Origin of the sequence: Thioclava sp. JM3, assembly GCF_002213185.1 — a bacterium.
In the GTDB taxonomy this organism is placed as follows: Bacteria; Pseudomonadota; Alphaproteobacteria; order Rhodobacterales; family Rhodobacteraceae; genus Thioclava; species Thioclava nitratireducens.
Map to the genome: position 1 here is coordinate 56,137 of NZ_NBOB01000003.1, position 53,894 is coordinate 110,030.

At 64.7% G+C, this 53,894-nt stretch carries 60 protein-coding genes and 1 tRNA gene (1 of these 61 running past the window's edge); 39 read left to right on the plus strand and 22 right to left on the minus strand.

All coding sequences use genetic code 11. From position 1 onward, the window contains the following. Positions 1-229: the 5' end (the start) of a pyruvate carboxylase gene (locus tag B6V73_RS06135; RefSeq protein ID WP_088724802.1), read on the minus strand. Its footprint begins 3,206 nt before the window's first position; the window shows 229 of its 3,435 coding nt (coding positions 1-229); it begins with the start codon at positions 227-229; its stop codon lies beyond the left edge, outside the window. Positions 230-421: 192 nt separating this feature from the next. Between B6V73_RS06135 and B6V73_RS06140 the strand changes: the two genes are divergently transcribed. Beyond that, complete coding sequence (locus B6V73_RS06140; RefSeq protein WP_075776959.1) at positions 422-1,870, plus strand: TrkH family potassium uptake protein; 1,449 nt, start codon at positions 422-424, stop codon at positions 1,868-1,870. Here B6V73_RS06140 and B6V73_RS06145 read toward each other — a convergent pair whose 3' ends face one another. Further along, positions 1,871-3,838, minus strand: a complete 1,968-nt coding sequence (locus B6V73_RS06145; RefSeq protein WP_088724803.1) for a trypsin-like peptidase domain-containing protein — start codon at positions 3,836-3,838, stop codon at positions 1,871-1,873. Between the two features lie 224 nt (positions 3,839-4,062). Between B6V73_RS06145 and B6V73_RS06150 the strand changes: the two genes are divergently transcribed. From B6V73_RS06150 to glmM, 8 genes are all read left to right on the plus strand, one after another. Then, on the plus strand, positions 4,063-5,010 hold the full coding sequence (locus B6V73_RS06150) for a glycine--tRNA ligase subunit alpha (protein WP_088724804.1): 948 nt from the start codon (positions 4,063-4,065) through the stop codon (positions 5,008-5,010). Continuing rightward, the gene (locus B6V73_RS06155) at positions 5,007-5,483 is read left to right on the plus strand and encodes a DUF6446 family protein (RefSeq protein WP_088724805.1); all 477 of its coding nucleotides are present in this window, start codon (positions 5,007-5,009) and stop codon (positions 5,481-5,483) included. Before B6V73_RS06150 ends, B6V73_RS06155 begins: the two co-directional genes overlap by 4 nt. A gap of 1 nt (position 5,484) precedes the next feature. Further along, a complete protein-coding gene (gene glyS, locus B6V73_RS06160) occupies positions 5,485-7,545 on the plus strand; it encodes a glycine--tRNA ligase subunit beta (RefSeq protein ID WP_088724806.1) in 2,061 nt (686 codons plus the stop codon). Positions 7,546-7,710: 165 nt separating this feature from the next. Continuing rightward, on the plus strand, positions 7,711-10,251 hold the full coding sequence (locus B6V73_RS06165; protein WP_088720091.1) for a putative PEP-binding protein: 2,541 nt from the start codon (positions 7,711-7,713) through the stop codon (positions 10,249-10,251). A 256-nt stretch (positions 10,252-10,507) separates the two neighbouring features. Continuing rightward, complete coding sequence (locus B6V73_RS06170; RefSeq protein WP_075776954.1) at positions 10,508-11,188, plus strand: cell wall hydrolase; 681 nt, start codon at positions 10,508-10,510, stop codon at positions 11,186-11,188. 123 nt (positions 11,189-11,311) lie between these two features. Continuing rightward, positions 11,312-12,232, plus strand: a complete 921-nt coding sequence (locus tag B6V73_RS06175) for a dihydroneopterin aldolase (protein ID WP_075776953.1) — start codon at positions 11,312-11,314, stop codon at positions 12,230-12,232. Between the two features lie 40 nt (positions 12,233-12,272). Continuing rightward, positions 12,273-13,292 carry a dihydropteroate synthase gene (gene folP, locus B6V73_RS06180; RefSeq protein ID WP_088724807.1) on the plus strand — a complete coding sequence of 340 codons (1,020 nt, stop codon included), beginning with the start codon at positions 12,273-12,275 and terminating at the stop codon, positions 13,290-13,292. Further along, on the plus strand, positions 13,289-14,632 hold the full coding sequence (gene glmM / locus B6V73_RS06185) for a phosphoglucosamine mutase (protein WP_088720093.1): 1,344 nt from the start codon (positions 13,289-13,291) through the stop codon (positions 14,630-14,632). Before folP ends, glmM begins: the two co-directional genes overlap by 4 nt. An 88-nt stretch (positions 14,633-14,720) precedes the next feature. Here glmM and B6V73_RS06190 read toward each other — a convergent pair whose 3' ends face one another. Then, positions 14,721-15,113 (minus strand): hypothetical protein, encoded by a 393-nt coding sequence (locus B6V73_RS06190; protein WP_088722497.1) that lies wholly within the window; start codon positions 15,111-15,113, stop codon positions 14,721-14,723. Between the two features lie 159 nt (positions 15,114-15,272). Here B6V73_RS06190 and B6V73_RS06195 point away from each other — a divergent pair, with 159 nt between their 5' ends. After that, positions 15,273-15,878: a hypothetical protein gene (locus B6V73_RS06195; RefSeq protein WP_088720095.1), complete on the plus strand. Its 606-nt coding sequence runs from the start codon at positions 15,273-15,275 to the stop codon at positions 15,876-15,878. Positions 15,879-15,941: 63 nt separating this feature from the next. On the opposite strand, the gene ilvC is transcribed toward B6V73_RS06195, so the two are convergent. After that, positions 15,942-16,964: a ketol-acid reductoisomerase gene (gene ilvC, locus B6V73_RS06200; protein ID WP_233243149.1), complete on the minus strand. Its 1,023-nt coding sequence runs from the start codon at positions 16,962-16,964 to the stop codon at positions 15,942-15,944. A 125-nt stretch (positions 16,965-17,089) separates the two neighbouring features. On the opposite strand from ilvC, the gene B6V73_RS06205 reads away from it, so the two are divergent. The 7 genes from B6V73_RS06205 to ureC all read left to right on the plus strand — a co-directional run bounded on the left by B6V73_RS06205 (position 17,090) and on the right by ureC (position 21,536). Next, on the plus strand, positions 17,090-17,548 hold the full coding sequence (locus tag B6V73_RS06205) for an Lrp/AsnC family transcriptional regulator (RefSeq protein ID WP_075776948.1): 459 nt from the start codon (positions 17,090-17,092) through the stop codon (positions 17,546-17,548). Beyond that, the gene (locus B6V73_RS06210; protein ID WP_075776947.1) at positions 17,545-18,006 is read left to right on the plus strand and encodes an Lrp/AsnC family transcriptional regulator; all 462 of its coding nucleotides are present in this window, start codon (positions 17,545-17,547) and stop codon (positions 18,004-18,006) included. The genes B6V73_RS06205 and B6V73_RS06210 overlap by 4 nt, the downstream gene beginning before the upstream one ends. Positions 18,007-18,183: 177 nt before the next feature. Then, on the plus strand, positions 18,184-18,969 hold the full coding sequence (locus B6V73_RS06215) for an urease accessory protein UreD (protein ID WP_240504116.1): 786 nt from the start codon (positions 18,184-18,186) through the stop codon (positions 18,967-18,969). A 9-nt stretch (positions 18,970-18,978) separates the two neighbouring features. Next, positions 18,979-19,281, plus strand: coding sequence for an urease subunit gamma (locus B6V73_RS06220; RefSeq protein ID WP_075776945.1), 303 nt, complete (start codon positions 18,979-18,981; stop codon positions 19,279-19,281). A gap of 59 nt (positions 19,282-19,340) precedes the next feature. Further along, positions 19,341-19,520, plus strand: coding sequence for a hypothetical protein (locus B6V73_RS06225; protein ID WP_088724809.1), 180 nt, complete (start codon positions 19,341-19,343; stop codon positions 19,518-19,520). 4 nt (positions 19,521-19,524) lie between these two features. Then, positions 19,525-19,830, plus strand: coding sequence for an urease subunit beta (locus B6V73_RS06230; protein WP_078548026.1), 306 nt, complete (start codon positions 19,525-19,527; stop codon positions 19,828-19,830). Continuing rightward, positions 19,830-21,536, plus strand: coding sequence for an urease subunit alpha (ureC, locus tag B6V73_RS06235; protein WP_088724810.1), 1,707 nt, complete (start codon positions 19,830-19,832; stop codon positions 21,534-21,536). The genes B6V73_RS06230 and ureC overlap by 1 nt, the downstream gene beginning before the upstream one ends. An 8-nt stretch (positions 21,537-21,544) precedes the next feature. On the opposite strand, the gene B6V73_RS06240 is transcribed toward ureC, so the two are convergent. Next, entirely contained in the window at positions 21,545-21,895 is a 351-nt protein-coding gene (locus tag B6V73_RS06240; RefSeq protein WP_075776941.1) for a hypothetical protein, read from the minus strand. A 67-nt stretch (positions 21,896-21,962) separates the two neighbouring features. Here B6V73_RS06240 and B6V73_RS06245 point away from each other — a divergent pair, with 67 nt between their 5' ends. The 11 genes from B6V73_RS06245 to B6V73_RS06295 all read left to right on the plus strand — a co-directional run bounded on the left by B6V73_RS06245 (position 21,963) and on the right by B6V73_RS06295 (position 32,279). Further along, positions 21,963-22,493, plus strand: coding sequence for an urease accessory protein UreE (locus tag B6V73_RS06245; protein ID WP_088724811.1), 531 nt, complete (start codon positions 21,963-21,965; stop codon positions 22,491-22,493). Next, complete coding sequence (locus B6V73_RS06250) at positions 22,486-23,124, plus strand: urease accessory UreF family protein (protein WP_088724812.1); 639 nt, start codon at positions 22,486-22,488, stop codon at positions 23,122-23,124. Before B6V73_RS06245 ends, B6V73_RS06250 begins: the two co-directional genes overlap by 8 nt. 9 nt (positions 23,125-23,133) lie before the next feature. Continuing rightward, positions 23,134-23,760 carry an urease accessory protein UreG gene (ureG, locus tag B6V73_RS06255; RefSeq protein ID WP_088724813.1) on the plus strand — a complete coding sequence of 209 codons (627 nt, stop codon included), beginning with the start codon at positions 23,134-23,136 and terminating at the stop codon, positions 23,758-23,760. Positions 23,761-24,051: 291 nt separating this feature from the next. Further along, the gene (gene urtA, locus B6V73_RS06260; protein ID WP_168173055.1) at positions 24,052-25,332 is read left to right on the plus strand and encodes an urea ABC transporter substrate-binding protein; all 1,281 of its coding nucleotides are present in this window, start codon (positions 24,052-24,054) and stop codon (positions 25,330-25,332) included. A gap of 58 nt (positions 25,333-25,390) precedes the next feature. Continuing rightward, positions 25,391-27,373 (plus strand): urea ABC transporter permease subunit UrtB, encoded by a 1,983-nt coding sequence (gene urtB, locus B6V73_RS06265; protein ID WP_088724814.1) that lies wholly within the window; start codon positions 25,391-25,393, stop codon positions 27,371-27,373. A gap of 94 nt (positions 27,374-27,467) precedes the next feature. Next, positions 27,468-28,691, plus strand: a complete 1,224-nt coding sequence (gene urtC / locus B6V73_RS06270; protein WP_088724815.1) for an urea ABC transporter permease subunit UrtC — start codon at positions 27,468-27,470, stop codon at positions 28,689-28,691. Then, a complete protein-coding gene (urtD, locus tag B6V73_RS06275; protein ID WP_088720105.1) occupies positions 28,688-29,458 on the plus strand; it encodes an urea ABC transporter ATP-binding protein UrtD in 771 nt (256 codons plus the stop codon). The genes urtC and urtD overlap by 4 nt, the downstream gene beginning before the upstream one ends. A 16-nt stretch (positions 29,459-29,474) precedes the next feature. Beyond that, positions 29,475-30,170: an urea ABC transporter ATP-binding subunit UrtE gene (gene urtE, locus B6V73_RS06280; protein WP_088724951.1), complete on the plus strand. Its 696-nt coding sequence runs from the start codon at positions 29,475-29,477 to the stop codon at positions 30,168-30,170. Between the two features lie 323 nt (positions 30,171-30,493). After that, positions 30,494-30,967: a cytochrome C gene (locus B6V73_RS06285; RefSeq protein ID WP_088720106.1), complete on the plus strand. Its 474-nt coding sequence runs from the start codon at positions 30,494-30,496 to the stop codon at positions 30,965-30,967. Positions 30,968-31,053: 86 nt separating this feature from the next. Then, on the plus strand, positions 31,054-31,548 hold the full coding sequence (locus tag B6V73_RS06290; protein WP_088724816.1) for a DUF6647 family protein: 495 nt from the start codon (positions 31,054-31,056) through the stop codon (positions 31,546-31,548). Between the two features lie 167 nt (positions 31,549-31,715). Continuing rightward, positions 31,716-32,279, plus strand: a complete 564-nt coding sequence (locus B6V73_RS06295) for a CHAP domain-containing protein (protein WP_088724817.1) — start codon at positions 31,716-31,718, stop codon at positions 32,277-32,279. Between the two features lie 25 nt (positions 32,280-32,304). Here B6V73_RS06295 and B6V73_RS06300 read toward each other — a convergent pair whose 3' ends face one another. After that, a complete protein-coding gene (locus B6V73_RS06300) occupies positions 32,305-32,706 on the minus strand; it encodes a hypothetical protein (protein ID WP_088724818.1) in 402 nt (133 codons plus the stop codon). 27 nt (positions 32,707-32,733) lie between these two features. After that, positions 32,734-33,936, minus strand: coding sequence for a pyridoxal phosphate-dependent aminotransferase (locus B6V73_RS06305; protein WP_088724819.1), 1,203 nt, complete (start codon positions 33,934-33,936; stop codon positions 32,734-32,736). An 83-nt stretch (positions 33,937-34,019) separates the two neighbouring features. On the opposite strand from B6V73_RS06305, the gene B6V73_RS06310 reads away from it, so the two are divergent. The 5 genes from B6V73_RS06310 (at position 34,020) to B6V73_RS06330 (ending at position 36,996) form a co-directional block, all read left to right on the plus strand. After that, positions 34,020-34,397 (plus strand): helix-turn-helix transcriptional regulator, encoded by a 378-nt coding sequence (locus B6V73_RS06310; RefSeq protein ID WP_088720111.1) that lies wholly within the window; start codon positions 34,020-34,022, stop codon positions 34,395-34,397. After that, a complete protein-coding gene (locus B6V73_RS06315; RefSeq protein WP_075776927.1) occupies positions 34,397-34,672 on the plus strand; it encodes a succinate dehydrogenase assembly factor 2 in 276 nt (91 codons plus the stop codon). The genes B6V73_RS06310 and B6V73_RS06315 overlap by 1 nt, the downstream gene beginning before the upstream one ends. Before the next feature lie 158 nt (positions 34,673-34,830). Continuing rightward, positions 34,831-35,313 carry a MarR family transcriptional regulator gene (locus tag B6V73_RS06320; protein ID WP_088724952.1) on the plus strand — a complete coding sequence of 161 codons (483 nt, stop codon included), beginning with the start codon at positions 34,831-34,833 and terminating at the stop codon, positions 35,311-35,313. Positions 35,314-35,416: 103 nt separating this feature from the next. Further along, on the plus strand, positions 35,417-36,589 hold the full coding sequence (locus B6V73_RS06325; RefSeq protein WP_088724820.1) for a serine hydrolase: 1,173 nt from the start codon (positions 35,417-35,419) through the stop codon (positions 36,587-36,589). Between the two features lie 17 nt (positions 36,590-36,606). Further along, the gene (locus tag B6V73_RS06330; RefSeq protein WP_088724821.1) at positions 36,607-36,996 is read left to right on the plus strand and encodes a DUF2237 domain-containing protein; all 390 of its coding nucleotides are present in this window, start codon (positions 36,607-36,609) and stop codon (positions 36,994-36,996) included. Positions 36,997-36,999: 3 nt separating this feature from the next. Here B6V73_RS06330 and epmA read toward each other — a convergent pair whose 3' ends face one another. Next, entirely contained in the window at positions 37,000-38,040 is a 1,041-nt protein-coding gene (gene epmA / locus B6V73_RS06335) for an EF-P lysine aminoacylase EpmA (protein ID WP_088724822.1), read from the minus strand. 99 nt (positions 38,041-38,139) lie between these two features. Here epmA and efp point away from each other — a divergent pair, with 99 nt between their 5' ends. Further along, positions 38,140-38,709 (plus strand): elongation factor P, encoded by a 570-nt coding sequence (gene efp, locus B6V73_RS06340; RefSeq protein WP_075776922.1) that lies wholly within the window; start codon positions 38,140-38,142, stop codon positions 38,707-38,709. 70 nt (positions 38,710-38,779) lie between these two features. On the opposite strand, the gene B6V73_RS06345 is transcribed toward efp, so the two are convergent. Together B6V73_RS06345 and B6V73_RS06350 are read right to left on the minus strand one after the other, a co-directional pair. Continuing rightward, positions 38,780-39,670, minus strand: coding sequence for a DMT family transporter (locus B6V73_RS06345; protein ID WP_088724823.1), 891 nt, complete (start codon positions 39,668-39,670; stop codon positions 38,780-38,782). Continuing rightward, the gene (locus B6V73_RS06350) at positions 39,667-40,491 is read right to left on the minus strand and encodes an alpha/beta hydrolase (RefSeq protein WP_075776920.1); all 825 of its coding nucleotides are present in this window, start codon (positions 40,489-40,491) and stop codon (positions 39,667-39,669) included. The genes B6V73_RS06345 and B6V73_RS06350 overlap by 4 nt, the downstream gene beginning before the upstream one ends. A 63-nt stretch (positions 40,492-40,554) precedes the next feature. Between B6V73_RS06350 and B6V73_RS06355 the strand changes: the two genes are divergently transcribed. Next, positions 40,555-41,145 (plus strand): hypothetical protein, encoded by a 591-nt coding sequence (locus B6V73_RS06355; protein WP_075776919.1) that lies wholly within the window; start codon positions 40,555-40,557, stop codon positions 41,143-41,145. A 7-nt stretch (positions 41,146-41,152) separates the two neighbouring features. Here the strand turns inward: B6V73_RS06355 and B6V73_RS06360 are convergent, their stop codons facing one another. The 5 genes from B6V73_RS06360 to fabA form a co-directional block, all read right to left on the minus strand. Continuing rightward, positions 41,153-41,824 carry a haloacid dehalogenase type II gene (locus B6V73_RS06360; RefSeq protein WP_088724824.1) on the minus strand — a complete coding sequence of 224 codons (672 nt, stop codon included), beginning with the start codon at positions 41,822-41,824 and terminating at the stop codon, positions 41,153-41,155. A 51-nt stretch (positions 41,825-41,875) separates the two neighbouring features. Next, the gene (locus B6V73_RS06365) at positions 41,876-42,655 is read right to left on the minus strand and encodes a pyrroline-5-carboxylate reductase dimerization domain-containing protein (protein WP_088724825.1); all 780 of its coding nucleotides are present in this window, start codon (positions 42,653-42,655) and stop codon (positions 41,876-41,878) included. 269 nt (positions 42,656-42,924) lie between these two features. Further along, positions 42,925-43,713 (minus strand): SDR family oxidoreductase, encoded by a 789-nt coding sequence (locus tag B6V73_RS06370; protein WP_075776916.1) that lies wholly within the window; start codon positions 43,711-43,713, stop codon positions 42,925-42,927. Between the two features lie 28 nt (positions 43,714-43,741). Then, positions 43,742-44,971: a beta-ketoacyl-ACP synthase I gene (fabB, locus tag B6V73_RS06375; RefSeq protein ID WP_075776915.1), complete on the minus strand. Its 1,230-nt coding sequence runs from the start codon at positions 44,969-44,971 to the stop codon at positions 43,742-43,744. A gap of 31 nt (positions 44,972-45,002) precedes the next feature. Continuing rightward, positions 45,003-45,512, minus strand: coding sequence for a bifunctional 3-hydroxydecanoyl-ACP dehydratase/trans-2-decenoyl-ACP isomerase (fabA, locus tag B6V73_RS06380; protein ID WP_075776914.1), 510 nt, complete (start codon positions 45,510-45,512; stop codon positions 45,003-45,005). Positions 45,513-45,675: 163 nt separating this feature from the next. Between fabA and irrA the strand changes: the two genes are divergently transcribed. Next, the gene (irrA, locus tag B6V73_RS06385) at positions 45,676-46,101 is read left to right on the plus strand and encodes an iron response transcriptional regulator IrrA (protein WP_075776913.1); all 426 of its coding nucleotides are present in this window, start codon (positions 45,676-45,678) and stop codon (positions 46,099-46,101) included. Between the two features lie 87 nt (positions 46,102-46,188). Here the strand turns inward: irrA and B6V73_RS06390 are convergent, their stop codons facing one another. The 7 genes from B6V73_RS06390 to B6V73_RS06420 form a co-directional block, all read right to left on the minus strand. Further along, positions 46,189-47,136, minus strand: a complete 948-nt coding sequence (locus B6V73_RS06390; RefSeq protein WP_088724826.1) for an AEC family transporter — start codon at positions 47,134-47,136, stop codon at positions 46,189-46,191. Next, positions 47,136-47,939 carry an MBL fold metallo-hydrolase gene (locus B6V73_RS06395; RefSeq protein WP_075776911.1) on the minus strand — a complete coding sequence of 268 codons (804 nt, stop codon included), beginning with the start codon at positions 47,937-47,939 and terminating at the stop codon, positions 47,136-47,138. Before B6V73_RS06395 ends, B6V73_RS06390 begins: the two co-directional genes overlap by 1 nt. Further along, the gene (locus tag B6V73_RS06400; RefSeq protein WP_088724827.1) at positions 47,936-48,754 is read right to left on the minus strand and encodes a TatD family hydrolase; all 819 of its coding nucleotides are present in this window, start codon (positions 48,752-48,754) and stop codon (positions 47,936-47,938) included. The genes B6V73_RS06395 and B6V73_RS06400 overlap by 4 nt, the downstream gene beginning before the upstream one ends. 22 nt (positions 48,755-48,776) lie before the next feature. Next, positions 48,777-49,901: a DNA polymerase III subunit delta' gene (locus B6V73_RS06405; RefSeq protein ID WP_088722518.1), complete on the minus strand. Its 1,125-nt coding sequence runs from the start codon at positions 49,899-49,901 to the stop codon at positions 48,777-48,779. A gap of 111 nt (positions 49,902-50,012) precedes the next feature. After that, positions 50,013-50,627, minus strand: a complete 615-nt coding sequence (tmk, locus tag B6V73_RS06410; protein ID WP_088720124.1) for a dTMP kinase — start codon at positions 50,625-50,627, stop codon at positions 50,013-50,015. 6 nt (positions 50,628-50,633) lie between these two features. Continuing rightward, on the minus strand, positions 50,634-51,809 hold the full coding sequence (locus B6V73_RS06415) for a D-alanyl-D-alanine carboxypeptidase family protein (RefSeq protein WP_077701284.1): 1,176 nt from the start codon (positions 51,807-51,809) through the stop codon (positions 50,634-50,636). A 15-nt stretch (positions 51,810-51,824) separates the two neighbouring features. Then, a complete protein-coding gene (locus tag B6V73_RS06420; protein WP_233243154.1) occupies positions 51,825-52,790 on the minus strand; it encodes an SPOR domain-containing protein in 966 nt (321 codons plus the stop codon). Positions 52,791-52,972: 182 nt separating this feature from the next. On the opposite strand from B6V73_RS06420, the gene B6V73_RS06425 reads away from it, so the two are divergent. The 3 genes from B6V73_RS06425 (at position 52,973) to B6V73_RS06435 (ending at position 53,853) form a co-directional block, all read left to right on the plus strand. After that, positions 52,973-53,062 (plus strand) — tRNA-Ser (locus tag B6V73_RS06425). 249 nt (positions 53,063-53,311) lie between these two features. Then, positions 53,312-53,617: a DUF4342 domain-containing protein gene (locus B6V73_RS06430; RefSeq protein ID WP_088724828.1), complete on the plus strand. Its 306-nt coding sequence runs from the start codon at positions 53,312-53,314 to the stop codon at positions 53,615-53,617. 47 nt (positions 53,618-53,664) lie between these two features. Then, positions 53,665-53,853 carry a hypothetical protein gene (locus tag B6V73_RS06435; protein ID WP_075776906.1) on the plus strand — a complete coding sequence of 63 codons (189 nt, stop codon included), beginning with the start codon at positions 53,665-53,667 and terminating at the stop codon, positions 53,851-53,853. Positions 53,854-53,894: the final 41 nt, after the last annotated feature.

Sequence of the window (53,894 nt, forward strand, 5' to 3'; positions counted from 1 at the left end):
CGGCGCCGCTTTCCTTGGCGACGCGGATGATCTCTTCGATCGAGAGATAGGCACCGACGGGCGAGAGGCCTTCGCCAATGCGATAGGCTTCATCGGCCTTGAAGCGGTGCAGGCCCAACTTGTCCTCTTCGGCGTAGACGGCGACCGTCTTCTTGCCCAGCTCGTTGGCGGCGCGCATCACCCGGATGGCGATCTCGCCACGGTTGGCCACGAGGATCTTGTTGAACATAGCGTTCTCCCTGTTGTCGAAAGTGGCCGCTACGGTACAGTTGCCGCGCCGCAGCGCAAGGGCCTACCTGCAAACTTGGGCAAATTTACTGACCAATGTGCGAGAGTTTGCAAAGTCGATCCGCACCGATGCGCGCCCGTCCCGGTCCGGTCCGGGATTGACTAGACTGACGCTCTGGGCAAGGTGGGGCGCATGATCGATCTGCGCCCGGTTGGATATATCATCGGAATGCTGACATCCGTGCTGGGGCTGACGATGCTTATCCCGGCGGCGGTGGATTTGGGCCATGGTGCAGCGCATTGGCTGGTTTTCGTCGAAAGCGCGGTGCTGACGACGACGGCAGGCGCGCTGCTGGCGCTGGCCTCCCGCGACGGGCTGGCGCGGACGCTCTCGATCCATCAAAGCTTTCTGCTGACCTCGCTCGTCTGGCTGACGCTGCCGTTCTTCGGGGCGCTACCTTTCATGCTGGGTGTGCCGCATCTGTCTCTGGTCGATGCCTATTTCGAGGCGATGTCAGGGCTGACCACGACCGGCACCACCGCGATTCCGCAACTCGATACGCTGCCGCCGGGGGTGAACCTGTGGCGCGGACTGCTGCAATGGCTGGGCGGTCTGGGGATCATCATCGTCGCGATGATCTTCCTTCCGGTGATGAAGGTCGGCGGGATGCAGTTCTTCCGCTCGGAAGGGTTTGACACGCTTGGGAAAATCCTGCCGCGCGCAATGGATATCTCGACCGCGCTGATCCGCATCTATGTCGGGCTGACGATTGCCTGCGCGCTGACCTATATCGGTCTCGGTATGAAGGGGTTCGACGCGATCATGCACGCCCTTACGACGATGAGCACGGGCGGCTTCTCGAATTACGACGCCAGCTTCGCCGTTTATAAGGGCGCGCCCGAATACGCGGCCTCGGTCTTCATGGCGCTGGCCGCGATGCCGTTCATCCGCTTCGTTCAGGTGATGCGCGGCGATACGATGCCACTGTGGCGCGACCCGCAGGTGCGCGCCTTCCTGCGCTGGATGGGCTACGCGATCGCGATCATCGTGCTCTACCGCATGATCCGCCACGAGGCCTCTTTCTGGCCGACGCTGCGGGAGGTGACGTTCAACGTGGTCTCGACCTTCACCGGCACCGGCTATGCCTCTGAGGACGTGACCCAATGGGGCCATCTGGCCTTCACGATCCTGCTGATTTCCGGACTGATCGGGGGCTGCACGGCCTCCACCGCCTGTTCCGTCAAGGTGTTCCGCTACCTGATCCTGCTGGAGGCGATCAAGGCGCAGATCCAGCGGCTCTACTCGCCCCACCGCCTGCTGAAGGTGCAATATGGCGGGCGCCCGGTCGAGGATAGCGTGGTCAACTCGGTGATGGCGTTCTTTTCGCTCTTCATCCTGATCTTCGGGATGCTGATCATCGCGCTGACCTTCACCGGGCTCGGAACCGAGACGGCGATGACCGCCGCCTGGACCTCGATCGCCAATATCGGCCCCGCATGGGGGCCCGAGATCACCGCCAACGGCTCGGTCGCGGATTTCCCCGACAGCGCGAAGTGGCTGATGAGCGCGGCGATGTGTCTCGGGCGGCTCGAATTGATGAGCGTGCTCGTGCTGCTGCTGCCGCGCTTCTGGCGGGGCTGATCACTTCCAGCAGGAAATCTGCACCACCATCCCGTCGGCCATCTGCTGCAGGTCTTCCGGCGCGCGGTTGGCCGAGATGCCCGCCTCTTTCGGCGTGAAACCCTTGTCCGACAGCCCCGGCGTCATTGCCTTGCTTTGCAGCGCGACGCTCAGATTGTCGGGCAGCACCCGGTTCGCGTCGTCACTCGCGGGCAGCAACATCCCCACGACCGCGCCCGTCCCGTCGAGCACCGGCCCGCCCACGTCGCCCGCGCGGGTCTGCGCCTCGATCCGGGCCTGATTGTCTTGTCCTTCCAGCCCCTTGAGCGCCGAGAGCGTACCGAAATTCAGCACCGGCGCGGAGAGCGCTTCGGGGTAGGAGAAGCCCGCCACCGCGACCTTCGCCCCGGCCAGCGGCGCGTCGGGATTGAATTTCGCGACTTCCCTCGGGGCGAGCGTGTCTTGCGGCGTCAGAACGGCGTAACCCTTGGCGCCGCCGTCGAAGCTAAGCGAGGCGGCATGGTCTTCGATCGTGATCCGGCCGCACTGGTCGAGCCCCTCGGCGGCGGTCAGCACATGGCCGTCCGCATCGATGAAGAAGCCCGAGCGCGAGAAGACCGGTGCGCGTTTCTCGATCCCCGCCATCAGGGCGGCCCGCGTTACCGACATCGGCTGACCGAGCGTCGCGTCGAGCGTCTTGGAGCCGATCGGCGTGAAGCTTCCCTTCATCGCGTCGAGCACGCGATTCATTCGCTTGTCGTCCCCGGCGGGCCAAACCAGCGTGAAGCCCTTGATCTGCCCGTTCGAGAGCTCCGCATGGGTGTAGGAATGGACCGCCGTATTCTCGCCCTCGATGGTGAAGCTGTTGCCGCGGATGTTGCGCTCGCCGCCCGTCGGCACGATTTCAAGCGTCTGCATCGCGTCATAGAGCCCGCGCAGCCGCGCCGTGTCGCCGGGCTGAGAGATCAGCAGAACCTGCACGCCGCTGTCGTCCTTGGGTGCGTAATTGACGAACGGCGCGTTGTAGCGGGCGAATTTCACCAGCCCCATCGGCAGCTCGATCCGGATCCCGGCTTCCTGCTCGGTGACGGTCTGCAGCCCCAGCGCCGCGCGCTCGGAGGCGACCTTGTCGAGAAGTGCGGCCTGCTGGGTCGAGGACAGGACGCCTGTTGGTCGGTAGCCATTCTTCGACTGCCAGTCGGCGATGGAGCCGCGCGTGCCACGGCCGAAAATCCCGTCGATCGCGCCCTGATAGCTGCCTTCCCATTCCAGCGCGGTCTGGATGTCGCGCTTGGTTTGCGGATCGAGGGCGGCTTCGAGACGGCGCGACTCCGCCAGCGTCTCCACCGGCTCGGGCGCGGGCGTAGCCTCTTGCGGGGCTGGGGTGACGTCCCGCAGGGCCGGTGCGTCAGACGCCGCGGTGGTGTCGGAGTTCAGCGCTTCGGGCGCGGTGGTGGTATCTTGCGCAGACGTATCGGGTGTGCTCGCCATCGCATCGGGTGGCGTGGTCTGATCGCTCGATTGCGCCGTCTCATCCGGACCGTCCAGCGGCTCCACGTCGATCGGCGCAGGCATCGGCGCGCCGCGCACGTCGCTTTGCGTATCGGCCTGCGGGGCGGGCTGGGTCGCCTGCGGGGCTGTGTTCAATGTCGCGCCCACCGGCCAGAATTGCTGGCGGAAGTTGTTGCCATCGGCCACGAAACTGTCGCGCGGGATCAGACCCTCGCGGCGCAGAACCCGGCGCCGCGCATTCGCCTCCGCATCGTCGGCAAAGGGGCCAAGCGCGATCGCGTACCAGCCGGAATCAAGCCGGAACCCGGTCGTGTCGGGGAACATGCCCGCCCAGTCGCGGGCGCGCGCTTCGGCTTGGGCAAGCGAGCTTTTCGCCTCGATCTGTACCCAGGCCTCGGCCCAGGCCGCGCCGGTCCAGACCATGCCGGTCAGGCTGGCCCCGACGACGATCGAAACTGTCCGTGAAATTGCCCGCATTGCCACTCCCCGATGATATAAGCTTTTCCCTCGAACTTAGCGCAACGCGAGCCGAGGTCACCCCCCAAACGCCCCCGTTCGGGTCACGAAATCCGCCGGTGTGGGGCAGGGGCCGCAGCTTTGCGCGCCGCATGTCGCGGATCGCCTGCCCGAACTCTTGCAGGGCGTTGACGCCCCCGCGCCCCTTGCCTAGAGAGAAGGCGCTTCAACGGAAGGTGCGAAATATGGCAAACCCGGACGCCCCGAAATCCTTTCAGGAAATCATCCTGCGCCTGATGAGCTATTGGGCCTCGAAAGGCTGCGCGGTGATGCAGCCCTATGACATGGAAGTGGGGGCAGGCACCTTCCACCCGGCGACGACGCTGCGCGCGCTCGGCTCCAAGCCGTGGGCGGCCGCCTATGTCCAGCCCTCGCGCCGTCCGACCGATGGCCGCTATGGCGAGAACCCGAACCGCCTGCAGCACTACTATCAGTATCAGGTGCTCATCAAGCCGAGCCCGCCGGACCTGCAGGAGCTCTATCTCGGCTCGCTCCGCGCGATCGGGATCGACACCGAATTGCACGATATCCGCTTCGTGGAAGACGACTGGGAAAGCCCGACGCTCGGCGCGTGGGGGCTTGGCTGGGAAGTCTGGTGCGACGGGATGGAAGTCAGCCAGTTCACCTATTTCCAGCAGGTCGGCGGCCATGACTGCAAGCCGGTCTCGGGCGAGCTGACCTACGGGCTCGAGCGTCTGGCGATGTATGTGCTGGGCATCGATCACGTCATGGACATGCCCTATAACGACCCGTCCGCGCCGATCGCGCTGAAATACGGCGACGTGTTCCGCCAGACCGAGCAGGAATATTCGCGCTGGAATTTCGACGTGGCCGATACCGAAACGCTGCTGCGCCATTTCGAGGATGCCGAGGCCGAATGCGAACGCATCCTCGCCTCGCCTGAAACCGACGACGCGGGCCGCAAGATCATCATGGCGCACCCGGCCTATGACCAGTGCATCAAGGCGTCCCACCTCTTTAACCTGCTCGACGCGCGCGGCGTGATCTCGGTCACCGAACGTCAGGCCTATATTGGCCGCGTCCGTGCGCTGGCGAAGGCCTGCGCCGACGCTTTCGTGCAGACCGAAGCAGGCGGGGCCTCCCAAACCGAAACCGGCGAGGCCGTCGCGTGAATGGTAAACTCATCGGAGGCGGCATCGTGGTGATCGCGCTCGTCTTCGGCGCGGTGGTCTATTATTCGCAGGAATACGGTTATTACGATGAGATCGCGCCGGGCTCCGACGCGGCGAAAGTCTCGCTGATGGAGCTGGACGGCACGACGCAGGATCCGCTGGACGCCGAAGGCTACAAAGGGATCGACGCGGACAGCTCGCCCCTGCGCTACCGCGCCTGCTTCGACACCGATCTGTCGATCGCAACGGCGACCGAGACCTATAAGGTCTATGACCGCCCGACCCCGCTGATCGGCCCGAAGTGGTTCGACTGCTACGATGCGAAAACCATCGGCGCCGACCTCGAGGCAGGCCGCGCGGTGGCCTTCCTGTCGCAACACAACATCCACCCCGGCGTCGACCGGGTCGTGGCTCTTTATCCCGATGGCCGGGCCTATGTCTGGCACCAACTGAACGACGAAGCGGAGAAATGACATGCCCGATCTTCTGATTGAACTGTTCTCCGAAGAAATCCCTGCGCGGATGCAGCCCAAGGCCCGCGAGGATCTGAAGAAACTGATCACCGATGGCGTCGTCGAGGCGGGTCTGACCTATGCCTCCGCCGGCGCTTTCTCGACCCCGCGCCGCCTGACGCTGACCGTCGAGGGGCTGACTGCCAACTCGCCGACCCTGCGCGAAGAGCGCAAGGGCCCGCGCACCGACGCGCCGGAGAAGGCGATCGAGGGCTTCCTGCGCTCGACCGGGCTGACGATGGATCAGCTCGAGGCGCGCGACGACAAGAAGGGGCAGGTCTATTTCGCGGTGATCGAAAAGCCCGGCCGTCCCGCGACCGAGATCGTGGCCGAGGTGCTGGAGAAGACGATCCGCAACTTCCCCTGGCCGAAATCGATGCGCTGGGGCGAGGGCAACCTTCGCTGGGTCCGCCCGTTGCATTCGATCCTCGCGATCCTGACCGACGAGGCCGGCGCGACCGTCGTGCCGCTCGACGTGGACGGCATCAAGGCCGGCGACACGACGCGCGGTCACCGCTTCATGGCGCCCGATGTGCTTCAGGTCTCGGGCTACGAGAGCTACGCCAAGCAATTGAAAGCCGCCAAGGTCATGCTCGACCCCAATGAGCGTGCCGAGGCGATCGACCACGACGCCGCGCAAATGGCCTTCGCCAAGGGCTGGGAAGTGGTGCCGGACAAGGGCCTTCTGGCCGAGGTCTCGGGCCTCGTCGAATGGCCTGTCACCCTGATGGGCGAGATCGACGGCGAATTCCTCGACCTGCCGCCCGAGGTGCTGCAGACCTCGATGAAAGAGCATCAGAAATTCTTCTCGGTGAAGAACCCCAAGACCGGTCGGATCGAGGGCTTCGTGACCGTCGCCAACCGCGAGACCGCCGATCACGGCGCGACGATCCTCGCGGGCAACCAGAAGGTGCTCTCGGCGCGTCTGTCGGACGCCAAGTTCTTCTGGGAAAACGACCTGCGCACCGTTCAGGCGCACGGGCTCGAAGGGATGGGCGCGGGGCTCGACGCCGTGACCTTCCACAACAAGCTCGGCAGCCAAGGCGACCGTATCCGCCGGATCGAAAACCTCGCGCGCGAAATCGCGCCCTTGGTCGGCGCGAAGCCCGACCTCGCCGCCGAGGCCGCCCGCGTCGCCAAATCCGATCTGCGCTCGGAAATGGTCTACGAATTCCCGGAACTGCAGGGTGTGATGGGCCGCTACTACGCGCAAAAGGCGGGGCTGTCCGACGCCGTCGCCGATGCCTGCCGCGACCACTACGCGCCGCTGGGCCCGTCCGATGCGGTGCCCTCTGAGCCCGTCTCGGTCGCCGTGGCGCTCGCCGACAAGATCGACACGCTGACCGGCTTCTGGGCGATCGACGAGAAGCCGACCGGCTCGAAGGATCCCTTCGCGCTGCGTCGCGCCGCGCTGGGGGTTATCCGGTTGGTGCTGGCGAATGATCTGCGTCTGAGCCTTCAGTCGGTCTTTGCCAAGGGTAATCCGGAGGCCGATACCGCAGACCTCATGTCCTTCTTCCACGACCGCCTGAAGGTCCACCTGCGCGATGCGGGCATCCGCCACGACGTGATCGACGCCGTGCTCGCCATGCCGGGCTCTGACGATCTCACCCTCGTCGTGAAGCGCGCCGAGGCGCTGTCGGACTTCTTCAAGACCGACGACGGCGAGAACCTGATCCAGGGCTTCAAGCGCGCGAACAACATCCTCACGCAGGCCGAGGAAAAGGACGGGGTGGAATACAGCTTCGGCGCCGATCCGAAATTCGCGGAAACCGACGAGGAAAAAGCCCTCTTCGCCGCGCTCGACGCCGCCGAAGCCAAGATCGCCCCCGCAATGCAGGCAGAGGATTTCGCCGCCGCGATGTCCGCCATGGCCGATTTGCGCGCGCCGATCGACGCCTTCTTCGAGGCGGTGCAGATCAACGCCGACAATCCGATCCTGCGGCGCAACCGTCTCAACCTGCTTTCGCGCATCCGGCAGATCTGTCTCGATGTGGCCGACCTCACCAAGATCGAAGGCTGATCCTTCCTCTTGATGTAAATATCCCCGCCGGAGGCGCCCGCACGGCGCCTCCTGTCGCAAGGCCGAAACAGGGTGGTCCTGTGACGCCGCGTCCTCTGTCCGAATGTCACACTTGCGAGAGGCGGGAATCAGCCTATCCTGCGTCGAGAGAGAAGGCGCGCTGCGATGCAGAAACCCGTTGAAAACGCTGATTTTGTGACCCTTGCGCCGTCGGCGTCGGTCGATAAGGCACGCCACGGCTGGCGCGCGAAATGCCTTCAGCGGCTGATCCGGCTCGATCTTCCCGTCCCGAAAACCGTCGCGCTACCCGCCGAGACGGTGCGCGCGATCGCGTCGGGGCAGGTTTTCGACATGACCGCGATCGCGGAGTGCTTCGGGCCGGAGATGCTGGTCTCGGTCCGACCGAGCCCCGAAAATCCCGAATGGGGCGGGCCGGGCACGGTCCTCAATGTCGGCATGAATGACGACATGCATGCGGTGCTGTCGAATACGCACGGCTCCGAGGCCGCCGACGCGCTCTATCTTCGCTTCGTGCAGCTCTACTCGATCCATGTCGCGCGGCTCGACCCGGACATGTTCCAGCAGGAGCCGGGGCCGGGCGCGCTGGAAGCGGCGCTGGACGCCTATGAGGAAGAAACCGACGAGCGGTTTCCGCAATCGGGCGCGCGGCAACTGGCCGAGGTGCTGCGCTCCATGGCGCGGGCCTGGGAAGGCACGACGGCGCGGCTCCTGCGGCAGGCCAAGGGCGCGCCGCCCGACGCCGTGCTGGGCCTTCTGGTGCAAGAGATGGCGCTGGGGATAGGGCCGGGCCTGTCGGGCTCGGGCACGATGCAATTCGTCGACAGCGTGACCGGCGCGCCGCAGATCACCGGGCGGTTCCGCGGCCAGAGCCAGGGCCGCACCAGCGCGGTGGAGACGCTCTATCTCACGCGCGACCCGCGCGGCGCCTCGCTGGAAGAGGCAGATAGCGGCGTGTTCGACACGCTGAAGGATTACGGCGCGCGCTGCCGCGTGAAGCTGCGCGAGGAGATGCAGATCGAGTTCACCATCGAGAGCGGCAAGGTCCATGTGATCGACGCGGTGCGGGTGCCGCGCTCGTCGCGCGCCGCTGTTCGCATCGCGGTGGCCTTGGCCAATGACGACGTGATCTCGCGGGAGGATGCGCTGCTGCGTGTCGAGCCGCGCGCCATCACCGAGCTTCTGCACTATCAGGTCGATCCGCGCGCGCCGCGTGACGTGCTCGCGCGCGGGATCGCGGCCTCTCCGGGGGCGGCGACCGGCAAGATCGTGTTCTCTGCGGCGGCTGCGCAGGCCTCTGCTGCGCGCGACGAGCCCTGTATCCTCGTGCGCCGCGAAACCTCACCCGAGGATATTCGCGGGATGCATGCGGCCGTCGCCGTGCTGACCGAGCGCGGCGGGATGACCTCGCACGCGGCGGTGATCGCGCGCGGCCTGGGGCTGCCCTGCATTGTCGGCGCCGAGATCGAGATCAACAGCCGCGAGCGCCAGTTCCGCGGCCCCAAGGGACGGTTGTTCCGCGAGGGCGACACGATCACGCTCGACGGAACCAATGGCGAGGTGCTGGTGGGTGCGGCGGAGATGCTGGCGCCGGCGCTCGACGACGGGTTCCGCACGCTTCTCAGTTGGGCCGATCTGGTGCGCGACATCGGTATCCGCGCCAATGCCGACACGCCCGAGGATGCGCGCACCGCGCTGATGTTCGAGGCCGACGGGATCGGGCTGTGCCGGACCGAGCATATGTTCTTCGACGAAGACCGCCTGACGGTGATGCGCGAGATGATCTTCGCCGACGGGCCGGAGGATCGCCGCGCCGCTCTCGAACGGCTGCTACCGATGCAGCGGGCCGATTTCGGGGCGCTGTTCGAGTTGATGAAGGGCGAGCCGGTCTGTATCCGCCTCTTCGACCCGCCTCTGCACGAATTCCTGCCGCATGACCGCGAGGGGATGCGCGAGCTGGCCGAGGCGTTGGATCGCCCGCTGTCGGAGGTCACGCGCCGGGTGGAGGCATTGTCCGAGTTCAACCCGATGCTGGGGATGCGCGGCGTGCGTCTGGGCGTGACCGTGCCCGAGATTTACGACATGCAGGCTCGCGCCATCTTCGAGGCGACCGTGGAGGCGCTCCGCCGGGGCGCCGAGGTGGTGCCGGAAATCATGATCCCGCTCGTTTCCGCCTCGCGCGAGGTGGAGATCGTGAAGACTCGCATCGACGCCGTGGCGGCCGCCGTGCGCACCGAGACCAAGGCAGACTTCACCTACCGCCTCGGCGTGATGGTGGAGACGCCCCGGGCGGCGCTCCGCGCTGGCGAAATTGCCGAGCACGCGGCTTTCCTGTCCTTCGGGACCAATGACCTCACACAGATGACCTACGGCCTCTCACGCGACGACGCGGGGCGCTTCATGTCGACCTACGTCAACCAGCAGGTCTACGCGGAAGACCCGTTCCACATTCTCGACGTCGAAGGGGTGGGGGAGTTGCTGCTGATCGGGGCCGCGCGCGGACGCTCGGCCCGGCCCGATGTCACGATCTCGGTCTGCGGAGAGCATGGAGGAAACCCCGAATCAATCGCCTTCTGCCGGGCCGCGGGATTCGATTATGTCTCCTGTTCGCCCTTCCGGGTGCCGGTCGCCCGTCTCGCCGCTGCCCATTTCGCACTCTTGGCGCCGCGCGGACGATCCTTTCCGTAAAGGTAATGTCACAGAGGCGGAATTTCGGCGGTTTTTCTCAAATACCATTGGCAAATCCGCGCTCATCGCGGTATGCGACTGACGAGGGACATAGCACGCAAATCACCGTGCATTTTGGCAAGAATCCGCCGTGGCTCCGCAGGGGGCTGCGCATATTTGCGTGAAAACCTAGACATGGGTAGCTCGCTCGGGTAAGCGATGCGCCGTCGCGGCTCAATGGGGGGTGCGCGGCGATTGTTCTTATCGGAAGAAAACCATGTCACTGCTGAAAAGCTGGACGGGGGGTGCTGTCATCCTCCTCGCCCTCGCCGGAGGCTTGCGTGCCGAAGTCACGGTAAGCCAGTCGAACGACCCCACTGAGGTCGCCGAACAAGGACTGATGTCGGTCCTGTGGACGGAGCGCTCCGCGATGAGCGCGATCGACAAACGACGGGTCACCGCGCTCACGATGGCGCCGGCCCGGTCCAAGAAGCATGCTACTCTGCCGGATGTCCTTTCTGCCAAATGGCTGTCCGAGCAACCCGCTGCGAAGGGCGACAAACAATTCGAATGTCTCTCGCAGGCGCTTTACTTCGAGGCGCGTGGAGAAAGCGTGAAGGGCCAGCAGGCCGTCGCCGAGGTCATCCTGAACCGTGTCGACGATCCGCGCTTCCCCGGCTCGATTTGCGGCGTCGTCCATCAGGGCAACTCGCGCGCGTGCCAGTTCAGCTGGTACTGCGACGGTCGCGCCGATACGGTCCACAACAAGGGGGCCTTTGCCGAGGTCGCGAAAGTCGCCCGGGCGATGATCGACGGCGCGCCGCGCTCGCTGACCGAAGGGGCGACGTACTTCCATACCCGCGCGGTACGCCCGAGCTGGTCGCGCCGCTTTGCGAAGACCGCGTCGATCGGCCATCACATCTTCTACGCCAACCCGGTGCGCACCGCCTCGAACTGAGGCCGCGTCTTCGGAGGCCCGAGTCGCGGGCAGGCGATGAAACGACGGTTGAGGGTGGGCTTCGGTCCGCCCTTTTCCTATGCTCGACTTGCTCGACATGACTGAAAAATTCCCGAGGCGCGCATGAGTTCCGACATTTCCCTCGCCTTCTCGCATCCCGAAGCGCGGGCGGCCGCATCTGCGCCCACCGATCCCCGGGATCGCATCTCGCTGCGCGACCATGTGGTGGAGGCCGATATCGGCGCCTTCCAGCAGGAGCGCGGCCATACGCAACGTCTGCAATTCAACGTCGTGGTAGAGGTTCGGCCGACGCCGGAGCCGCTCGAGGACGATGTGGACCGCATCCTGTCCTACGACCGTATCACCGAGGCGATTGCGGCGGAGCTGGCCGAAGAGCGGGTGAACCTGCTGGAGACGCTCGCCGCCGGCGTGGCAGAGCGCATCCTCGCGAGCCCGCAGGCTATGCGCGTCTTCGTGCGGATCGAGAAGCTCGACCGCGGCCCCGGCGCGCTCGGCGTCGAGATCGTGCGCTCCCGCGCCTCCGTCCCGGTGAAAAGCATCGACGCGAGCGGGGTGGAGGAAAGCCTGCACCCGATCGTCGCCTATCTCTCGAACGCGGCCATCGACTCGCCGGACCTGTCGGCGCGGCTCGACGTGCTGCAGGAGGCGGGCCACCCGGTCATCCTCGCGGTGGGGCTCCCTGACGGAGAGGTTCCCGAAAGCGGGCAGGGACCAACGCAGCGCCGCATCGACCTTCTCGCGATCGAGCAGAACGCCTGGCGTCTTGCTGCGCGCGATCCGCGCTGCGTCGTGGTGGCGACGCGCACCGAGATCGACTGGGCGATGCGCCACGGCCAGATGGTCGTCTGGGCGCCCTCCAAGATCGTGCTGGACGCAACCGACGGTCCGAAAAGCCCCGCCCGCGACGCGATGGCGCTGGCGCTCTGGCTGGCCGAGCAGATGGCCGCGACCCGGCTGGAACTTCACGGGACTGTTTCAGCCCCGGCAGGAAGCCGCGTGCCGGTGGAGACGCGCCCGCTCTGAACGTCTTGAACTCTCGCGCGCAATCGGGTGAATGGAGCGCATGGAGAAGCTCTACTATCGCCCGATCGCCCGAACCGACTCCGCCCGTCCCGACACGGCACTGACCCTCGCGGGGGGGTGGTGCTGGTTCGACGAGGTGGAGCTTCTGCGCCGCGACGGCGAGCCCGAGATTATTCCCGCGGCCCATCTGCCCGAAGAGGTGATGGAGCGGCTGTGCAATCCGCGCACCTCGGTCGCCGGGATCACGCTCGATGCGCCGCGGATCATGGGCATCCTGAACGTCACGCCTGACAGCTTCTCCGATGGCGGGCGCTTCGACGTCGAGAACGCCGCGATCGAACGCGCCTTCGACTTGCGCAAGTCGGGCGCGGACATTCTCGATATCGGCGGCGAGTCGACACGTCCCGGCGCGACCGAGGTGGAGGAGGACGAAGAGATCGCCCGCACCGCACCCGTGATCGCCGCGCTGCGCGATGCAGATTTCGACGCGCCGATATCCATCGACACCCGCAAATCGTTGGTTGCCGATCAGGCGCTGGAGGCCGGGGCCGCGATGCTCAACGACGTCTCCGCGATGGAATTCGATCCGGCGATGGTCGAGGTCGCGCAGGGCTCCGGCGCGCCGATCTGCCTGATGCACGCGCAGGGCCTGCCCGAGACGATGCAGGACGATCCGCGCTACACGGATGTGCTGCTCGACGTCTACGACTACCTCGAGGACCGCATCGCGCTGGCCGAGGATTACGGCATCGCACGCGAGGCGATCATCGCCGATCCCGGCATCGGCTTCGGCAAGACCGCGCAGCACAACCTTGCCCTGATCCGTGGCCTCAGCCTGTTTCACGGGCTGGGCTGCCCTGTCCTGCTCGGCGTGTCGCGCAAACGCTTCATCGGGGCCGTGGGCGGCGCGGAAGAGGCCGACCAGCGCGCCCCCGGTACGCTGGCCGTGACACTCGCCGGGCTCGATCAAGGCATCCAGATTCACCGCGTCCACGATGTGGCCGAGATCGCCCAAGGCATCCGTCTCTGGGACGCGATCAAGAGAGGATTCGAGGAATGAGCAGGAAGCTTTTCGGTACCGATGGTGTGCGCGGCGAGGCCAATTCCGGGCACATGACCGCGGAGATGGCGCTGAAACTGGGCGCTGCGGCGGGCCGCTATTTCCGGCAGGACGACTCACGCGGCCACCGCGTCGTGATCGGCAAGGACACGCGGCTCTCGGGCTACATGTTCGAGAACGCACTGACCGCGGGCCTGACCTCGACGGGGATGAACGTGCTGCTGCTCGGCCCGGTGCCGACGCCCGCCGTGGGCTACTTGACCCGCTCGATGCGCGCGGATATGGGCATCATGATCTCCGCCAGCCACAACCCGGCCAAGGATAACGGGATCAAGTTCTTCGGCCCCGACGGGTTCAAGCTCAGCGACGAGGCCGAGACCGAGATCGAGGCGATGCTCGACACCGAGATCCGGCTCGCGCGCCCCGAGAATATCGGTCGCGCAAAGCGGATCGACGATGGTCTTGGGCGCTATGTCGAATATGCCAAGACCACCTTCCCGAAACTGCGCAAACCCGACCTCAAAGTGGTCGTCGATTGCGCCAACGGGGCGGCCTATCGTGCGGCGCCGGACGTGCTTTGGGAATTGGGTTGCGAGGTGATCCCCGTGGGCGTCTCGCCCGACGGGCGCAACATCAATGACGGATGCGGCTCGACCCATGTCAGCACCTGCGCCGAGGCCGTGGTGGCGCATGGCGCCGATCTCGGAATCTCGCTCGATGGCGATGCCGACCGGGTAATGATCATCGACGAAACCGGCCATGTCGCGGATGGCGATCAGATCATGGCGCTCTTTGCGAAACGCTGGGCGCAGTCGGGGCAGCTTTCGGGCGGCGCGCTGGTGGCGACCGTCATGTCCAATCTCGGGCTGGAGCGCTTCCTAGAGGCCGAGGGGCTGCGGCTCGAGCGCACCAAGGTCGGCGACCGCTACGTGGTCGAGCGGATGCGTGAGGGCGGCTTCAACCTTGGCGGCGAGCAGTCGGGCCATATCGTGATGACCGACTACGCCACGACAGGCGACGGGCTGATGGCAGGGCTGCAATTCCTCGCCGCGATGGTCGAGACCGGTCAGCGCGCCTCCGACCTTGTGCGGCAATTCGAGACCGTGCCGCAAATGTTGAAAAACGTAAGGTATCAGGCGGGGCAGGAGCCTTTGAGCGCCGATAATGTTGCAAAAGCGATATTGGATGCGGAGACCCGCCTGAACGGTCAGGGTCGGTTGCTGATCCGGAAGTCGGGGACCGAACCGCTGATCCGCGTGATGGCGGAATGCGAGGACGAAACGCTTCTGGAAGCGACGGTCGACAGCATCGTCGCCGCCGTCGAGGCCGAAACCGCCTAAGGGGGGGGGCTGCCCCCGGCCTGCGACCGCCCCCCGGGGATATATTGGAAGAGCGAATTAGGGGGGGGGGCGTCGCGCCCCCATTTGCTTACTGGCCGAAGAGGTCCAGCCCCAGCCAGATCAGGGCAACCGCTTCGAACACGGTCCAGAGCACGCCCGCCCACCGCCAGAATGTCGGACCCGCCTCCGCGCGCCAGACCGAACGGATGAGCCCGACCAGCACCGCGATCCGGTAGATCCCGGCCGCCACGGCGAAGCTTCCGAAGAACCCGCCAAGATGGCCCGGCGAGATCAGTGCGGTGAACAATGCCAGGATCACGATCAGCGGCACCACCACCAGCGCGGGTCCGTAATTGCCAGCCCAGAAAGTATCTCCCGGCGCGAGCCGTCCGGCGAAGAGATCGCCGAACCATTTCGGGGTGAAGAATTTTGCGCGCTCCTCGAAGATCGCTTCGAGTTCGTCGTGGTCGGGTCCGGCCATCTGCTTCCCTTTCAATTCGCGGAACTGTGACAAGAACGCCGTGGCCCCGCAAGGCGGCGCGCTGCCGCGGTCGCGCCTGAAGTGACCAAAACGTGACTGAACTTCAAGGCTTTCCGCCGCCTTGGGGCAGTGGAGGGACGAAATTTATGGAGGCGCGTCATGGACCAATCGTCCTTATTTCCCACATCCGATTTCTGGCCGCTCGCAGTCGGCTTCCTGTCCCTCTCGATCAACTATTTCGTTCAGGGCGGCGCGGCCGTCGCTAATGGGCCGAGCTGGTCGGGTGACCCGCTGGCGCAGGAACGAACCCTGGGCCTCTGGGGCATCTTCCTCGGTGGCTTCGGGCAGCTTCTGACCGGCATCTATCTGATGATCGGCCTGACCTGGTTCCCGGTCTTCGCCAACGCGGCCCCGCTTTACATGGCGGCCGTCGCGTTCTCGCTCTACGGCATCCACTGGTTCGTCATCGGCCTGCGACGCTACACCCATTCCGATCCCGGGCCGGAGGCGTGGATGGCGATTCCGCTGTTCGGGCTGAGCGCGATGGGCACCATCTCGTTCTGGGGCAATGGCGACATCCCGGCCGCGATTCTCTTCATCGGCCTGATGCTGATCTATCTCGCCGAGCTGGGCGCCCGCTGGACCAATAGCGAGGCGGCGGAGAAAACCGGCGGCGTGTTCCAGCTCCTGACCGGCGCGTGGCTCTTCTACCTCGCCTGGGGCGTGACGATGAACATGGCCAATGGCGCGAGCTACTGGGTGTAATCCGACCAAAAAAGAACCCCCGGCACTTAGGCCGGGGGTTCGACTTCGTGGTAGCCGTGCAGTTCAGTTGCGCGACTTGTCGACCATCTTGCCCTTGGAGATCCAGGGCATCATGGCGCGAAGCTTCTCGCCGACTTGCTCGATCTCGTGCTCGTCGTTGATGCGACGGGTCGCCTTGAAGAAGGGCTGGCCGACCGCGTTTTCCTGCATGAAGTCACGCACGAACTTGCCGGTCTGGATGTCGGTCAGGACGTCCTTCATGCGCTTCTTGGTTTCCTCGTAGGGGAGGATGCGCGGACCCGAGACATACTCGCCGTATTCGGCGGTGTTCGAGATCGAGTAGTTCATGTTCGCGATGCCGCCTTCATAGATCAGGTCGACGATCAGCTTTACTTCGTGGAGGCACTCGAAATAGGCCATTTCCGGCTCGTAACCGGCTTCCACGAGGGTTTCGAAGCCCATGCGGATCAGCTCGACGAGGCCGCCGCAGAGAACCGCTTGCTCGCCGAACAGGTCGGTTTCGCATTCCTGACGGAAGTTGGTCTCGATGATGCCCGAGCGGCCGCCACCGATGGCCGAGCAGTAGCTCAGCGCGATGTCCTGCGCCTTGCCGGTCGCGTCGTTTTCAACCGCGAAGAGGCAGGGCACGCCGCCGCCCTTGGTGTATTCGCCGCGCACGGTGTGACCCGGGCCTTTCGGCGCCATCATGATCACGTCGATGCCGGGCTTCGGCTCGATCAGGCCGAAATGAACGTTCAGGCCGTGGGCGAACGCGATCGCCGAGCCTTCTTTCAGGTTGTCATGGACATACTTCTTGTAGGTCTCGGCCTGAAGTTCGTCGGGCATGGTGAACATGATCACATCGCACCAGGCAGCCGCTTCGGCGATGCCCATAACCTGCAGGCCTTCGGCTTCGGCTTTCGCTTTCGAGGGCGAGCCGTCACGAAGCGCAACGGCCACGTTCTTCGCGCCCGAGTCGCGCAGGTTCAGCGCGTGTGCGTGGCCCTGCGAGCCGTAGCCGAGAATGGCGACTTTCTTGTCCTTGATCAGGTTCACATCGCAATCGCGATCATAATAGACGCGCATGGCGTTCCTCCTTCTTGTCTGAGTGTGAGAATAAGAGGTTCTTCGCGAATATGCGTTCAGAAGTTGAGAATATCCGCTAAACCGAGTAAAAATCATTTGCACTATTAGATAATAACGGAAAAATCATGCAGATTGACGATACGGACCGCCGGATATTGCGTCAGATGATGGCGGAGCCGGGGCTTCCTTCTGCCGAACTGGCCGAACGCGCCGGCGTGACGCCCGCGACCTGTTGGCGCCGGATCGAGAAGCTTCGCGAAGGGGGCGTGATCCGTGGCGAAGAGGCGCTGATCGACTGGCACGCTCTCGGCTGGGCGGTCGAGGTGTCTCTGCGCTTCACCTTGGACAAAACCAATCCGCGCGCCTTCGACGAATTCATCGCCGCCGCGCGCGAAGTTCCGGAAGTCATTGAAATCCAGAGCTTCCTCGGTTCCACCGATATGCGCCTGCAGGTGATCGCCCGCGACATGGCGCATTATCAGGAGATTTACCGCAATCGCATCCTGACCCTGCCGCATATCTCCGAACTCGACGCGCTGATGCTCATCGCTACGATCAAGTCCAGCGCGGAGCTGCCGATATGAGCCTCGATCTCGACGATCTGGACCGCCAGTTGCTGCGCGCGCTGAGTCGCGATTCCACGCAAAGTGCGGGCGCTCTAGGCCGCAAGCTTGGCCTCTCGCAGCCCGCGACATGGCGGCGAATCCGTCGCATGCAGGAGGCGGGAGTCATCGCCGGCCGGCGCGTGATCGTCGATCCCGAGGCGCTTGGCTTCGGGGTGACGGTGTTTCTGGGCGTGAAACTGGCGGCGAAGGGCCGCGTCAGCCTCGAGGATTTCGAGCGCGCGGTCACCGCGATCCCAGAGGTGCAGCTCGTGCAACACGTCCTCGGGCTTTTTGATTACCGGCTACGCGTCACCGCCCGTGATCTGCCTGACTTTGAGCGGGTCCTGCGGCGTCGTATCATGACCTTGCCCGGGGTCGGTCAGGTGGAGGCGAATGTGCTCCTCAGCGAGGAACGCCGCCCCGGTCCCTTGGGCTGATTCATATTGGCTTAAAAAAAGGGCGAACTGCGCGCCAAATAGGCACGGCCGTCGCTCCGCATCGATCAAAGCCGGATCTGCGCGTGCAGGGCATGGACCGCCCCGTTGCCGCGGTCTTGGATCGAAGCGGAGGGACCGATGTTCGACGCGAAGCTTCAGACCAAATCTGCCGTCCGGATGCAGCGTTCGCGCGGCGCGGCGCGGGCCGGCTTTTCCGGCGCGCGGCTGACCGGATTGCACCAAAGCGGGTCTGCCAAGGCCATTCTGCCGCGCGTTCCCGGTTCGCCGGAGGTGGTTTTCCTGAATACTTCCGGTGGTTTGACCTCTGGCGATACGCTGTCCTACGAAACCGAACTGGACGCGGGCGCAATGCTCGTCGCGACGACACAAGCCGCCGAGCGAGCCTATCGCGCCGACGATGGGCCTGCGCAGGTTGAGGTGCGGCACAGTGTCGGCTCCGGCTGCCATCTGGATTGGCTGCCGCAGGAGACGATCCTCTTCGACCGCGCGAAGCTGGCCCGCGACACGACGATCTCGCTGGCCTCCAATGCGTCCTGCCTGATGCTCGAGGCAGTGGTGCTGGGCCGGGCCGCGATGGGCGAGCAGGTGCGGGACTTACAGTTTTTCGACATGCGCCGGATCGAACGCGCCGGAAAGCCAGTGTTTTTCGAGCCCTTCTCGTTGAATTCCGACATTTTGGCAAAGGGGCCCCGAAGCGCCGTTCTGGGAGAGGCCCGTGCTTTTGCGACGCTCGTTCTGTGTCGGCAAGGCGCGGAAGACGCGGTGGAGCCCCTGCGCGCGGTGCTCGATGAGCCGGGCGTCGAGGGAGCGGCTTCGGGCTTCGACGGCAAATGCGTCATTCGCCTGCTCGCGCAGGACGGCTGGCCGATGCGGCGACAAATTCTACGACTTTTCAATGCGTTGCGGCGCGACCAAGCTGCGCCACGCGTGTGGCAGATCTGAGGAAATACGATGAACCTGACACCGAGGGAAAAGGACAAGCTGCTGATCAGCGTTGCCGCGATGGTCGCGCGCAACCGGCTGGAACGCGGCGTGAAGCTCAATCACCCGGAAGCCATTGCAATCATTTCGGATTTCGTCGTCGAGGGAGCCCGCGAGGGCCGCTCCGTCGCCGATCTGATGGAGGCGGGGGCAGGGGTGATCTCGGCCGATCAATGCATGGAGGGCATCCCCGAGATGATCCATTCCATTCAGGTCGAAGCGACCTTCCCGGACGGGACGAAGCTCGTCACCGTCCATCATCCGATCCGCTGAGATAAGTTCAGCTTATACAGACCGATCCAAAATAAGTTTTGCTAATGAAAGGCCGTCCGATGAAATTTGTAGCTGCACTCGCCGTCCTCGCCCCCGCCGCCGCACTGGCCCATCCCGGCCACGGCGCCGGAAGCACATGGTTTTTCCACGACGGTCCGCTGATCGGGCTGCTTGCGCTCGCAGTGGTCGCCTATGTCGGACCGGAATTGGCGCGCGCGCTGCGCCGCAACAAGGAGTGAGCCGATGATCCCCGGAGAAATCCTGCCCGCTGTGGGCGAGATCACGCTGAATGAGGGCTGCGAGGCGATCACGCTGATGGTCGCCAATACCGGCGACCGCCCGGTGCAGGTTGGCTCGCATTACCATTTCGCGGAGACCAATCCGGGGTTGGAATTCGACCGGGACGCCGCGCGCGGCTACCGACTGGACATCGCGGCCGGAACGGCGGTGCGGTTCGAGCCGGGCCAGAGTCGCGAAGTGCGGCTGGTGCCCTATCGCGGGTCGCGCGAAGTCTATGGTTTCAATCAGAAAGTTATGGGGGCGCTCTGATGCCGGCTTCGATCTCGCGTAGCACCTATGCCGATATGTTCGGCCCCACCACCGGCGACCGGGTGCGGCTCGCCGACACCGATCTGATCATCGAGGTCGAGCGCGACCTGACCACCTATGGCGAGGAGGTCAAGTTCGGCGGCGGCAAGGTGATCCGCGACGGCATGGGGCAGAGCCAGGTCTCCCGCGCGGGCGGCGCGGTCGATACGGTGATCACCAATGCGCTGATCGTGGATCATTCGGGGATCTACAAAGCGGATGTCGGCCTGAAGGATGGGCAGATCGCGGCGATCGGCAAGGCTGGCAATCCGGATACCCAGCCAAATGTCGACATCATCATCGGTCCGGGCACGGAAGTCATTGCCGGGGAAGGGAAAATCCTGACCGCGGGCGGGTTCGACGCTCATATTCACTTCATCTGCCCGCAGCAGATCGAGGATGCGCTGGCCTCCGGCATCACGACGATGCTGGGCGGTGGCACGGGGCCTGCGCATGGCACTCTGGCCACGACCTGCACGCCGGGGCCGTGGCATATCGCGCGGATGTTGCAGGCCTTCGATGCGCTGCCGGTCAACCTCGCGCTGTCAGGCAAAGGTAATGCCTCGCGCCCCGAGGCGCTGGTCGAGATGGTCGAGGGCGGCGCTGCGGCGCTGAAGCTGCACGAGGATTGGGGCACGACGCCGGGCGCGATTGACTGCTGCCTGTCGGTGGCCGACGACATGGACGTGCAGGTGATGATCCACACCGACACGCTCAACGAGAGCGGCTTCGTCGAGAATACGCTGGCCGCGATCAAGGGCCGCACGATCCACGCCTTCCACACCGAAGGGGCAGGGGGCGGTCATGCGCCGGACATCCTGAAGGTGGTGAGCGCGCCGAACGTGATCCCGTCGTCGACGAACCCGACGCGGCCCTATACGGGCAACACGATCGAAGAGCACCTCGATATGCTGATGGTGTGCCACCACCTTGATAACAAGGTGCCCGAGGATGTGGCCTTCGCGGAAAGCCGCATCCGGAAAGAGACGATCGCGGCCGAAGACATCCTTCATGACATGGGCGCGATGTCGATCATCAGCTCGGACAGTCAGGCGATGGGGCGCGTCGGCGAGGTGATCATTCGTTGCTGGCAGACGGCGGACAAGATGCGCAAACAGCGCGGGCGTCTGCCGGAAGAGCAGGGCGATAATGACAACGTGCGGGTGAAGCGGTTCATCGCGAAATACACGATCAACCCGGCGATTACCCACGGTATGAGCCAGCATATCGGCTCGGTCGAGGTCGGCAAGCGCGCCGATCTGGTGCTGTGGAGCCCGGCCTTCTTCGGCGCGAAGCCCGACATGGTGCTGATTGGCGGCTCGATCGCCTCGGCGCAGATGGGCGACCCGAACGGCTCGATCCCGGCGCAACCTTTCTACACGCGCAACATGTTCGGGGCGCTTGGCGGGGCGCGGTACGCAAGCTCGGTCACTTTCATCAGTCAGGCGGCGCAAGCCAACGGGCTGGCTGCGAGCCTTGGGCTCCAGAAACAGACGCTGGCCGTCGAGGGCACGCGCGGCATCGGCAAGGCGCAGATGATCCACAATGCTGCGACGCCCGAGATCGACGTCCATCCCGAGACTTACGAAGTGCGTGCGGATGGCGAATTGCTGACCTGCGAACCGGCGGAGGTTCTGCCGCTGGCGCAGCGGTATTTCCTGTTCTGAGGATGGGGTCAGCGGCTGGATACGAGTCGCAGCCCGGCGTCGGCAGGCGCTTCCGCGACGAGTTCCGGGAGCAGGCAACTCGCCGGTTCGTGCGGCGACGTTTGCAATCTGCGGGTGACCTTCTCGCGCTGAAAGGCCGTATCGTTGCGGATTTCGGGGGGCAGGAGGCGCGGTTCGAACACTTTGCGGCGGCTGGTGACGATCTCGACCTTCGTCCAGCGGCCGAGGCAGGGCATGTCGGACCGGGTGAGGTAAGCTTCCCGCAGTTCGGCCTCGCGGCGTCGCAATCGCGCGATCTGGGCGCGGATCTGGGCCAGCTCGTCCGCGGGGGCGCGTGGGTCGAAGCAATGATGGAACATCGAAATCTCCTTCGCTGCTAGCATGCTGCGGCGGGAGGTTTGAGAAATCGTTAAAGGGTGCAAGACAATGAGCGATTATCCCAAGGCTGAAAAAGTGGCGCCCAAGGGTGCGTGGCAGGCGGCGGTGGACCATGTGGCGCTGGATTACGAGGGGCGTTTCCTACGCCGCAAGCGGCTGGTCGCAGGCTCGGGCGCGGGGTTTCTTGTGGACCTGCCGGAGGTGACGAACCTCACGGGCGGCGAGGCCTTCGTGCTGGAAGACGGGCGGTTCATCGAGGTGCGCCCGGCGCTGGAGCCGGTGCTGGTGGTGACGGGCGATCTGACGCGGCTGGCCTGGCATATCGGCAACCGTCACACGCCGTGCCAGATCGAGGCGGACCGGCTGGTGATCCGCGCCGATCACGTGCTGGAGGCGATGCTGAAGCAGTTGGGGGCCGAGGTCGCGTCCGCGGTCGAGACCTTCCAGCCCGAGGGGGGCGCCTATGGGATGGGGCGCACGATGGGGCATGAACACGGGCATTCGCATGGCCATGGTCATTCCCATTCGCATGACCACGACCATTCGCACGGCCACGACCATCATCACGACCATGACTGATCCGACCGCGCCCCTGTCGCTGATGCAATGGCTCTCCCCGGCCTTTCCGACCGGGGCGTTCGCCTATTCTCATGGGCTTGAGCAGGCAGTGGCCGCGGGCGAGATCGGGGATGCGGCGGCGTTCGCGATTTGGCTGGGCGATGTGCTGGAGCATGGCGCGGGCTGGTCGGATGCGGTGCTGCTGGCCTGCGGGCTGCGCGGCGGCGATCTCGACGAGCTGGATGCGCTGGGACGTGCGATGGCGGGCTCAGCCGAGCGGCTGCGCGAGACGGCGGAGCAGGGCGCCGCCTTCACGCTGGCGCAGGCGGGGTTGCGGGGCGTCAAACTGCCGCCGCGAGTGCTGCCGGTCGCCGTGGCCGAGGCGGCGCGCGATCTGGACCTTCCCGCGGAGCAGGTGATTTCACTTTTCCAACATTCTTTCGCGTCGAACCTGGTCTCCGCAGCGGTCAGACTTGTCCCTTTGGGACAAATCGCCGGGCAGACGGTCTTGAGCGACCTGCACGGAAAAATCGCCGAGATCGCGGCACGTGCGGCGCAGGCGGAACTGGCGGACCTGAGCTTCAGCGCCTTTCGCGCCGAGGTTTCGGCCATGAAACACGAGACGCTCGATGTGCGTCTCTTCAAGACTTGAGGTGAAGATATGGGCAACGGACCTTTGCGCGTGGGAATTGGCGGACCGGTGGGCGTGGGCAAGACCACGCTGACCGAGCAACTGGCGCGGGCCTTGGCCGCGCGCGTGTCGATGGCGGTGGTGACGAACGATATTTATACGCGCGAGGATGCGGAGGCACTGATGCGCGCGCAGGTGCTGCCGGGCGAGCGTATTCGCGGCGTCGAGACGGGCGGCTGCCCGCATACGGCGATCCGCGAGGATGCGTCGATCAACCTCGCGGCCATCGCCGATCTGACCGCGAAGCTCCCCGATCTGGAACTGGTGCTGATCGAGAGCGGCGGCGACAATCTGGCCGCGACCTTCTCGCCGGAACTGGCCGATCTGACGATCTACGTGATCGATACGGCGGCGGGGCAGGATATCCCGCGCAAACGCGGACCGGGGCTGACCAAGTCCGATCTTCTGGTGGTGAACAAGGTGGATCTCGCGCCGCATGTGGGCGTCGATCTGGCGCAGCTCGAGGCGGATACGCAAAGCGCGCGCGGGTCGAAGCCTTATGTCATGGCGCGGCTGCGCCAAGGCGCGGGCATCGACGAGATCGTCGCGTTTCTCGAGCGTGAGGGCGGATTGGCGTTGAAGCCGATTCCAGCCTGACCGCGAAACATTCGCCCATCTATTGGGCGAAAAGTCAGAATTTGAGCGAAAACTTCGGCAGACCCGCCCAACCGGCGGGTTTTTTGCTGCGCGGTGCCGGAATTTTTTGCCGCGCTGCAGCGTGAGGGTTTGGATGTCGGAGGCGCCTTGATGTGTGGCGCGGGGTCGATGGGATGTCCCGAGACCGGTGGCAATAGTGGAGGTTCGGCACCCGCAGAATGAGCCCTTGAAGGGCCGCGCGGGGCTGACGTGAACGAGGGAAATGAAATGATCAATCGGCGTAAACTGATGATGTCCGCGGCGCTGGCCGGGGCCATCTCAATGAGCGGGGGCCTCGCCTTCGCGCAGGAAGACGACAAGATCAAGGTGGGCGTCCTGCACTCGCTATCGGGCACGATGGCGATCTCGGAAACCACGCTCAAGGACACGGTCCTGATGCTGGTCGAGGAGCAGAACAAGAAAGGCGGCATCAACGGCAAGATGCTGGAGGCGGTCGTGGTCGACCCGGCCTCGGACTGGCCGCTGTTCGCGGAAAAAGCGCGCGAGCTGATCACCGTGGACAAGGTCGACGTGATCTTCGGCTGCTGGACGTCCGTGTCGCGGAAATCGGTGCTGCCGGTCCTTGAGGAACTCAACGGCCTGCTGTTCTACCCGGTGCAATACGAGGGCGAGGAAAGCTCGCGCAACGTGTTCTATACCGGCGCTGCCCCGAACCAGCAGGCGATCCCGGCGGTGGATTACTTCCTCGAAGAGCTTGGCGTCGAGAAATTCGCGCTGCTGGGCACGGACTATGTCTATCCGCGCACCACGAACAACATTCTCGAAGCCTACCTGCAGGACAAGGGCATCGCGAAGGAAGATATCTTCGTGAACTACACCCCCTTCGGTCAGTCGGACTGGTCGAAGATCGTCTCCGACGTGAAGGCGCTCGGCGCGGACGGCAAGAAGGTCGGCGTGATCTCGACGATCAACGGCGACGCGAATATCGGCTTCTACAAGGAACTCGCAGCCTCCGGCATCACCGCCGAGGATATCCCCGTCGTGGCCTTCTCGGTCGGCGAAGAGGAGCTGTCCGGTCTCGGCGACGCCGATCTCAAGAACCTTGTCGGTCAGCTGGCCGCCTGGAACTACTTCGAGAGCGCCGATACGCCCGAGAATGCGGCCTTCATCAAGCAGTGGCACGAATTTACCGGCGACGACAGCCGCGTGACGAACGACCCGATGGAAGCCACCTATATCGGCTTCAACATGTGGGTGCAGGCCGTCGAGCAGGTCGGCTCCACCGATGTCGACAAGGTCATCGCTGCGATGCCGGGACAGGAGTTCCCCAACCTCACCGGTTCCACAGCGAAGATGCTGCCGAACCACCACCTGACCAAGCCGGTACTGATCGGCGAAATTCAGGAAGACGGTCAGTTCGACATCATCAGCCAGACCGATCCGGTGCCGGGCGACGCGTGGACCGACTTCCTGCCGGAATCGGCGGTGCTCAAGTCGGATTGGCCGGGGCTCGATTGCGGCATGTACAACACCGAGACCGAAACCTGCGTTCAGAAGAAATCGAACTACTGATCGTGTCTTGGCCGGGAGGGCTGCGCCTCTCCCGGCCGTTTCATCCTAAGGGGACGGGATGCGCAAGTTTTTGATCGCGCTCGGGATTGTTCTGGCACTGGCCGTGCCCGGGCTGGCGCAGGACGCGGGCAGCGCGCCGCAGGCGGAGGCCACGCAAGGCGGGACGTTCGGGCTACGCGCCGTTCTTCAGGACTATGCCAAGCAGGTCGCCAAGCCGTCGCGCCGCACCATCGGCCCGGTGATCGAGGCAATCGCGGCTTCGGGCGAGGGGGCCTCGCGCTTCCTGCAGGCCTGGGCCGACAAGCGCGTCGGGCTGCGCGAAAGCGACGGCTCCTTCTTCATCGTGAAGAAATCCGGCAGCGAATACCAACTGAGCGATCCGGTCACCGGAGAGCCTGCGGGCACCGCGCCGAAATCCGATATCGACGAGGTGAAGCCCAATTCCGGCGTGCGCGCCGAGATCGGCGTGGCGCTGGTGCGGTTCCTGCTCAGCGATCCCGATCCGAAGAAACGCCGCGAGGCGCTGATCGCGATCGACCGCAACGGCGAGGCGTCGCATCTGGAGCCCCTGCGCGCCTCGATCCCCGACGAGCCCGATCCCGCGATCAAGGCGCAGAAACAGCGGTTGGAACGCCTGCTGACGATCCGCTTCGGCAAGGATGCCGAGGAGCGCGTCGCCGCGATCGACAGTTTCGGGGCCGATCTGGGGCTGGATTTCCGTGCCACGCTGAACCCTCTGGTGGCGACGACCCGCAAGGTCTTTGAAGGCGCGCCCGAGGGCAATGTCGCCAAGACGCTCAAGCCGGGCCGCGATATTTCCGAAGACGAGGCCTATGCGATGCTGGTCTCGGTCGACATGGCGCCGGCGCGGATTTCGGCCTCCGAGATGCAGCAGGCTTTGGCCGCGCATGTGAAGAATGGTCAGGTGGGCGGGCTGCCGCTTGCCGCGATGTCCGATCCGGTCAAGCGCGAAGAAGCCTATGCGGCGCTGGCCGCCGCCGGAGAGGTGCCGCAGCGCCTGACCAATGCCGAGGCCGAGGCACTGGTCGCCGATCACCAATTCGCCGATATCTATGCCGAGCCCGACCCGGAAGTGACCGCCGCCGCCGAGGCCGCGCTGACCCGCGTGAGCCGCACGGTGGCTGGGATGCAGACGGTCGATCTCGGTCTCGATGCGCTATCGCTCGCCTCGATCTATTTCCTCGCCGCCATCGGGTTGGCGATCACCTTCGGGGTGATGGGCGTGATCAACATGGCGCATGGCGAGTTCATCACGATGGGGGCTTATACCGGCTATGTCGTGCAGCTCTTCGTGCCCGACTATACGCTATCGATCCTGATCGCGCTGCCGCTGGCCTTCGCCATCACCTTCGGCGCGGGCGTCGCGATGGAGCGGCTGGTGATCCGTTATCTTTACAAACGCCCGCTGGAGACGCTGCTGGCCACCTTCGGCATCTCCATCGCGCTGCAGCAGCTGTTCAAGAATATCTTCGGGACGCAGGCCCGTCCTCTGACTTCGCCGCCGTGGCTGGAGGGGGCGTGGACACTCAACGATGTCGTCTCGATCAGCTATATCCGGATCGCGATCTTCGTGCTCGCGCTGGTATTCCTCGCCCTCTATCTCTGGGTGATGCGCAAGACGCGCCTCGGGCTGGAGGTCCGCGCGGTCACGCAGAACCCCTCGATGGCGGCTTCGATGGGGATAAACCCGGACCGGATCAACATGCTGGCTTTCGGGTTTGGGTCAGGTATTGCCGGGATTGCGGGCGTGGCCATCGGGCTTTTCGCGAAAGTCACCTCCGAGATGGGGCAGGACTATATCGTTCAGAGCTTCATGACGGTCGTGGTCGGCGGCGTCGGCTCGATCTTCGGCACGCTCGCGGGCGCGACCCTGATCGGCGTGCTGCAGAAGGGCATCGAATGGCTGAACCCGTCGAATACGCTCGCGGCCCAGACCTACATGATCCTCTTCATCATCATCTTCATCCAGTTCCGCCCGCGCGGCATCATCGCGCTCAAGGGCCGGGCCGCGGGGGATTGAGCATGAGACAGACCGCTTTCCCTTCCTCTTGGTCCAAATATCCCGCGGGAGCGCGGGGGTGCGAAACCCCCGCCGCAACATCGGAGGTTCGCGCATGAAATCCGGATTTCTCGCCAAGAACCCCTCCGTCTTGTGGTTCCTGCTGATCCTTGCGGTCTTCACGCTGGGCGTCACTTTGCTCTCCCATGCCTACGGGCCGGGCGCTATCTCGACCTCGATGGTCAAGACGCTGGGCAAGACGCTGTGCCTGTGCCTGATCGCCATCGCGATGGACCTGGTCTGGGGTTATACAGGCATTCTGTCGCTCGGCCATTTCGCCTTCTTCGGGCTGGGCGGCTACATGATCGGCATGTGGCTGATGTACGAGCGCACCCGCGACATCGTCCTGAAATCGGCGGGCGAGTTCCCGATGACACCGCAGGAGGTGAATGACGCGATCGGCACGCAGATCTTCGGCGTGGTGGGCGGGTCCGATCTACCCGCGATCTGGACCTTCGCGGGCAACCTGCCGATGCAGCTTTTGTTCGTGGTGCTGGTGCCGGGGCTCTTGGCGCTGATCTTCGGCTGGCTCGCGTTTCGCTCACGTGTGACGGGCGTGTATCTGTCGATCCTGACGCAGGCGATGACGCTTGCGCTGTCGCTTTACCTCTTCCAGAACGAGAGCGGGCTGCGCGGCAATAACGGGCTTTCGGGGTTGCAGAACATTCCCGGCGTGAGCGCGGGGCAGGATCATCTGTCGATCTGGTTCCTCTGGGCGTCGGCGATTGCGCTCGCGCTTGGCTATATCGCGGCGTCGCTGATCGTCTCGGGCAAGTTCGGCTCGGTCATTCGCGGCATTCGCGACGACGAGGCGCGGGTGCGCTTTCTTGGTTATTCGGTCGAAGGCTACAAGCTGTTCGTCTTCACCCTGACGGCGGTGATCGCGGCCATCGCGGGCGCGCTCTATTACCCGCAGGCGGGGATCATCAACCCGGGCGAGATGGCGCCCATCGCCTCGATCTACCTTGCGGTCTGGGTCGCTATCGGCGGGCGCGGGCGGCTTTATGGTGCGGTAATGGGGGCGGCCTTCGTCTCCATCGTCTCGAGCTGGTTCACTGGCGGCCGCGTCCCCGATCTGCCGCTGGGCTTCTACACGATCGACTGGGTCGATTGGTGGCAGGTGCTGTTGGGGCTCGCCTTCGTGCTGGTGACCTTGTTCGCACCGAAAGGGCTGTCGGGACTGATCGATCTCTTCGAAGGCATCCGCCGTCCGAACCGCCATGGCGCGCCGCTTGGCCCCGACAAGGGCTCGTTCCGGGAAGAGGAGGCGCAGGAATGAATGTCGCGGTCAAACCGGGGGCGGGAGCGCAGACCCTGCTGGAGGTTTCGGGCATCTCCGTCAGCTTCGACGGGTTCAAGGCGATCAATAATCTCAGCTTCAATATCGGCCCGTCCGAGTTGCGCGCGGTGATCGGGCCGAACGGGGCAGGCAAGACGACATTCATGGATATCGTGACCGGCAAGACCCGGCCCGACGAGGGCTCGGTGCTGTGGGGCGAAAGTTCGACCAACCTGCTGCGGCTCAATGAGGCGAAGATCGCGCGGATCGGGATCGGGCGGAAGTTTCAGAAGCCCACCGTCTTCGAGGATCAGACCGTCACCGAGAACCTGATGATGGCGCTCAAGGCCAATCGCAGCCCTTTCGCGGTGCTGGGCTGGAAGGCGGGGGCTGCCGATCGTGCACGCGTCGAAGAGATCGCAGCGCAGGTGGGCCTCGCCGATCAGCTGCCGCGCAAATCGGGCGAGCTGAGCCACGGGCAGAAGCAATGGTTGGAGATCGGGATGCTCCTGGCGCAGGAGCCGAAGCTGTTGCTGGTCGACGAGCCCGCTGCCGGGATGACCTTGGCCGAGCGCGAGCAAACGACCGCGCTTTTGGTCGATCTGGCGCGCGATCATGCGGTGGTCGTGGTCGAGCATGACATGGAATTCGTGCGCCGTCTGAACTGCAAGGTGACGGTGCTGCATGAGGGGGCGGTTCTGGCGGAAGGCTCGCTCGACCATGTGACCGCCGACAAACGCGTGATCGAGGTGTATCTTGGCCGCTGATCTGACAAAACCCGCGATGCTGAAGACCGAGGGGCTGACGCTTCACTACGGCGGCAGCCAGATCCTGCACGGGATCGACATGGTGGCGCGTGCGGGTGAGGTGACCTGCATCATGGGCACCAACGGGGTTGGGAAGACCTCGCTGCTGAAGGCGATCTCCGGGACGCATCTGCGCTCGGGCGGGTCTGTTACGCTGGATGGCGCGGAGATGGGGCGCGTGCCGCCACAGGCGATGGCGAAGGCGGGTCTGGGTTACGTGCCGCAGGGCCGGATGATCTTCCCGCTGTTGACGGTGCGCGAGAATATGGAGACGGCTTTCGCCTGTCTGCCGAAATCCGAGCATGTCATTCCCGACGAGATTTACGAGCTGTTCCCGATCCTGAAGGACTTCCTCAATCGCCGGGGCGGGGATCTCTCGGGCGGGCAGCAGCAGCAGCTCGCCATAGCCCGCGCGATGCTGATGAAGCCGAAGCTACTGCTGCTGGACGAGCCGACCGAGGGCATCCAGCCCAACATCATCCAGCAGATCGGGCGGGTGATTTCCTACCTGCGCGAAAAGGGGGATATGGCGATCGTGCTGGTCGAGCAGTATTTCGACTTCGCGCATAATCTGGGCGATAGTTTCTACGTGCTCAAACGCGGCGCGGTCGCAATGGAGGGCACGAAGGAGACGCTCACCCGCGAGGCGCTGCGCGAGGTAGTGAGCGTCTGAGGCGGCGGGCGGCGTCCGAGCGTCGGATAGGCGTTTTGACAGCTTCGCCGCTTGTTGCTTTCGCTTTGATGCCTGCATTTTGGTCATGCTCGCGCGGCATCTAAATCGCGCGCTCCCGTGGGGAGGATGGGCGCGACCCCGGGGCAGTCGATGCCAGGTCGCCATGGCGGCGCTGAAGGGGGGGTGTCATTTCATCGCTTGCCCGACTCGCCCCTCCGGGCGCATCCTTTCCCTTAGGTCAGGTGACTTTCGCAAAAGCCCCGACCACAGGGAGAAACGACCCGGGAGAGGGTCGTCTGTCAAAAGGGAGAGGGGGAATACCCATGAAACGCGTCATTACTCTGGCCGCGCTCGCCGCGCTGGCCGGGTCTTCGGCAGGGCTCGCGCAGGAGGTCTCGGTCGAACGAGGCAGGCTGGTCTCGATCACTTCGGGATGTCACGACTGCCACACGGCCGGTTACAACGAATCCGGCGGCAAGATCGATCCGGAGGCGGCGCTCAAGGGCGTACCGCTCGGCTGGCAGGGTCCGTGGGGCACGACCTATGCGGTCAATTTGCGCGACGAGATCAAGGATATGGACGAGGACGGTTTCGTGGAATTCGCGAAGACCTTCGACGCGAAGCCGCCGATGCCGTTCTACAACGTGCATGCCATGCCCGAGAGCGATCTGCGCTCGCTCTACCAGTATATCAAGTCGCTCGGCGAGCCGGGGGATCCGATGCCAGAGGCCTTGCCGCCGGGGGAGGCGCCCAAGACACCCTATATCGTGATGGCACCGCCGATGATGCCGAACTAGGGCCCGGCTCGACCGATCCGGCCCAATGACCGGCGTCATTTCCGAGGGCATCCGGTACCTGCTATCCTGTGCTCAGAGGAGGCGGGATGATCCGAGCCATCGTCATAGGGCTTGCTCTGGTCTGTCCGGAAGCGGTCGGGGCCTGTCCCGCGCCGCTGCCGATCGCTGTGCCAAAGGCGGTGATGGCGCCGCTCACCGCGTGGATCGCAGAACATAGCGACTACGCCGCGCCGGAGGGCGCGCCTGCGATTTTCCTTTGCCAGAGCGGAGAGGTCATCACCTATGAAGGGCGAGATCTCCTCGTCGATGCCGATCTGCGCGCGGCCTACGATTTTGTCGAGGACCGGATCTTCCTTGTCGCGCCTTGGTCGGAGGACGATCCGACGCTGCTTTCCTCGCTTTTGCATGAGCTCATTCATCGCGCTCAGTTTCGAGCCAAGGACTGGCCCTGTCCTGCGGCGGCCGAGCCGGAAGCCTATCGCCTGCAGGAGGCATGGCTCGCCGAACGGGGGATCGATCCGGGCTTCGCGTGGGCCGAGATTTACCTGCGGGCGCGTTGTTCCTCGGACCATCGGCGCTGAAGTCGCGCCGCGCGAGGCTCGAAAAAGTTCCCTACATTACATTTCTGTAAGCGGATATTCGCCAACCCGCTGATCTGCGCCGAATTTCTTCTTCGGTCAAAGCCTGATTCAGGGCTATGCAACGAGGTAACGAAGACGCAACAATTCGACATCGACAGTGATCGCCCATGCTCTCCATCTCTGACCTTGCGGGCCGTGCAGCCCCTCTCTCGCTTGTTCTGATCGCGGCGCTGACCGTCGCGGCCTGTACCCCGACCACCGGCGACAGGATGGGCTTCGCAAGCGCACGGGATGAGGCCGGCGCCGTCAATCTCGAACGCCGTGCATACGCGGTCGAGGTGGCCAAGCAGATGCGCGCCAAGCGCCAGCGGGTCTGGTGCGTGCCGTTCGCGCGCAATGCCTCCGGTATCGACATTCGCGGCAATGCCAAGACGTGGTGGTCGCAGGCGAAGGGGCTCTATGCGCGCGGTCACCAGCCGAAGGTCGGCGCGGTGATGGCCTTCTCGGCGACCCGTCGCAATCCGCTGGGCCATATCGCGGTCGTCTCAGGCGTCGACTCGCCGCGTCAGATCCGGGTCGATCACGCGAACTGGGAGCGTAACAAAGTGTCGCTCGACATGGTCGTGGTGGATGTCTCCGAGAAGAATGACTGGAGCGCCGTGCGCGTCATGAGCAACCCCGGCGCGCTGGGCCGCGTCTATCCGATCACCGGGTTCATCTCGAAAGGCTGAGGTCGATGGGCCCGAGCCGCAGGGCTCAGCCCTCGCTCGTCAGCCGCTCGGCCTTCTTGCGCACCAGAACGCTGCGCAGGTCGTGCATCGTCAGCAACAGCGTATCCGTGATCTCTTCGAGCTGAGCATCGGTCGCCTTCGACTGCGCCCATTGCGCTACGAGATTGAGGTGATCGACCGCGCGCAGAATATCGTCGACATCGCGCTGGGCGAGCACCTCGCGGCGATGCGTCATCCATGCCTCGATCTCGGCACGGTCTTCCTCGGTCAGAACCCGGTCGCCCTGCGGTTTGATCTCGCCGTTGCGGATGTTGATATTGGCGATCGGGTCCATCTCGATCCGGCGCTGACGGTTCTCGATATCGACGCGAAACACCGTCGCGCCATTCTCCTTCACCCGGAAAAAATACTCGGGCAAGTCAGTCATTCGCCAATCTCCCTTGGATAGTCCGCCTTATGTCAGCCCTTCGCAGAAGGCCTTGATGCGGGCGCAGGCCTCGGTCAGGGCCGCGTCCGATGTAGCGTAGCTGATGCGGAAATTCGGTGAAAGCCCGAAGGCCGCGCCGAAGACCACGGCGACGTCGTTTTCCTCCAGCAGCGCGTTGGCGAAATCCTCGTCGCTCTCGATCTTGCACCCGCCTGCGGAGGTCTTGCCGATGCAATCCTTGATCGAGGGGTAGACGTAGAACGCGCCCTCGGGCGTCGGGCAGGAGATGCCGGGGCAGGCGTTGAGCCCGGCCACCACCAGATCGCGCCGCCGCTTGAAGGCGGCGCGGAACGTGTCGATGAAATCCTGTGGTCCGTTGAGCGCCTCGACTGCCGCCCATTGCGAGATCGTGCAGGGGTTCGAGGTCGATTGGCTCTGCACTTTGCGCATCGCCGCGATCAGCTCTTTCGGGCCGGCCGCATAGCCGATCCGCCAGCCGGTCATCGCATAAGCTTTCGAGACGCCGTTGACCGTCAGAGTACGGTTATAGAGCGCGGGTTCGACCTGCGCGGGCGTGGTGAACTCGAACCCGTCGAAGGTGAGATGCTCATACATGTCGTCGGTCATCACCCAGACATGGGGGTGGCGCAGCAGCACGTCGGTCAGCGCCTTCAGCTCGTCGCGCGAATAGGCAGCTCCCGAGGGGTTCGACGGCGAGTTGAACAGGAACCACTTGGTGTTCGGCGTGATCGCGGCGTCCAGCGCCTCGGGGCTGATCTTGTAGCCCATCGCGGGATCACCTTGCACGAAGACGGGGGTGCCGCCGCCGATCAGCACCATATCCGGGTAGCTGACCCAGTAGGGCGTCGGGATCACCACCTCGTCGCCGGGGTTGAGCGTCGCCATCAGCGCGTTGAACAGCACCTGTTTGCCGCCCGAGGAGACCGAGACCTGCTCGGGCGTGTAGCGAAGCCCGTTCTCGCGGGCGAACTTGGCACAGATCGCCTGTTTCAGCTCGGCGATGCCATCCACTGCTGTGTATTTCGTCTTGCCCGCCGCGATCGCGGCTTTCGCGGCACCCTTGATCGACTCGGGCGTGTCGAAGTCGGGTTCGCCGGCGGACAAACCGATCACGTCGCGGCCCGCAGCGCGCAGTTCAGCCACCTTGCCGGTCATCGCGACTGTCGGAGAGGGTTTCACCCGCGCAAGCGTGTCGGAAAGGAATGCCATCGGGTCGCCCTTGATTTGTAACTCGTTCGGCAAACTTCTAGGCTTGGGGCCAAGAGCGTTCAAGTGAAAGCGGGAGAGAGATCATGGTCGACGATTGGTATGGCGAGGCGAGCGCAACATTCGGCGACCGGCTCGCGGGGGCGCGCGAAGCGGCCGGGTTGAGCCAGGAGGACCTGGCGACGCAGCTCGGCGTCCGGCTCGAGACGTTGCAGGCTTGGGAAGAGGATGTGCTCGAGCCGCGCGCGAACCGGCTGCAGATGCTGTCGGGCATGCTCAACGTCACGCTGATGTGGCTGCTCACCGGGTCGGGCGAAGGGCTTGACGGCCCGCCCGAACAGGGAGAAGACGCAAAGGCGGAACGCGCCCTTGTGCGCGAGATCCGGGAAGTGCGGTCCGGCCTCGAGGAGCTCGACGTTCGGCTGGCACGGCTGGAGAAGCGTTTGGTGGCAGGAGAGAGTTGATGGCAGAGACGCGAGAGGCGCGGCTGAAACGGATGAAGATGCGCAGCTGGCGGCGCGGGATCAAGGAAATGGACCTGATCCTCGGGCCTTATGCGGATGCGCGGCTGCCCGAGCTGGATGCCGACACTCTCGAACTCTACGATCAGCTGCTCGAAGAGAACGATCAGGACCTCTACCCGTGGGTGTCCGGCGCGCAGCCTTGCCCGCCGCAATATCTCGATCTGCTCTCCGAAATCGGCCAATTCGCGCGCGAGCGCCACATTACCAAAAGCTGAAAACCGCGCGGAAACCCCGGGTTTTATCGGGTTTTCCGCGAATTTTCAGAGATTTCGGCCCGATTAACGGTATCTTTTCCATTTCCCGCCACTGTCCTGCCTGAGGGGCAGCGCAACTGGCGGAGAGTGCTATGACCGTGCAGAAATCTGCAAGCGACATGACGTCCGTCCCGGCGAGCCCGGGGCTGATGGCGGGATATCTGGACAGCCTATCGCTGCTGGAGCGGCTGCACCGCTTGCTGCTCGATGTGATCAAGGACGAGTTCGAGCGGCTGGGCATCCTCGAGATCAACCCGGTGCAGGCGCTGTTGCTGTTCAACGTGGGCGAAAACGAGGTGACCGCGGGGGAGTTGAAGACCCGTGGCTATTACCAGGGCTCGAACGTCTCCTACAATCTCAAGAAACTGGTGGAGGCGGGCTATATGCACCATCAGCGCAGCGAGATCGATCGCCGCTCGGTCCGGGTGCGCCTGACGCCGAAAGGACGGGGCTTGCGCGACAATGTCGCGGACCTGTTCGAGCGGCATGCCTGCGGGATGGAGACGCGCGGCGTCATCACCTTCGAAGCGATGGAAGAAATGAACCACACGCTGCGCCGGATGGAGCGCTACTGGACCGACCAGATCCGTTATATCTACTGACCCTTGGGCAGGTCGCGTTTGCGCGATGACGCCCGGTTCTCCTTGCCGCGGCGGCGTGCTGCGTGCTTGCTTGCCGTGACGACATGCGATGAGGGGACGTGCGATGAAACAGCTTGGACAAAAGGCGGTGCGCGGAGCGATCCGTGTCGGCATGGCGGCGGCGCTGCCGATTGCGGGGCTCGCTTGGTGGAAGCGCGACGAGATCGCGCGGCTGCGCGCGGTGAACCGGCTGTTCGAGCCCGACCGGATCGTCGGCAATTTCTCCAACATGCCCGCGCTGTTTCATTCGCGCGAGATTGCGCGTGGCGACGGGCCGGTGTCGGACCTGCCCCGCGGGGCGGAGGATGCGCTGCCCGATGGTGTCGACGACTGGATCGAGCGGCGCTGGATCACCGCGCTGGTGAAGCTGCGCCATGGCCAGATCACGCATGAGCGCTATTTCCGCGGCACTGCGCCAGAGGATCTGCGGATCTCATGGTCGATGGCGAAAAGCTTCCTCTCGGCCACGCTGGGGATCCTGCACCATCAGGGTGTCATCCCCGATCTCGACGCGCCGCTCACCCGCTTTGCACCGCAGCTGAAGGGGTCGGGCTATGACGGCGTCACGATTCGAGATGCGCTGGTGATGTCCTCGGGCGTGGCGTTCAACGAGGACTATCTGGATTTCCATTCGGATATCAACAAGATGGGTCGTGTGCTGGCGATGGGGCGGTCGATGGACGCCTTCGCAGCCTCGCTCAAGATCCGCGAGGCGGAGCCGGGGGCGCGGATGCTCTATGTCTCGATCGACACGCATGTTCTGGGCATGGTCATTGCGGGCGCGACCGGGGCCGACCCGGCGCAGGTGATGGGTGAATTGCTGATCGTGCCGATGGGGCTGGAGGCCGCGCCCGTGATGCTGACCGACGGGCTGGGCGTCAGCTTCGTACTTGGCGGGCTGAACCTGCGGACGCGCGACTATGCGCGCTTCGGCCAGATGTTCCTGCAAAAGGGCTTCTGGAACGGCCGCCAGATCGTGCCCGAGGACTGGGTTACGAAATCGACCGCGCTGCAGGCGCCGAAGGGCGAGGGCTACGGCTATCAATGGTGGGTGCCCGTCGACACGGCGGATCACGGCGGCGACTATTTCGCGCGCGGCATCTATGGCGAGCATATCTATGTCAGCCCCGCGACCGACGCGGTGATCGCGATTAACGCCGCCGACTGGCGTTTCAAGGAGGAGGGCGTCGAAGAGGAAAACCTTGCCATGTTGCGCCGCATCGCCGAGGTTTCCTGAAAGGGGAGGGCCGCGCGATGCAGATGTATGAGGCGATCAACGTTCTGGGCGGCCCCTTGCAACCCTGTTCGCTCGAGCCCCGGACCGGGTTTTTCCGTGATGGCAGCTGCAACACCTGCTGGGAGGATAGCGGCTCGCATACGGTCTGCGCGGTGATGACGTCGGAGTTCCTCGCCTTCTCGAAATATCTCGGCAACGACCTGAGCACGCCGCGCCCAGAATACGACTTTCCGGGGCTCAAGCCGGGCGACCGCTGGTGCCTGTGCGCGTCGCGCTTTTTGCAGGCGGCGCAGGAGGGCTGCGCGCCCGAGGTGATGCTGGCCTCGACCCATCGCGATGCGCTGCGGGTGGTGCCGTTCAAGGTGCTGGCCGATCATGCGGCCGAGAAGAAGGGCGGGAAGGGCTGAGGCTCAACCCGTCGCGCCGCCCACCGGAACCCAGAGCACATCCTCGATCTTCGGCGCGCCGGTCGCGAGCATCACCAGCCGGTCGAAGCCGAGCGCGATGCCCGACGCTTCGGGCATGATCTCGAGCGCTGCGAGGAAGTCTTCGTCGATCGGGTAACGCTCGCCGTAGAGCTGTTCCTTCAGGTCCATATCGGCCTCGAAGCGGCGGCGCTGCTCGGCCGGATCGGTCAGCTCGCCGAAGCCGTTGGCGAGTTCTACCCCGCAGGCGTAAAGCTCGAACCGTTCGGCCACGCGGGCGTCATCCGGGGCAGGGCGGGCCAGCGCGGCCTCGGCCAGTGGATAGCGGTCCAGAATCGTCGCGCGGCCATGGCCCAGATGCGGTTCGACCTTCGCGACCAGCAGTTTCGAGACGATGTCGGACCAGCTATCCGCATCGGCAACCGCAAAGCCGATCGCCTCGCATTGCCCGCGCAGGGCCGCCACGTCCGTTTCCGCTCCGTCGCAGGTGCCGAGCAGGTCGATCCCGGCATGGCGTTCGAAGGCGTCGGCCACCGACAACCGCTCAGGTTCGGCGAAGGGATCGCACTCGGCGGTGCCATAGCGCAGCACGGGCGATCCCGCTGCCTCCGCGGCCAGCCGCAGCATCGCCGCGCAATCCGCCATCAGCGCGGTGTAGTCTTCGCCCGCGCGATACCATTCCAGCATGGTGAACTCGGGCGAATGGCGCTTGCCCGCCTCGCGGTTGCGCCAGACATGGGCGAAGGCGGCGATGCGCGGCTCGCCCCCCGCCAGCAGTTTCTTCATCGCGAATTCGGGCGAGGTGTGCAGATACATTCGCCGCGCCGCGCCGTCATTGCCGATCATGTCGGTGGCGAAGGCGTGCAGATGCGCCTCGTTGCCGGGGGAGACCTGCAGAGCGCAGGGATCGACTTCGACGAAATCCTCTGCCGCCAGCCAGCCGCGGATCGCGGCCTGAATGCGGTTGCGCGCGAGCAGGGCAGGGCGGCGGTCGGCGTGGCGCTCGGGCGTCCAGAACGGGGGCATGGAAGGCCTTTCAGGCTGGAAATCGGGGCGCAAATGGTTTAGGCGCTCTGCAATCCGGGCGCCAGAGCCTGTTTTATCCGAATTCAAAGGGGTCCTTTCATGGCGAAAGTCATCGCTTCCTCTGTCCGCAAGGGCAACGTGCTAGAAATCGACGACAAGCTTTACGTCGTGATCACCGCGCAGAACATCCATCCCGGCAAGGGCACGCCCGTGACGCAGGTCGACATGCGCCGCATCTCGGACGGCACCAAGGTGTCGGAGCGTTGGCGCACGACCGAGCAGGTCGAGCGCGCCCATGTCGAAGAGCGTGAATACGATTTCCTCTATGAGGATGGCGAAGGCTACCACTTCATGGACCCCGAGACCTACGAGCAGCTCGCGGTTCAGGAAGATGTGATCGGCGATGCGAAGGTATTCCTGCGCGACGGGATCCGCGTTCATCTTAAGACCTTCCAGGAAAACGCGATCGCGATCGACCTGCCGCAGAAAGTCACTGTCGAGGTCGAAGAGACCGAGCCGGTCGTGAAGGGTCAGACCGCCTCGTCGAGCTACAAGCCCTCGATCTGCACCGGCGGGATCCGCGTGATGGTGCCGCCGCATATCGGAGTCGGTACGCGCATCGTGATCAACACCGAAGACACCACCTATGTGGAGCGCGCGAAGGACTGATCCTCGCAGCGATCTGATAGAAAAGGCGCCCTTCCGGGCGCCTTTTTTGTTTACGGATGGGAAGTGTAGGTCAGGCGGGGCGTTGCGCGGGGCGGGCTGGCCAGACTTCCAGCAGACCAGCTGCGAGTACGAGCGCGCCGCCTGCGATCTCCATAGCGGAGAGCAGCTCTCCTGCGATCAGCGCGGCGGAGACCGCGCCGACCAGGACCTCGCTCATCAGCAAGATTCCGATCCGCGCCGGTTCGAGCCGGACGGTGGCCCACATCAGAGCTGCCGTCGCAGCGCCCCACCAGAACACCCCGGCGGAGATGGTGAGCCCGAGTGCGGCGGCCCAATCGACCCCGCTCGCGGGAAGGGGCGCGAGGAACGGCGCGAGGCAAAGCGCGGTGAGGGCCGCGCCAGCCGCGAAGGTGAAGGTGGCCGGGCCGGGCGAGAGCGTCGATCTGGTGCGCATCCCGGTGGTCGCGACCGACCAGATCACGCCGCCGACGAGGGTCATCCATTCGCCGAGGCTGCTCGGCAGGGGCAGGCCGCCGCCCGCGCCCAGCATCAGACCGAGCCCGGAGAGACCCACGACGATCGCAGCCATCCGCAGCCGCGAGACCGGCCAGCCCATCACGAACCGTCCGATCAGCACCGACCAGACCGGGGTGAGAAACCACAGCAGGATCACCAGCGCGACGCGGCCATAGAGGAAACCGATCGAATAGAGCGCGAAGGCCGCACCGCCGAGCGCGACCGAGGCCAGCGCTGCGGGCGTCGCAGTGGTAAGCTCGGCGCGTTTGGCCCATGCGACCGGCGCCATTGCCGCGCAGGCGACCACGGTGATCGCGACCGTGCCCCAGGCGCCCGCCATACCATGGCCGTCCAGCGCGCGCACCGGCAGCCAGTAAAGCCCCCAAAGCGCGCCCGTGATCAGCGTGATCGCGCTGGCGATGAGGGTGACGCGGGCCTCGCTCATCCTTTGATCCGCTCGATCCACGCTTCCAGCGCGGCCAGCGCCTCGGGTTCGTCGAGGAAGGGGATATGGGCGCGGTCGGCGACGCGGGCATAGATCATGTCCGGGCGGCGGCGCTGCATCTCTTCGACGGTGGCGTCGCTCAGCAGATCGGAATTCGCGCCGTGGATCAGGACGAGCGGCAGCCCCTCGGTCGCCTCGAAGAGCGGCCAGGCGGGCTCCACGCCGCCCTTGAAGGCGCCGAGGAAAGCCTCGCGCAGGGCGGGGTCGTAATTGATTTTCAGCCCCGTCTCGGTCTCGACGTAATGGTGACGGACCTCCATCGCCCAGCGGTTGGGTGGGACGTCGGCGAAGCCGGTCATCGCCTCGGGCAGCTTCTCGGCCATTTCCGCGTAGCTCTTCGCCGCCGGGTTGCGCCCGATATAGTCGAAGATCTTGTTCAGCCCCGTCTCGTCGAGAACGGGGCCCACGTCGTTCAGCGCAAGCCCGGTCATCCGCTCTTTCGCGGTCAGCGCGAGATACATGCCTACGAGCCCGCCGCGCGAGGTGCCGAGGATCGCGGCCTTCTCGATCCCGAGATGATCGAGAAGCTGGAGCGCATCCGCCGCTTCGCGCGGCACGGTGTAGGTTTCCTGTCCGGTCCAGTCGCTCTCGCCGCGGCCGCGATAATCCATGCAGATCAGCCGCACGTCCTTCAGATGCGGGGCGACATAGTCGAAATCTCGGGTGTTCCGCGTCAGACCGGACAAAGCCAGGATCGGCACGCCGCTGCCGCTGTCGCGATACGCGATCTTCGCACCATCATCCGCGGTAAAGAAATCCATTACGCCGCTCCTCTCTGGATTGCTGACCTGTCCGCGATCATAGTGCGTCAGAGGGAGATCGCCATGGCTGACACGCTGGAAAGATTACACGAAAGACTGAGCGCGCTCGAAGACGAGATCGAAGCGGAATGGGACCGTCGCCGCGAGGCGATGGCGTTCCGGCTCGATCATAACCGGGTGGTGTTCGAGGCGGGCGTGCGCGATGCGCACCGGCAGGCGCGTGTGGGCCTGTTGCGCTTTCTGTCCTACGCGCGCCCGATGGTCATTTTGACGGCTCCGGTGATCTATTCGCTGATCGTGCCCTTCGTGCTGCTCGATCTTTTCGTGAGCCTCTATCAGGCAATCTGTTTTCCGATCTACCGTATCGCCAAGGTGAAGCGCTCCGATCATATCGTGGTCGACCGTCAGCATCTGGCCTATCTCAACGCGCTGCAGAAGCTGAACTGCGTCTATTGCGGCTATTGCAACGGGCTTCTGAGCTATGTGCGCGAGATCGCCGGCCGGACCGAGCAGTACTGGTGCCCGATCAAGCACGCGCACCGGGTGAAGGGGCCGCATCTGCGCTACCGCGATTTCGTGGAATACACGGATGCCGAAGGGTTTCAGGCGCAGACGATGCGGCTGCGACGCGCGCTGCGCGAGATGGAGGAGTGAGCGCGGCTCAGAGGTGGTCGGGCACCGCGCGCAGGTCGGTCAGGATCGCCGCGGGTTTATAGGGCAGCCGTTCGACCGGGGCGTTTGCGCGGTTGACCCACAGCACCCGGAAGCCCGCCTTCGCCGCCCCAGCCGCGTCCCAGCCATTCGACGAGATGAAACAGGTCTTCTCCGGTGCGACGCCCATTTTCTGCGCGATCATGTCGTAGACGGCGGCGCGCGGTTTGTAATGGCCGATCTCGTGGATCGAGAGCACCTCGTCGAGCAGATGCCCCACGCCCGCCGCATGAACCGCAGCCCCCAGCATGTCGGGCGCGCCATTCGACAGGATCGCACGCCCGACACCGCGATGGTGCAGCGCATCGAGCATCTCGGGCACTTCCGGGAAAGCGGGCAATTCGCGGTAAAGTGCCATCAGCCGCTCGGCCAGATCGGGATCGTCGAGATCCTGCGCCGCCATCGCCCAATCGAGCCCGTCGCGGGTCAGCTGCCAGAAATCGACGTAATCGCCCATCACCTCCCGCAGCCAGCTATATTCGAGCTGCTTGCGACGCCAGTCTGCTGCAAGGCGCGGCCAGATCTCGGTCAGGCGCGGTTCCTCGGCGGCCAGATTGCGCGCGGCGGCGTCGACGTCGAAGAGCGTGCCGTAGGCGTCGAAGACGCAAAGCTGAATGGACATGATGTTTCCTCCCGAGCTTCACCCTAGCGTCGGTGAGGCCGGGTGCAAGGGTCAGTAAATGTCGCGCGAGGCTTGCGTCGCGGCGACGAGCCCTTCGGCGAGACGCTCGGCAAAGCCATTGTCGCGCAGCGTGGTGAGGCCCTTGGCGGTCGTGCCCGCGTAGTCGATCATCTCCTGCACATGGGCCTGAGGGGGCGGACCCTCGGCCATTATCTCTCCGGCCGAGAGAAATAGCTGGCGCACCGCGCGGTCTGCGATCTCGGGCGGGACGCCCTGATCTTCGGCATGACGCGCCATCGCAGCCGCGCAGGCGGCGACGAATCCCGGCACCGGGCCGGTCATCGCGGTAAAGAAGTCGATCTGTGCCTCGTCGTGCAGTTCGTCCGTCTGCCCGCAGGCCTGGAAGAGGGCGCGGGTGCGGGTGCGGTCTTCCTCGGTCACGGCGTCGCTCGCGAACCACGGCGAATAGGCAAGGCCCTTTGCGGCGGCGGGGCTCGACATGGCGCGGAGCACGCGGGGGCTGGCGCTGATGCGGGTGAGGTCGGCCAAAGGCACGCCCGCCATGACGGAGATCACCAGCTTGTCTTTCGCATCGATCCTGAGATCTCGGGCGGCCGCGGGCGGCACGCAGAGGATCACCACGTCGCAAGCCTCTGCCAGTGCCTGCGGATCGGTCAGCACTTTCTGGGGTGGGAAGCCGTCAATGCCAGGCACGGTGCCGGAGCGGTTGGCCATCAGAAGCGACCTGGGTTCCGCGCGCCAAAGCGCGTCGGCGATCGCTGCGCCGAGCATCCCTGAGCCGATGATGCCGATGGAGAAATCGAGTGCCATGCGCGCCTCCCTGCGTGTTCGGGGCAGCCTAGCGCGGGGCAGGGGATGGGGGAAGGGAGGGAGGTCCGCTTCAAACACGAGACTGCGCCCGGAACGCGGCGAAGCCGCAGGGCGCGCGCGCCGGCCCGTTCCCGCGGGCTGGCGCCTTGGCCAGCCGCGCGAAACGCAGCCATGTTCAAGGTATGTGGCTTGGATAAAGCGCTGCCGAACAGAGCGTGAGCCGCGCCACCCCACGGGCCGGCGCGCGCCCTGCTTGCGATTGGCTGAGCTTACAGGTTCTCCGCCGCGGGCATGCCCATGACGTGATAGCCGCTATCGACCGAGATGATCTCCCCGGAGGTGCAGGCACCATAATCCGAGAGCAGATAGACAGCCGTACCGCCGATCGCTTCCAGAGTCGCGTTGTGGCGCAGGGGCGAATTGTGCTCAGTATGGCGGAAGGTCTTGCGCGCGCCGCCGATTGCGGCCCCGGCCAGCGTCTTCATCGGGCCGGGCGAGATCGCGTTCACGCGGATGCCGTCAGGGCCCAGATCGGCTGCCAGATAGCGCACCGCCGATTCCAGCGCCGCCTTCGCCACGCCCATCACGTTGTAATAGGGCGTCACGCGCTGCGAGCCCATATAGGTCAGCGTGATCATCGAGCCGCCCTCGTTCATCAGTTCCGAGGCACGCTTGGCCACGTCGATGAAGCTGTAGCAGGAGATCGTCAGCGAGTTCTTGAAGTTCTCGCGGGTGGTGTTGATGAACCGTCCCGCGAGTTCGGACTTGTCGGAATAGGCGATGGCGTGGACGACGAAATCGATCGAGCCCCATTCCTCTTTCAGCTTGGCGAAGGCGGCGTCCATCGAGGCGTCGTCATTCACGTCCACATCCAGCAGGAATTTCGAGCCCACGCTCTCGGCCAGCGGTTCGACCCGTTTGCCGAAAGCCTCTCCTTGGTAGGAGAACGCGAGTTCCGCGCCTTGCTCGGCCAGTGCCTTCGCGATCCCCCAAGCGATCGAACGCTCGTTGGCGACCCCCATCACGAGGCCGCGCTTACCCTTCATCAGTTCCGCCATTCCCGTCCCTGCCGCCGTTATAAATTCGTTAGTCCAAATATTTGCTCATCACGAGCGACGCGTTGGTGCCGCCGAAACCGAAGCTGTTCGACAGGACCGAGTCGAACTCGACATTGTCGATCCGCTCCATCGCGATCTCTTCGGCTTTGATCGCCGGGTCGAGTTCGGTGATGTTGGCCGAGGCCGCGATGAAGTTGTTTTCCATCATCAGCAGCGAATAGATCGCCTCATGCACGCCGGTCGCGCCGAGCGAGTGCCCGGTGAGCGATTTGGTCGAAGAAATCTTCGGCACGTTCTCCTCGCCGAAGACGCGGCGCACGGCCTGCACTTCGGTCACGTCGCCTGCGGGCGTCGAGGTGCCGTGGGCGTTGATATAGGAAATCTTGCGGCCTTCGGGCAGGGTGCCGACCGCGAGCTTCATCGAGCGCTCGCCGCCTTCGCCCGACGGCGCCACCATGTCGTGGCCGTCCGAGGTCGCGCCGTAACCGGTGACTTCCGCGTAGATCTTCGCGCCGCGTGCCTTGGCGTGCTCGAGTTCTTCAAGCACGACGACGCCGCCGCCACCCGCGATGACGAAGCCGTCACGGGTCGCGTCGAAGGCGCGCGAGGCCAGCTCGGGCGTGTCGTTATATTTCGACGACATCGCACCCATCGCGTCGAAGAGGCAGCTCAGCGTCCAGTCCAACTCCTCGCCGCCGCCGGCGAAGACGATGTCCTGCTTGCCCATCTGGATCAGCTCGGTGCCGTTGCCGATGCAATGCGCCGAGGTCGAGCAGGCCGAGGTGATCGAGTAGTTCACGCCCTTGATCTTGAACGGCGTGGCCAGACAGGCCGAGTTCGTCGAACTCATGCAGCGGGTCACCATGAACGGCCCCATCCGCTTGGGCGAGCCCTTCTCCATGACGATGCGATGCGCCTCGAAGAAGTTCGAGGTGGACGGACCGCCCGAGCCCATGATCAGGCCGCTGCGCGGATTCGAGATGTCGCTCTCTTCCAGACCGCTATCGGCCAGAGCCTGCTCCATCGCGATGAAGTTGTAGGCCGCACCCGGGCCCATGAAGCGCAGGTTGCGCTTGTCGATATGGTCTTCGAGCGTGATCTTCGGCTGGCCTTTGACCTGGCTGCGGAAGCCGCGCTCGGCATAATCCTCGGCGAATACGATGCCGGATTTGCCGGCCTTCAGGCTGGCGGTGACTTCTTCGGCATTGTTGCCGATGGGCGAGACGATGCCCAAACCGGTGATGACGACGCGGCGCATGCGGGCCTCCTGTCTTGTCTGTCTATGGGGGTCAGCTCTCGGAGAGCGCGACCTTCATGTCCTTGACCTCGTAGATCACGTCACCGTCGGCCTCGACGATCCCGTCGGCGACACCCATGGTCAGGCGACGCGTCTGAACGGCCTTGGTGAAGTCGACCTTGTAGGTCAGCATTTTACGATCCGGGCGGACCATGCCGGTGAGCTTGACCTCGCCCACGCCCAGAGCATAGCCGCGACCCTGCCAGCCACGCCACCCCAGGTTGAAACCGGTGAGCTGCCAAAGGCCATCGAGACCGAGACAACCGGGCATTATCGGATTTCCGGGGAAGTGGCATTCGAAGAACCACAGGTCCGGGGTGATGTCGAACTCGGCGACAACGTGACCCTTGCCGTGCTTGCCGCCATCGCCCGAGATATCGGTGATGCGATCCATCATCAGCATCGGCGGCGCCGGTAGCTGCGCATTGCCGGGGCCGAACAGCTCCCCGCGTGCACATTTCAGAAGATCTTCTTTCCCGAAGCTCGTCGGAAACCCAGCCATCGGCGCTCCTTCCCGGTTTTGGCGTGCTTTTGCATCCCTCTATCACCGCGTGGCCGCGCGGCGCAAGGGCGACGGTCGTCGGTCGCGCGCTCGGGCCCGCGCTCGCGCGGTTGCATTGAAACCTGAGTGGAAAAGTCTCATATAGGTAGCGAGGAGACATGACATGGCTGTGACGAATTCGACCGAACAGCGCCGCGGACAGGAATGGCTGACCCGCGGCGGGCTGCGTCCCACCCGTCAGCGACTGGCGCTGGCCACATTGCTCGTGGGCGATGGGGAAAATCGTCACGTCACCGCCGAAAGCCTCTACGCGGCCGCGTGCGACGCTGGCGAAAAGGTCTCGCTCGCGACCGTCTACAACACGCTCAAGGCGTTTTGCGATGCCGGGCTGATGCATGAGATCACTGTCGATGGCGCACGCAGCTATTTCGATACGCGCATGGACGATCACCCGCATTTCTTCTGGGAAGACGACAATCGCCTGTCGGATGCGCCGGCCGAGGAACTGAAACTCGCCTCGATCCCGCAAGCCCCGGAAGGCGCCGAGATTACCCGCGTCGACGTCGTGATCCGCGTCCGCAAGGCCTGATTGCCGCTTCTTCTTGGCGAAAATATCCCGGGGTGAATGGCCGTAGGCCAGAGGGGCAGAGCCTCTGTATTGCGTCGCCCTCAAACCTCACGGCAGGATCGCGAGCCAGCCCCAGATCGTCAGGATCGACAATGCCGTCGCGATCAGCACGGCCGAGGCCGCGACTCTGCGCGCTACCCCGTAGATATTCGCGAAGAGATAGGCGTTCACACCGGGTGCCATCGCCGCTGTCAGCGTGGCCGAGCGAAGCGACGCGGTGTCGACGCCGAAGCCGAAATGCGCAAGGCCGTAGGTGATCGCCGGATGCAGACCCAGCGACAGGCCGGTGATCATCGCGATGGCTTTCGCGTCGCCTTCTGGGCGGTAGCGATAGAGCACGCCGCCCAGCCCGAACAAGGCCGCTGGCAGGGCTGCGCGGGCCATCATGTTCATCGCCTCCATCAGAGGATGGGGCAGGGGCTGACCGGTCAATGTGGTGAGTATCTTGATCACGAAGCCCGTCAGGATCCCGATCACCAGCGGCGTCCGGATCACCCCGATCAGCGCGTTGAGGCCGACGCGCCCGAGCGACGTGCCGGTGCCGGACGACCGCACCATCTCCATGGCGAGGATGCCGATCGTGTAGAGGAAGGGCGAATGGACCGAGATGATCGCGAAGTTGCCCGACAGCGCATCGGTACCATAGGCGCGCTCGGTGATCGGGACGCCCAGCAGCAGAGAATTCGAGAACAGGCAGGCGAAGCCGATCGCGACGCTTTCGGGGCCGTTGCGGCCCATCGCGCGCGCGCCGGTGATGCCGATCGCGAAAGAGATCAGCGCCCCCGCGTAGAAGGCGGCCATCATCGCCCAGTTATAGCTCTGCGTCAGGTCCAGATTCGCGATCGAGCGCGCCAGAAGCACGGGCACCGCGAAATTCTGCGCGAAACGCATCAGCCCGTCGACCGCGCCCTCGGAAAACAGCCCGCGCAAGGCCACGACATAGCCGAAGGCGATCACGAGGAAGACCGGCAGGATGACGTTGATCAGGACGCTCATTAGAGACCGAAATCCAGAACCATTCCGTCATGGGCAGGGCGGATGTGATCGGGCGTCTCGTTGGCGACCGCGTCGTGGTCGAGGTCGATATGCATGTTGGTGAGCACCGCGCTTGCGGGTTGGGCGCGTTCGATCCATTCCAGCGCGCGGGCCAGATGGGCGTGCGTCGGATGCGGCTTGCGGCGCAGCGCGTCGAGCACCCAGCAATCCAGACCGTCGAGATGTTTCCACGCCTCTTCGGGGATGTCCGAGACGTCGGGCAGATAGGCCAGCCCGCCGATCCGGAAGCCGAGCGCGTCGATATTGCCATGCTCGACCCGGAAGGGCTGAAATTCGATCGAGCCGCCCGCGCCGGTGACCTGGAAAGGCCGCTCGCGATGGATCGATTTCAACTCGCAGATTGGTTTGTAATTGCTGTCCGAGGGCTGAACGAAGGCATAGGCGAAGCGGTCCAGAAGCGCGGTCTCGGTATCGGAATCGGCCCAGACGGGCAGGCGGGTGCGCATGTTGAAGACGATCTGGCGCAGATCGTCGAGCCCGTGGACGTGATCGGCATGGCTATGGGTGTAGACCACCGCGTCCAGCTCGCCCACGCCTGCGGTCAGAAGCTGCTGGCGCATGTCGGGCGTGGTGTCGATCAGAACCCGCGTCGTGCCCGATTGCGACACGCGCTCCACCAGCATCGAACAGCGCAGCCGGTGGTTCTTCGGGTTCGCCGGGTCGCACTCGCCCCAGTTGTTGCCAAGGCGCGGCACGCCCCCCGAGGAGCCACAGCCGAGGATCGTGAAGCGCATCCGGCTCATGCAGCGACGCTCCCGCGTTCGCCATGTTCGGCGGCTTTCCAGAACAAACGGTCGAAATTGGCCTGCGTCGCGGCGGCGAATTCCTCCAGCGGCAGGCCGAATACATCGGCGCCGACCTTGGCGGTGTGGGCGGTATAGGCGGGCTCGTTGCGCTTGCCGCGATAGGGCGGCGGCGCGAGATAGGGGCTATCGGTTTCCACGAGGATCCGGTCGAGCGGCGCGGCGGCGAAGATGTCTCGCACTTCCTGGCTTTTCGGGAAAGTCGCGATGCCGGACATCGACAGGTAAAAGCCCAGATCGACAGAGACCTGCGCGAGGCGCGGCCCCGACGAATAGCAATGCATGACACAGGAATAGGGCTTGGCCTTCATCCCCTCGGTCAGGATCGCTTCCATGTCCTCATCGGCGTCGCGCGAATGGATGATCAGCGGCAGGCCGGTTTCCTGCGCGGCTTCGATATGCAGGCGCAGGGAGGTTTTCTGCACCTCGGCACTCTCGGCGGTGTAGTGATAGTCGAGCCCGGTCTCGCCGATACCCACGAATTTCGGGTGCTTCGCCAGCGCCACCAACTCGTTCACGGTTGCCATCGGTTCTTCGGCCACGCTCATCGGGTGGGTGCCCGCGGCGTAGAAGACGCCCTTATGCGCCTCGGCGATGGAGCGCACGGAGGGCTCGTTCTTCAGCTTGGTGCAGATCGTCACCATCCGGGTCACGCCGGCGGCGTTCGCGCGGGCGATGATGTCATCGCGCTCACCGTCGAAATCGGGGAAATCGAGATGGCAATGGCTGTCTGTGATCTCGTGCGGGAGGGTCAAAATCGGCTCCTTTCGCGCCGCATCAGGAGGCGGCGGCTGTGATCTCCAAGACGATATCCATCACGAGCGCGGCAGGGTCAAGGTTGACCGCCCGGCCGTGGGCGGCGCGTGCGCCCATGCTCTGATGAAGGGCGGCCCATTTCATCGCTGCCTGATCGTCGGGCGACAATCGTGCGAGAAGCTGTGCCTCGCCGGGAGCGGCCTCGGGGTGGGGCGGTCCCATCACGCCCGCGCGCGCGGCACGCGAGAGAAAGAGGTCGATCAGGTTGAGCACGAGGATGAAGCGGTTCTCGTTCGCCTTGCCCACGCAGCTTTCGGCCAGCGCCAGCGCGCCCAGACGGTCGAGCCGGGGGAGGGTGCCCATCAGGTCGACGAGCTTGGCATAGGTCGTCATGCCGTCCTGATTGATCAGCCGGATCGCGGCGCCGACGGAGCCGCCCGAGAGCGCGGCCAGCGCGTGGTGGTCGAGGTCCGGCGGCTCGCCATCTTCCTCGGCGGCGGCAATCGCGGCTTCCATCTGCTCGGCCGAGAGCGTGCCCAGTCGCAATTCGCGACAGCGGGAGCGGATCGTTGGCAGCAGCCGCGCCGGCTGATGCGCGATCAACAGGAAGGTCACCCGCGGCGGCGGCTCTTCGAGTAGTTTCAGGAGCGCGTTAGCGGCCTGCGTGTTCATCTCGTCGGCAGCATCGACGATCACCACGCGTCGCCCGCCCTCGGCGGCAGACAGATGCAGGAAGGAGCGCAGCTTGCGCACCTCGTCGACACGGATGTCCTGCGACAGCGCGGATTCGGTGGCGTTGGGCCCGCGTTTGAGCACAAAGATACCGGGCTCCGATCCGGCGTGGATACGACTGAGCGCCGGGTGGTTCGGATCGGGCTCGAGGCTGGTGGGGCGTTCCGGTTCGCCGAACAGGCCCGGCCCATCCTCTTCGGGTTGGGTCATCAGAAAACGGGTGATCCGCCATGCCAGCGTCGCCTTGCCCACGCCGCGCGGTCCGGTCAGCAGCCAGCCGTGATGCAGCCGTCCCATGTTGTACGCGTCGAGAAAGCCCTCTTCGGCCCGCGCCTGACCCACCAGACGCAGCGTGTCGCGCGGGTGTCGCGCACCGGGCGCAAGGGTCGGATCGGGGAGATCGGCGAGGCTCATGGCGGCACTCTAAATGCGCGCGCGGGCGGTTTCCAGCGGGGTTTTCGCGTAAGGCTCGGGGGCTCGGCTATCGCGCGGGGCGAGCAGCCCCGGGTCGCACCCCCTCGGTCCCTAGTTTTGCAGTTCCGCCTGCACGGCGCTCAGCACATCGGCGGCAATTTCATCCGCCTGTCGCGCACCGTCGATCACGCGGAAGCGGTCCGCGAATTCCTCGGCCAGAGACAGGAACCCCGCGCGCATCTTTTCCTGCAAGCCGACGCCGAAATCCTCGAACCGTTCTTCGGTGCCCTGGCGCCCCTTGGCGCGGGCGAGGCCGGTGGCGGGGTCGATGTCGATCAGCACGGTCAGGTCCGGCTCGCGCCCGATCATCAGGGCGTGCAGCTGATCGACGACCGCGCGCAGATCCCCGCGCGAGAGGCCCTGATACATCCGGGTCGAATCTGCGAAGCGGTCGCAGATCACGACCTTTCCGGCGGTCAGTGCCGGTTCGATCACGCGCTCCAGATGGTCGCGGCGCGCGGCAGTGAACAGAAGGATCTCGGTCTCGGCCGACCAGCGGTCGGGATCGCCCTCAAGCACCAGCCGACGGATTTCCTCGGCCCCCGGGGAGCCACCGGGTTCGCGGGTCAGAACGACTTCGCGCCCCGCAGCCCGCAGGGTTTCGGCCAGCATCCGCGCCTGTGTGGATTTACCCGATCCGTCGATCCCCTCGAAGCTGATGAACATGCGCGTTTAGCTGTTCACCCGTTCCATCGCCGCTTCGAACGCCTTGCCCGAGAGCCGCGCCAGAGCCGCTTTCACGCGCACGACGAAGCCGCCCTTCTTGACGTCCTCGGTGGCGACCAGCGGGATTTCGTTGGCATTGTCGAGGCCGGGCACGGTGATCACCAGCTTGCCGACCTCCTGACCCTGCTTGATCGGCGCCTGCAGCGGGCCTTTGAACACGGCCTCGGCGCTGACCTTGTCCTTCGCGCCGGCGGGGATCAGCAGCGACAGATCGGTTTTCGGCGCGAGACCGACGGTCGACTTCCCGCCCAGCCATACCGGCGCTTCTGCGAGCTTGGTGCCCGCTTTGGCAACATCCTTCATCACGAACTGACGGAAGGCCCAGTTCGCGACCGCTTCGCCTTCCGAGCGACGCGCCTGTTCGGAATCCATGCCCGCGAGGACGAAGACGATGCGACGCTCGCCCATCACGGCGGAGCCCACGAGGCCGTAGCCCGCTTCCTGCGTGTGACCGGTCTTCATGCCGTCGGCCTTCCAGTCGGCGGCGCGGATGTCCAGAAGCGGATTGCGGTTCTCGGCATTGGCCGGGGCGCGATCCTTGTAGTTGAAATGGGTCTCGCTGAAGAAGTGATAATATTGCGGGAAATGGGTGATGATCCGGCTTGCGACGATCCCGAGATCGTGGACCGACATGCGCTGACCGGGGTCGGGCCAGCCATTCGAGTTGGCGAACATCGAGTTCTTCATGCCCAGTTCATGCGCGCGCTTGGTCATCAGATCGGCGAAGGAGGACTCCGAGCCCGCCAGCCCCTCGGCCACCACGACGCAGGCGTCGTTGCCCGAGTTGATGATGATGCCCTGGATCAGGTCGCGCACGGTGGGGCGATCGGTCGTGTTGAGGAACATCGTCGAGCCGCCCATCGACTGCGCATGCTCGGACACCGGGAAGGTTGTGTCCATCGTCACCCGACCGTCTTCCAGCGCCTCGAACAGCAGATCGAGCGTCATCAGTTTCGACATCGAGGCCGGCGGCAGCGGGATATCCGCGTTCTTCGCCATCAAGACGGTCTTGGTCGAGAGGTCATAGACCCAAGCGGCATGAGCCTTGGTGTCGAAAGCGGCGGCGGGCAGGGCGAACAGGCAGGCTGCAAGTGTGGCGGCGATCAGGCGAATGAAGGTCATATCTTCTGCGTAGTCCTATTTCGAGACGGGATAGGCGTCGGGGTAGCCCAGCCCGTGAATTTTGGTCTTGAGCGCGTCGAGGTCGGATTTCGTGGGCGCAGGGCCCGCGATCACGCGCCAGAAGGTCTTGGAATGGCTTTGTTCCTTTACGATCTCGGCGATCACGCCGGCCTTCGCCATCTGGCTCTGGGCGCGTTTCGCATTCGCCTCGGCGGAAAAGATACCGATCTGGATATAACCAGCGCCAGTGCTCATCTTCGGCGTGCTGGGTTGTGGAGCCGCTGCGGCCACCGGTGCCGCCGGGGCCGGTGCTGGGGCGGGCGGCGCGCCGATCGCGGGTTTGACGGGCTTGGCCGTGGGCTTCGGCGTGCCCTGCGCCTTGGCGATCCCGGCCGCGGCAGTCGAGGTTACCTCGTCGAGCGACTTCTGTTCCACCGCCTCGGGGGCCGCGATCACCGGCTTGTCGACGAGCGGCGCGGGGTTGTCTTGCTTGACCGGAACCGTCTCTCGGCGCAGCGCCACCACGGACAGCTCGGTCGGCGCGCCCGCCAGAAGTCCCAGCGCATTGGCCGCGTCGGAACTGACCTGCAGTTTCGGTCCCGGATTGTCGTTTTCGCGCTTGAACAGGGCCCCGATCACGAATTTGCCGTTCGACGGGTTGCGGATGATCACCCGCTCGGGATCCTTCACATTCGGATGCGCGACCCAGACTCCGCCGAGCGAGGGACGTCCGTCCCACAGGCCCTTCTCGTCGACCGAGAAGACCTGCGGCGCTTCGACATCTCGCTCGATCATCTTCTGGCCGTTCTCGGTGACGGCCTCGGCCGCACCGGGCGCCGCGGTCTCATCGGTCGGCTTCTTCTTGAAAAGCCCGAACGGGGAGCCGCCGCTCTCCTGACAGCCCGCCAGCGCGATCCCCGCGCCCAGCATAAGGGCAAAGCCCGTTACACGCTTGCGCGTCATTCCCGTCTGCTCACTCATCCTGTGCCCCTTCTCGCGCGGTTCGCCCGCCTCTTGCCTGCGCGTCTGCACCGCTTGCGCCATGCCTTGCGCGCGATCCTAGCGATTTGCAGAGCCCGTGAAAAGCGGCCCCAACGCCCACGCGCGGAAATCGGCGCGCGAGACTTTCAGAATCGCGTGAAGCGGTCTAAGCGAGACCCGTCGGAGGAGTGGCAGAGTGGTTTAATGCACCGGTCTTGAAAACCGACGTAGGTGAAAGCCTACCGTGGGTTCGAATCCCACCTCCTCCGCCACTTGCATGCAAACCCGCAATCTGACCGGGCAGCGGGGCCGTTCCGGAGGGAGAGTGACTGCGATCTCCCGATCTGCGAGTGGCCCTTTCCAGCCTTGCCTGATGAAGATCAAGGCGGAAGTCGCAAAATCGTGTTTCTCTCCATCTGCGCAGCGGGAAGCGGTCACCTGTGATCGCGCTGTCGCATCAACCTGTGGCAAGCGCGCTGCTACAATCGCCTCTATGTTACCCCTTGAAGAGGAACAGTTCGATGGAAGACGACAACAAGTCCGACCGTACCGCCTGGGAAGAAATCGAGGTCGCGGGAAGCCAACTCGTCGATCGCGTCAAGGAATTGGCGAAAGAGGGGAGCGTGCGCCAGCTGCGTATCAGCTCCGCCGACGGGGATCCCTTCGTCGAGGCACCCCTCAATCTCAGCCTCGCCGTCAGCGGGGTCGTGGTGCTCGCCGCGCCTTGGCTGGCCGTCCTTGGCGTGATCGCGGGGCTCGTCACCCGGGTCAAGGTGGAGATCGAGCGGGTCAAGGAGGCCGATGAGGACGATCAGAAGAACGCGTAGGGGCCGGACCGGACGGCCCGGCAGAGCATGAGGACGGGGGCAGACCGATGGGCTTTCGCCAGAAAAGACATGAGTTGGTCGGGCTCGTCGGCGCCATCGGCGTCGTGATCGCGCTGGCCGGCTTTGTCGGCGGTTACCTGAGCACCGGCGCCACCATCGTCTTGACCTTCGGAGTGTGGATCGTCGGCACGATGCTGGTGCGGGTGTTCACCGATCCCCCCGATCCCGGCAAGTGACGACCGATACCGGGTAATATCCGCACGGCCGATTCCGACCC

What these genes read in the sequence shown, in the direction of transcription:
- B6V73_RS06140 (WP_075776959.1), top strand. Translation starts at nt 422, where the DNA reads ATGATCGATCTGCGCCCGGTTGGATATATCATCGGAATGCTGACATCC.
- B6V73_RS06145 (WP_088724803.1), bottom strand. Translation starts at nt 3,838, where the DNA reads ATGCGGGCAATTTCACGGACAGTTTCGATCGTCGTCGGGGCCAGCCTG.
- B6V73_RS06150 (WP_088724804.1), top strand. Translation starts at nt 4,063, where the DNA reads ATGGCAAACCCGGACGCCCCGAAATCCTTTCAGGAAATCATCCTGCGC.
- glyS (WP_088724806.1), top strand. Translation starts at nt 5,485, where the DNA reads ATGCCCGATCTTCTGATTGAACTGTTCTCCGAAGAAATCCCTGCGCGG.
- B6V73_RS06165 (WP_088720091.1), top strand. Translation starts at nt 7,711, where the DNA reads ATGCAGAAACCCGTTGAAAACGCTGATTTTGTGACCCTTGCGCCGTCG.
- B6V73_RS06170 (WP_075776954.1), top strand. Translation starts at nt 10,508, where the DNA reads ATGTCACTGCTGAAAAGCTGGACGGGGGGTGCTGTCATCCTCCTCGCC.
- B6V73_RS06175 (WP_075776953.1), top strand. Translation starts at nt 11,312, where the DNA reads ATGAGTTCCGACATTTCCCTCGCCTTCTCGCATCCCGAAGCGCGGGCG.
- folP (WP_088724807.1), top strand. Translation starts at nt 12,273, where the DNA reads ATGGAGAAGCTCTACTATCGCCCGATCGCCCGAACCGACTCCGCCCGT.
- glmM (WP_088720093.1), top strand. Translation starts at nt 13,289, where the DNA reads ATGAGCAGGAAGCTTTTCGGTACCGATGGTGTGCGCGGCGAGGCCAAT.
- B6V73_RS06190 (WP_088722497.1), bottom strand. Translation starts at nt 15,113, where the DNA reads ATGGCCGGACCCGACCACGACGAACTCGAAGCGATCTTCGAGGAGCGC.
- B6V73_RS06195 (WP_088720095.1), top strand. Translation starts at nt 15,273, where the DNA reads ATGGACCAATCGTCCTTATTTCCCACATCCGATTTCTGGCCGCTCGCA.
- ilvC (WP_233243149.1), bottom strand. Translation starts at nt 16,964, where the DNA reads ATGCGCGTCTATTATGATCGCGATTGCGATGTGAACCTGATCAAGGAC.
- B6V73_RS06205 (WP_075776948.1), top strand. Translation starts at nt 17,090, where the DNA reads ATGCAGATTGACGATACGGACCGCCGGATATTGCGTCAGATGATGGCG.
- B6V73_RS06210 (WP_075776947.1), top strand. Translation starts at nt 17,545, where the DNA reads ATGAGCCTCGATCTCGACGATCTGGACCGCCAGTTGCTGCGCGCGCTG.
- B6V73_RS06215 (WP_240504116.1), top strand. Translation starts at nt 18,184, where the DNA reads ATGCAGCGTTCGCGCGGCGCGGCGCGGGCCGGCTTTTCCGGCGCGCGG.
- B6V73_RS06220 (WP_075776945.1), top strand. Translation starts at nt 18,979, where the DNA reads ATGAACCTGACACCGAGGGAAAAGGACAAGCTGCTGATCAGCGTTGCC.
- B6V73_RS06225 (WP_088724809.1), top strand. Translation starts at nt 19,341, where the DNA reads ATGAAATTTGTAGCTGCACTCGCCGTCCTCGCCCCCGCCGCCGCACTG.
- B6V73_RS06230 (WP_078548026.1), top strand. Translation starts at nt 19,525, where the DNA reads ATGATCCCCGGAGAAATCCTGCCCGCTGTGGGCGAGATCACGCTGAAT.
- ureC (WP_088724810.1), top strand. Translation starts at nt 19,830, where the DNA reads ATGCCGGCTTCGATCTCGCGTAGCACCTATGCCGATATGTTCGGCCCC.
- B6V73_RS06240 (WP_075776941.1), bottom strand. Translation starts at nt 21,895, where the DNA reads ATGTTCCATCATTGCTTCGACCCACGCGCCCCCGCGGACGAGCTGGCC.
- B6V73_RS06245 (WP_088724811.1), top strand. Translation starts at nt 21,963, where the DNA reads ATGAGCGATTATCCCAAGGCTGAAAAAGTGGCGCCCAAGGGTGCGTGG.
- B6V73_RS06250 (WP_088724812.1), top strand. Translation starts at nt 22,486, where the DNA reads ATGACTGATCCGACCGCGCCCCTGTCGCTGATGCAATGGCTCTCCCCG.
- ureG (WP_088724813.1), top strand. Translation starts at nt 23,134, where the DNA reads ATGGGCAACGGACCTTTGCGCGTGGGAATTGGCGGACCGGTGGGCGTG.
- urtA (WP_168173055.1), top strand. Translation starts at nt 24,052, where the DNA reads ATGTCCGCGGCGCTGGCCGGGGCCATCTCAATGAGCGGGGGCCTCGCC.
- urtB (WP_088724814.1), top strand. Translation starts at nt 25,391, where the DNA reads ATGCGCAAGTTTTTGATCGCGCTCGGGATTGTTCTGGCACTGGCCGTG.
- urtC (WP_088724815.1), top strand. Translation starts at nt 27,468, where the DNA reads ATGAAATCCGGATTTCTCGCCAAGAACCCCTCCGTCTTGTGGTTCCTG.
- urtD (WP_088720105.1), top strand. Translation starts at nt 28,688, where the DNA reads ATGAATGTCGCGGTCAAACCGGGGGCGGGAGCGCAGACCCTGCTGGAG.
- urtE (WP_088724951.1), top strand. Translation starts at nt 29,475, where the DNA reads ATGCTGAAGACCGAGGGGCTGACGCTTCACTACGGCGGCAGCCAGATC.
- B6V73_RS06285 (WP_088720106.1), top strand. Translation starts at nt 30,494, where the DNA reads ATGAAACGCGTCATTACTCTGGCCGCGCTCGCCGCGCTGGCCGGGTCT.
- B6V73_RS06290 (WP_088724816.1), top strand. Translation starts at nt 31,054, where the DNA reads ATGATCCGAGCCATCGTCATAGGGCTTGCTCTGGTCTGTCCGGAAGCG.
- B6V73_RS06295 (WP_088724817.1), top strand. Translation starts at nt 31,716, where the DNA reads ATGCTCTCCATCTCTGACCTTGCGGGCCGTGCAGCCCCTCTCTCGCTT.
- B6V73_RS06300 (WP_088724818.1), bottom strand. Translation starts at nt 32,706, where the DNA reads ATGACTGACTTGCCCGAGTATTTTTTCCGGGTGAAGGAGAATGGCGCG.
- B6V73_RS06305 (WP_088724819.1), bottom strand. Translation starts at nt 33,936, where the DNA reads ATGGCATTCCTTTCCGACACGCTTGCGCGGGTGAAACCCTCTCCGACA.
- B6V73_RS06310 (WP_088720111.1), top strand. Translation starts at nt 34,020, where the DNA reads ATGGTCGACGATTGGTATGGCGAGGCGAGCGCAACATTCGGCGACCGG.
- B6V73_RS06315 (WP_075776927.1), top strand. Translation starts at nt 34,397, where the DNA reads ATGGCAGAGACGCGAGAGGCGCGGCTGAAACGGATGAAGATGCGCAGC.
- B6V73_RS06320 (WP_088724952.1), top strand. Translation starts at nt 34,831, where the DNA reads ATGACGTCCGTCCCGGCGAGCCCGGGGCTGATGGCGGGATATCTGGAC.
- B6V73_RS06325 (WP_088724820.1), top strand. Translation starts at nt 35,417, where the DNA reads ATGAAACAGCTTGGACAAAAGGCGGTGCGCGGAGCGATCCGTGTCGGC.
- B6V73_RS06330 (WP_088724821.1), top strand. Translation starts at nt 36,607, where the DNA reads ATGCAGATGTATGAGGCGATCAACGTTCTGGGCGGCCCCTTGCAACCC.
- epmA (WP_088724822.1), bottom strand. Translation starts at nt 38,040, where the DNA reads ATGCCCCCGTTCTGGACGCCCGAGCGCCACGCCGACCGCCGCCCTGCC.
- efp (WP_075776922.1), top strand. Translation starts at nt 38,140, where the DNA reads ATGGCGAAAGTCATCGCTTCCTCTGTCCGCAAGGGCAACGTGCTAGAA.
- B6V73_RS06345 (WP_088724823.1), bottom strand. Translation starts at nt 39,670, where the DNA reads ATGAGCGAGGCCCGCGTCACCCTCATCGCCAGCGCGATCACGCTGATC.
- B6V73_RS06350 (WP_075776920.1), bottom strand. Translation starts at nt 40,491, where the DNA reads ATGGATTTCTTTACCGCGGATGATGGTGCGAAGATCGCGTATCGCGAC.
- B6V73_RS06355 (WP_075776919.1), top strand. Translation starts at nt 40,555, where the DNA reads ATGGCTGACACGCTGGAAAGATTACACGAAAGACTGAGCGCGCTCGAA.
- B6V73_RS06360 (WP_088724824.1), bottom strand. Translation starts at nt 41,824, where the DNA reads ATGTCCATTCAGCTTTGCGTCTTCGACGCCTACGGCACGCTCTTCGAC.
- B6V73_RS06365 (WP_088724825.1), bottom strand. Translation starts at nt 42,655, where the DNA reads ATGGCACTCGATTTCTCCATCGGCATCATCGGCTCAGGGATGCTCGGC.
- B6V73_RS06370 (WP_075776916.1), bottom strand. Translation starts at nt 43,713, where the DNA reads ATGGCGGAACTGATGAAGGGTAAGCGCGGCCTCGTGATGGGGGTCGCC.
- fabB (WP_075776915.1), bottom strand. Translation starts at nt 44,971, where the DNA reads ATGCGCCGCGTCGTCATCACCGGTTTGGGCATCGTCTCGCCCATCGGC.
- fabA (WP_075776914.1), bottom strand. Translation starts at nt 45,512, where the DNA reads ATGGCTGGGTTTCCGACGAGCTTCGGGAAAGAAGATCTTCTGAAATGT.
- irrA (WP_075776913.1), top strand. Translation starts at nt 45,676, where the DNA reads ATGGCTGTGACGAATTCGACCGAACAGCGCCGCGGACAGGAATGGCTG.
- B6V73_RS06390 (WP_088724826.1), bottom strand. Translation starts at nt 47,136, where the DNA reads ATGAGCGTCCTGATCAACGTCATCCTGCCGGTCTTCCTCGTGATCGCC.
- B6V73_RS06395 (WP_075776911.1), bottom strand. Translation starts at nt 47,939, where the DNA reads ATGAGCCGGATGCGCTTCACGATCCTCGGCTGTGGCTCCTCGGGGGGC.
- B6V73_RS06405 (WP_088722518.1), bottom strand. Translation starts at nt 49,901, where the DNA reads ATGAGCCTCGCCGATCTCCCCGATCCGACCCTTGCGCCCGGTGCGCGA.
- tmk (WP_088720124.1), bottom strand. Translation starts at nt 50,627, where the DNA reads ATGTTCATCAGCTTCGAGGGGATCGACGGATCGGGTAAATCCACACAG.
- B6V73_RS06415 (WP_077701284.1), bottom strand. Translation starts at nt 51,809, where the DNA reads ATGACCTTCATTCGCCTGATCGCCGCCACACTTGCAGCCTGCCTGTTC.
- B6V73_RS06420 (WP_233243154.1), bottom strand. Translation starts at nt 52,790, where the DNA reads ATGAGTGAGCAGACGGGAATGACGCGCAAGCGTGTAACGGGCTTTGCC.
- B6V73_RS06430 (WP_088724828.1), top strand. Translation starts at nt 53,312, where the DNA reads ATGGAAGACGACAACAAGTCCGACCGTACCGCCTGGGAAGAAATCGAG.
- B6V73_RS06435 (WP_075776906.1), top strand. Translation starts at nt 53,665, where the DNA reads ATGGGCTTTCGCCAGAAAAGACATGAGTTGGTCGGGCTCGTCGGCGCC.